This is a genomic window from Bowmanella denitrificans, from assembly GCF_002887595.1.
GTDB classification, from domain to species: Bacteria; Pseudomonadota; Gammaproteobacteria; order Enterobacterales; family Alteromonadaceae; genus Bowmanella; species Bowmanella denitrificans.
This window is the reverse complement of the sequence record NZ_PEBU01000002.1, coordinates 403,700-461,370: the sequence shown is the minus strand read 5'-3', so window position 1 is coordinate 461,370 and position 57,671 is coordinate 403,700. Positions and strand designations below refer to the sequence as shown.

54 protein-coding genes (2 of these 54 running past the window's edge) are annotated in these 57,671 nt (G+C 51.1%); 17 read left to right on the top strand and 37 right to left on the bottom strand.

What is annotated here, in order from left to right; translation table 11 throughout:
• Window positions 1–892, top strand: partial view of a sensor histidine kinase gene (locus CSR04_RS05605; protein WP_102795267.1) — the 3' portion only. 854 nt of this gene lie to the left of the window's left edge; the window shows 892 of its 1,746 coding nt (coding positions 855–1,746); the start codon falls outside the window, past its left edge; it ends in the stop codon at window positions 890–892.
• Between the two features lie 41 nt (window positions 893–933).
• On the opposite strand, the gene CSR04_RS05600 is transcribed toward CSR04_RS05605, so the two are convergent.
• From CSR04_RS05600 to CSR04_RS05535, 13 genes are all read right to left on the bottom strand, one after another.
• Entirely contained in the window at window positions 934–1,599 is a 666-nt protein-coding gene (locus CSR04_RS05600; RefSeq protein ID WP_245921389.1) for a phytanoyl-CoA dioxygenase family protein, read from the bottom strand.
• Between the two features lie 61 nt (window positions 1,600–1,660).
• Window positions 1,661–2,527 carry a PhzF family phenazine biosynthesis protein gene (locus tag CSR04_RS05595; protein WP_102795265.1) on the bottom strand — a complete coding sequence of 289 codons (867 nt, stop codon included), beginning with the start codon at window positions 2,525–2,527 and terminating at the stop codon, window positions 1,661–1,663.
• Window positions 2,528–2,592: 65 nt separating this feature from the next.
• Window positions 2,593–2,862 carry a type II toxin-antitoxin system RelE family toxin gene (locus CSR04_RS05590; protein ID WP_102795264.1) on the bottom strand — a complete coding sequence of 90 codons (270 nt, stop codon included), beginning with the start codon at window positions 2,860–2,862 and terminating at the stop codon, window positions 2,593–2,595.
• Entirely contained in the window at window positions 2,849–3,082 is a 234-nt protein-coding gene (locus tag CSR04_RS05585) for a ribbon-helix-helix domain-containing protein (RefSeq protein WP_102795263.1), read from the bottom strand. The genes CSR04_RS05590 and CSR04_RS05585 overlap by 14 nt, the downstream gene beginning before the upstream one ends.
• 108 nt (window positions 3,083–3,190) lie before the next feature.
• Complete coding sequence (locus tag CSR04_RS05580) at window positions 3,191–3,556, bottom strand: GFA family protein (protein WP_102795262.1); 366 nt, start codon at window positions 3,554–3,556, stop codon at window positions 3,191–3,193.
• 65 nt (window positions 3,557–3,621) lie between these two features.
• Complete coding sequence (locus tag CSR04_RS05575) at window positions 3,622–4,470, bottom strand: hypothetical protein (protein ID WP_102795261.1); 849 nt, start codon at window positions 4,468–4,470, stop codon at window positions 3,622–3,624.
• 550 nt (window positions 4,471–5,020) lie between these two features.
• Complete coding sequence (locus tag CSR04_RS05565; protein ID WP_216362511.1) at window positions 5,021–5,563, bottom strand: PDDEXK-like family protein; 543 nt, start codon at window positions 5,561–5,563, stop codon at window positions 5,021–5,023.
• Between the two features lie 222 nt (window positions 5,564–5,785).
• The gene (locus tag CSR04_RS25485) at window positions 5,786–5,986 is read right to left on the bottom strand and encodes a DinB family protein (RefSeq protein WP_425427682.1); all 201 of its coding nucleotides are present in this window, start codon (window positions 5,984–5,986) and stop codon (window positions 5,786–5,788) included.
• Between the two features lie 64 nt (window positions 5,987–6,050).
• On the bottom strand, window positions 6,051–6,458 hold the full coding sequence (locus tag CSR04_RS05555) for a GNAT family N-acetyltransferase (protein WP_425427677.1): 408 nt from the start codon (window positions 6,456–6,458) through the stop codon (window positions 6,051–6,053).
• A 162-nt stretch (window positions 6,459–6,620) separates the two neighbouring features.
• Window positions 6,621–7,058 (bottom strand): RDD family protein, encoded by a 438-nt coding sequence (locus tag CSR04_RS05550; protein ID WP_102795259.1) that lies wholly within the window; start codon window positions 7,056–7,058, stop codon window positions 6,621–6,623.
• Window positions 7,059–7,122: 64 nt separating this feature from the next.
• Window positions 7,123–7,371 carry a hypothetical protein gene (locus tag CSR04_RS05545; RefSeq protein ID WP_102795258.1) on the bottom strand — a complete coding sequence of 83 codons (249 nt, stop codon included), beginning with the start codon at window positions 7,369–7,371 and terminating at the stop codon, window positions 7,123–7,125.
• Between the two features lie 108 nt (window positions 7,372–7,479).
• Window positions 7,480–7,950: a GNAT family N-acetyltransferase gene (locus CSR04_RS05540; protein ID WP_102795257.1), complete on the bottom strand. Its 471-nt coding sequence runs from the start codon at window positions 7,948–7,950 to the stop codon at window positions 7,480–7,482.
• Window positions 7,951–8,079: 129 nt separating this feature from the next.
• On the bottom strand, window positions 8,080–8,664 hold the full coding sequence (locus tag CSR04_RS05535) for a YqaA family protein (protein WP_245921386.1): 585 nt from the start codon (window positions 8,662–8,664) through the stop codon (window positions 8,080–8,082).
• Window positions 8,665–8,798: 134 nt separating this feature from the next.
• Between CSR04_RS05535 and CSR04_RS05530 the strand changes: the two genes are divergently transcribed.
• The 5 genes from CSR04_RS05530 to CSR04_RS05510 all read left to right on the top strand — a co-directional run bounded on the left by CSR04_RS05530 (window position 8,799) and on the right by CSR04_RS05510 (window position 12,695).
• The gene (locus CSR04_RS05530) at window positions 8,799–9,668 is read left to right on the top strand and encodes a mechanosensitive ion channel family protein (RefSeq protein WP_102795256.1); all 870 of its coding nucleotides are present in this window, start codon (window positions 8,799–8,801) and stop codon (window positions 9,666–9,668) included.
• Complete coding sequence (locus CSR04_RS05525) at window positions 9,661–10,491, top strand: magnesium transporter MgtE N-terminal domain-containing protein (protein ID WP_102795255.1); 831 nt, start codon at window positions 9,661–9,663, stop codon at window positions 10,489–10,491. Before CSR04_RS05530 ends, CSR04_RS05525 begins: the two co-directional genes overlap by 8 nt.
• Window positions 10,488–11,822 carry a magnesium transporter gene (locus CSR04_RS05520; RefSeq protein ID WP_102795254.1) on the top strand — a complete coding sequence of 445 codons (1,335 nt, stop codon included), beginning with the start codon at window positions 10,488–10,490 and terminating at the stop codon, window positions 11,820–11,822. The genes CSR04_RS05525 and CSR04_RS05520 overlap by 4 nt, the downstream gene beginning before the upstream one ends.
• 257 nt (window positions 11,823–12,079) lie before the next feature.
• Window positions 12,080–12,487 carry a hypothetical protein gene (locus tag CSR04_RS05515; protein WP_146027106.1) on the top strand — a complete coding sequence of 136 codons (408 nt, stop codon included), beginning with the start codon at window positions 12,080–12,082 and terminating at the stop codon, window positions 12,485–12,487.
• Entirely contained in the window at window positions 12,471–12,695 is a 225-nt protein-coding gene (locus CSR04_RS05510) for a helix-turn-helix transcriptional regulator (RefSeq protein WP_102795252.1), read from the top strand. Before CSR04_RS05515 ends, CSR04_RS05510 begins: the two co-directional genes overlap by 17 nt.
• A gap of 178 nt (window positions 12,696–12,873) precedes the next feature.
• Here CSR04_RS05510 and CSR04_RS05505 read toward each other — a convergent pair whose 3' ends face one another.
• The 4 genes from CSR04_RS05505 to CSR04_RS05490 form a co-directional block, all read right to left on the bottom strand.
• Window positions 12,874–13,245, bottom strand: a complete 372-nt coding sequence (locus tag CSR04_RS05505; RefSeq protein WP_102795251.1) for a hypothetical protein — start codon at window positions 13,243–13,245, stop codon at window positions 12,874–12,876.
• A gap of 213 nt (window positions 13,246–13,458) precedes the next feature.
• Window positions 13,459–16,050: a M14 family zinc carboxypeptidase gene (locus tag CSR04_RS05500; RefSeq protein WP_102795250.1), complete on the bottom strand. Its 2,592-nt coding sequence runs from the start codon at window positions 16,048–16,050 to the stop codon at window positions 13,459–13,461.
• A 13-nt stretch (window positions 16,051–16,063) separates the two neighbouring features.
• Window positions 16,064–17,641: an N-acyl-D-amino-acid deacylase family protein gene (locus CSR04_RS05495; RefSeq protein ID WP_102795249.1), complete on the bottom strand. Its 1,578-nt coding sequence runs from the start codon at window positions 17,639–17,641 to the stop codon at window positions 16,064–16,066.
• Window positions 17,642–17,699: 58 nt separating this feature from the next.
• Complete coding sequence (locus tag CSR04_RS05490; RefSeq protein ID WP_172449241.1) at window positions 17,700–20,720, bottom strand: TonB-dependent receptor domain-containing protein; 3,021 nt, start codon at window positions 20,718–20,720, stop codon at window positions 17,700–17,702.
• A 376-nt stretch (window positions 20,721–21,096) separates the two neighbouring features.
• On the opposite strand from CSR04_RS05490, the gene CSR04_RS05485 reads away from it, so the two are divergent.
• The 3 genes from CSR04_RS05485 (at window position 21,097) to CSR04_RS05470 (ending at window position 24,126) form a co-directional block, all read left to right on the top strand.
• On the top strand, window positions 21,097–21,975 hold the full coding sequence (locus tag CSR04_RS05485; protein ID WP_102795247.1) for a LysR family transcriptional regulator: 879 nt from the start codon (window positions 21,097–21,099) through the stop codon (window positions 21,973–21,975).
• 368 nt (window positions 21,976–22,343) lie between these two features.
• Window positions 22,344–23,735: a DEAD/DEAH box helicase gene (locus CSR04_RS05475; RefSeq protein WP_102795245.1), complete on the top strand. Its 1,392-nt coding sequence runs from the start codon at window positions 22,344–22,346 to the stop codon at window positions 23,733–23,735.
• A 76-nt stretch (window positions 23,736–23,811) separates the two neighbouring features.
• Window positions 23,812–24,126 carry a hypothetical protein gene (locus CSR04_RS05470; RefSeq protein WP_102795244.1) on the top strand — a complete coding sequence of 105 codons (315 nt, stop codon included), beginning with the start codon at window positions 23,812–23,814 and terminating at the stop codon, window positions 24,124–24,126.
• 268 nt (window positions 24,127–24,394) lie between these two features.
• Here CSR04_RS05470 and CSR04_RS05465 read toward each other — a convergent pair whose 3' ends face one another.
• The gene (locus CSR04_RS05465) at window positions 24,395–25,825 is read right to left on the bottom strand and encodes a YfcC family protein (protein ID WP_102795243.1); all 1,431 of its coding nucleotides are present in this window, start codon (window positions 25,823–25,825) and stop codon (window positions 24,395–24,397) included.
• A gap of 140 nt (window positions 25,826–25,965) precedes the next feature.
• On the opposite strand from CSR04_RS05465, the gene CSR04_RS05460 reads away from it, so the two are divergent.
• The gene (locus CSR04_RS05460; protein ID WP_172449240.1) at window positions 25,966–26,817 is read left to right on the top strand and encodes a substrate-binding periplasmic protein; all 852 of its coding nucleotides are present in this window, start codon (window positions 25,966–25,968) and stop codon (window positions 26,815–26,817) included.
• Window positions 26,818–26,863: 46 nt separating this feature from the next.
• On the opposite strand, the gene CSR04_RS05455 is transcribed toward CSR04_RS05460, so the two are convergent.
• Window positions 26,864–27,877, bottom strand: a complete 1,014-nt coding sequence (locus CSR04_RS05455; protein ID WP_102795241.1) for a 2-dehydropantoate 2-reductase — start codon at window positions 27,875–27,877, stop codon at window positions 26,864–26,866.
• Between the two features lie 153 nt (window positions 27,878–28,030).
• On the opposite strand from CSR04_RS05455, the gene CSR04_RS05450 reads away from it, so the two are divergent.
• The gene (locus CSR04_RS05450; RefSeq protein ID WP_102795240.1) at window positions 28,031–28,456 is read left to right on the top strand and encodes a DUF3224 domain-containing protein; all 426 of its coding nucleotides are present in this window, start codon (window positions 28,031–28,033) and stop codon (window positions 28,454–28,456) included.
• Window positions 28,457–28,533: 77 nt separating this feature from the next.
• A complete protein-coding gene (locus CSR04_RS05445) occupies window positions 28,534–29,568 on the top strand; it encodes a patatin-like phospholipase family protein (protein WP_102795497.1) in 1,035 nt (344 codons plus the stop codon).
• Here the strand turns inward: CSR04_RS05445 and CSR04_RS05440 are convergent, their stop codons facing one another.
• Window positions 29,569–30,129, bottom strand: a complete 561-nt coding sequence (locus tag CSR04_RS05440) for a PhnA domain-containing protein (protein ID WP_102795239.1) — start codon at window positions 30,127–30,129, stop codon at window positions 29,569–29,571.
• Between the two features lie 153 nt (window positions 30,130–30,282).
• Between CSR04_RS05440 and CSR04_RS05435 the strand changes: the two genes are divergently transcribed.
• The gene (locus CSR04_RS05435; protein WP_102795238.1) at window positions 30,283–30,876 is read left to right on the top strand and encodes a nucleoside deaminase; all 594 of its coding nucleotides are present in this window, start codon (window positions 30,283–30,285) and stop codon (window positions 30,874–30,876) included.
• Here CSR04_RS05435 and CSR04_RS05430 read toward each other — a convergent pair.
• From CSR04_RS05430 to agaR, 11 genes are all read right to left on the bottom strand, one after another.
• Entirely contained in the window at window positions 30,860–31,540 is a 681-nt protein-coding gene (locus tag CSR04_RS05430; protein WP_102795237.1) for a DUF642 domain-containing protein, read from the bottom strand. The genes CSR04_RS05435 and CSR04_RS05430 overlap by 17 nt on opposite strands.
• A gap of 287 nt (window positions 31,541–31,827) precedes the next feature.
• A complete protein-coding gene (locus CSR04_RS05425; RefSeq protein ID WP_102795236.1) occupies window positions 31,828–32,463 on the bottom strand; it encodes a DUF642 domain-containing protein in 636 nt (211 codons plus the stop codon).
• Window positions 32,464–32,557: 94 nt separating this feature from the next.
• A complete protein-coding gene (ahpF, locus tag CSR04_RS05420; RefSeq protein WP_102795496.1) occupies window positions 32,558–34,132 on the bottom strand; it encodes an alkyl hydroperoxide reductase subunit F in 1,575 nt (524 codons plus the stop codon).
• Between the two features lie 110 nt (window positions 34,133–34,242).
• Window positions 34,243–34,812 (bottom strand): alkyl hydroperoxide reductase subunit C, encoded by a 570-nt coding sequence (gene ahpC, locus CSR04_RS05415; RefSeq protein WP_102795235.1) that lies wholly within the window; start codon window positions 34,810–34,812, stop codon window positions 34,243–34,245.
• 145 nt (window positions 34,813–34,957) lie between these two features.
• Window positions 34,958–36,283 (bottom strand): sugar MFS transporter, encoded by a 1,326-nt coding sequence (locus tag CSR04_RS05410; RefSeq protein WP_245921385.1) that lies wholly within the window; start codon window positions 36,281–36,283, stop codon window positions 34,958–34,960.
• Window positions 36,270–37,439 carry an N-acetylglucosamine-6-phosphate deacetylase gene (gene nagA, locus CSR04_RS05405; RefSeq protein ID WP_102795234.1) on the bottom strand — a complete coding sequence of 390 codons (1,170 nt, stop codon included), beginning with the start codon at window positions 37,437–37,439 and terminating at the stop codon, window positions 36,270–36,272. The genes CSR04_RS05410 and nagA overlap by 14 nt, the downstream gene beginning before the upstream one ends.
• Entirely contained in the window at window positions 37,436–38,350 is a 915-nt protein-coding gene (locus CSR04_RS05400) for an ROK family protein (protein ID WP_102795233.1), read from the bottom strand. Before CSR04_RS05400 ends, nagA begins: the two co-directional genes overlap by 4 nt.
• Before the next feature lie 2 nt (window positions 38,351–38,352).
• Window positions 38,353–39,489 (bottom strand): SIS domain-containing protein, encoded by a 1,137-nt coding sequence (locus CSR04_RS05395; RefSeq protein WP_102795232.1) that lies wholly within the window; start codon window positions 39,487–39,489, stop codon window positions 38,353–38,355.
• An 11-nt stretch (window positions 39,490–39,500) separates the two neighbouring features.
• Window positions 39,501–40,781 (bottom strand): D-tagatose-bisphosphate aldolase, class II, non-catalytic subunit, encoded by a 1,281-nt coding sequence (locus tag CSR04_RS05390; RefSeq protein WP_102795231.1) that lies wholly within the window; start codon window positions 40,779–40,781, stop codon window positions 39,501–39,503.
• 106 nt (window positions 40,782–40,887) lie between these two features.
• Window positions 40,888–42,255: a Gfo/Idh/MocA family protein gene (locus tag CSR04_RS05385; protein WP_102795230.1), complete on the bottom strand. Its 1,368-nt coding sequence runs from the start codon at window positions 42,253–42,255 to the stop codon at window positions 40,888–40,890.
• Between the two features lie 12 nt (window positions 42,256–42,267).
• The gene (agaR, locus tag CSR04_RS05380; RefSeq protein ID WP_102795229.1) at window positions 42,268–43,053 is read right to left on the bottom strand and encodes a transcriptional repressor AgaR; all 786 of its coding nucleotides are present in this window, start codon (window positions 43,051–43,053) and stop codon (window positions 42,268–42,270) included.
• A 327-nt stretch (window positions 43,054–43,380) separates the two neighbouring features.
• Between agaR and CSR04_RS05375 the strand changes: the two genes are divergently transcribed.
• The 4 genes from CSR04_RS05375 to CSR04_RS05360 all read left to right on the top strand — a co-directional run bounded on the left by CSR04_RS05375 (window position 43,381) and on the right by CSR04_RS05360 (window position 49,185).
• Window positions 43,381–46,197 carry a TonB-dependent receptor gene (locus tag CSR04_RS05375; protein ID WP_102795228.1) on the top strand — a complete coding sequence of 939 codons (2,817 nt, stop codon included), beginning with the start codon at window positions 43,381–43,383 and terminating at the stop codon, window positions 46,195–46,197.
• Window positions 46,198–46,262: 65 nt separating this feature from the next.
• Window positions 46,263–47,609 (top strand): DUF3472 domain-containing protein, encoded by a 1,347-nt coding sequence (locus CSR04_RS05370; protein WP_102795227.1) that lies wholly within the window; start codon window positions 46,263–46,265, stop codon window positions 47,607–47,609.
• Window positions 47,610–47,842: 233 nt separating this feature from the next.
• Entirely contained in the window at window positions 47,843–48,772 is a 930-nt protein-coding gene (locus tag CSR04_RS05365; RefSeq protein ID WP_102795226.1) for a LysR family transcriptional regulator, read from the top strand.
• Window positions 48,772–49,185 carry a hypothetical protein gene (locus CSR04_RS05360; RefSeq protein WP_102795225.1) on the top strand — a complete coding sequence of 138 codons (414 nt, stop codon included), beginning with the start codon at window positions 48,772–48,774 and terminating at the stop codon, window positions 49,183–49,185. Before CSR04_RS05365 ends, CSR04_RS05360 begins: the two co-directional genes overlap by 1 nt.
• A gap of 108 nt (window positions 49,186–49,293) precedes the next feature.
• Here CSR04_RS05360 and CSR04_RS05355 read toward each other — a convergent pair whose 3' ends face one another.
• The 6 genes from CSR04_RS05355 to ligA all read right to left on the bottom strand — a co-directional run.
• Entirely contained in the window at window positions 49,294–51,891 is a 2,598-nt protein-coding gene (locus tag CSR04_RS05355) for a TonB-dependent receptor plug domain-containing protein (protein ID WP_102795224.1), read from the bottom strand.
• A gap of 101 nt (window positions 51,892–51,992) precedes the next feature.
• Window positions 51,993–53,147 (bottom strand): lysine-epsilon-oxidase maturase LodB, encoded by a 1,155-nt coding sequence (gene lodB, locus CSR04_RS05350; RefSeq protein WP_102795223.1) that lies wholly within the window; start codon window positions 53,145–53,147, stop codon window positions 51,993–51,995.
• 3 nt (window positions 53,148–53,150) lie between these two features.
• Entirely contained in the window at window positions 53,151–55,190 is a 2,040-nt protein-coding gene (gene lodA / locus CSR04_RS05345; protein ID WP_102795222.1) for a CTQ-dependent lysine 6-oxidase LodA, read from the bottom strand.
• A gap of 175 nt (window positions 55,191–55,365) precedes the next feature.
• Entirely contained in the window at window positions 55,366–55,839 is a 474-nt protein-coding gene (locus tag CSR04_RS05340) for a DUF2919 family protein (RefSeq protein ID WP_102795221.1), read from the bottom strand.
• Window positions 55,839–56,162: a DUF3392 domain-containing protein gene (locus CSR04_RS05335; protein ID WP_102795220.1), complete on the bottom strand. Its 324-nt coding sequence runs from the start codon at window positions 56,160–56,162 to the stop codon at window positions 55,839–55,841. Before CSR04_RS05335 ends, CSR04_RS05340 begins: the two co-directional genes overlap by 1 nt.
• 38 nt (window positions 56,163–56,200) lie before the next feature.
• Window positions 56,201–57,671 carry the 3' portion of an NAD-dependent DNA ligase LigA gene (gene ligA, locus CSR04_RS05330; RefSeq protein ID WP_102795219.1) on the bottom strand. The gene runs 554 nt beyond the window's last position, so 1,471 of the gene's 2,025 nt are visible here — the last part of the coding sequence; its start codon lies off the right edge, out of view — the gene reads right to left on this strand; the stop codon is at window positions 56,201–56,203.

Sequence of the window (57,671 nt, the reverse complement as noted above, 5' to 3'; positions counted from 1 at the left end):
CAGATTGCATTATCCCTATCAGGATTATTCGGTGTCGCTGAGTACCGCCAATCTGCCCCTTACCACTAATATGCTGTATAGCGGCATCTTAATGCTTGGCCTGGTGGCGGCTATTTTTATGGCCTGTTACGGCTTTTATCGTTTAGGTATTAAGCAATTGGCGCTTGCCGGCCAGCAACTGAATTTTGTCTCATCGGTCAGCCATGAGCTTAAAACCCCACTCACTTCCATTCGTATGTATTCGGAGATGCTTAAAGACGGCATGATCACAGAAAAAGCCCACAGGCAGGATTACTACGGTTTTATTTTTGCAGAAAGTGAGCGCCTTACCCGCCTAATCAACAATATCTTGCAGTTAAGCCAAATCAGCCATCAGCAGCAATTTGTGCGCCCGGCGTATACCAAGCTGGCCCGACTGGAAGAAATGATTGATAACAAAGTGGCGGCCATGCTGGAAAAAAGTCAGTTCAGGCTAAACAGCAAGATTGAGCTTGCAGATAGCGCCGGTACTTGCGTGTTTATCGACCCCGACGCCTTTGTGCAAATTCTGTTTAACCTTACCGACAATGCGATTAAGTTCTTTGATAAAGCCTGCATCGCCAATCCACAAAGACAGCAGCTTGATTTTATCTTCAAGCCCCATGCCAAACACAGCCAGATGATTGAGCTGGAGATCCGCGACTATGGCCAGGGCATTAGCAACGAGCAGCAAAAGCACATATTTGAACTGTTTTATCGTGGTGGCGATGAGCTGACCCGCACCACCAACGGCACCGGTATTGGCTTAGCTCTGGTAAAAGAGCTGGTACTGGCACAGGGCGGCGATATTCGGGTGGTTAGAAAAGATCCTGGCTTAGCGGTATTGATTGGCTTTCAGGCCAGGTTTAGCTGACAGTAATGGGCGTTATTTGCCAGCACCTGCAACCTGCAACGTTACGCCCAAACCAAACCTTGGGGCAGTTGAAAGCAGCTGTACTCAATATGAACAACGCGACGGTGCTTTGGCTCTGTGCCTTTATTTGAAGAATGCAGTAAATATGGTCGCATCACCAGTAAATCCCCGGATTTAGCTAAGCAGATATGTTCTTGCGATTCCCTTACAATGCGTTCTTGTTGTTCTTTGCTCAGAATCCCCAACTGGTGGCTTTTAGGTATCACTTTTAAGCAGCCATTAGTCTCATCTGCATCATCTAGGTGAATGCGGAAAGTCACCATCTCCTCCAAGACTTTTAATTCAGGTTGAACATGATGAATACCTTCCTTCAACGTCCAGGGACCCCAGCCTTCCACCTCTTTTCTATCGCTAACTGAAACGGTCTTATCTTGATGCCAGCTAACAAGCCAGTTTTTATCCGGGGTTTTATCAAAAACGATAACCCGAACAACTTCTGGTTTACCAGGCAAGTAGCGACTGGCCTTTTCCAAAAGCAAATTTGATTTAACAAGATTGTTTACCGAGACAAGCTTTTTCTCTGCATTACGAATTCCGTGTTTTGCAAGCGCGGAACCTAACGCTTCAATTTCAGCTAGAATCTCATTGATATAGTCTCTGCGTAGAAAGTCAGTATGAATCTCAAATCCATCTTCCTTTAAGCTCAAACTTCTCTCCATCTTCATTGCATGTCAGGTGTTAAATAGGTGGCAATAATAGCTACTACAATTATAAAGATACTGATTGCTGCCCTATCTCGCGGGCAAAGCCGCCAACGCTGACTTTTGCTATACCCTGCTCGTTTGACTCTACTGAGGCAGTAATGCTAGATACACAGCCCATGGCCCTGCCCTGTTCAAAGGTAAAAGCCTTGCCAAGCTTATCGCCCAAATGCTTGGTTAAATAACAGGCCAAAGCACCATTGGCGCTGCCGGTAGCCGACTCTTCGGGAATACCAAATAACGGTGCAAAATTCCGGCAACTGGCGGTCAGCCCGCTGCCCTTATCGCAAAGCTCAAAGGCATGAATACCAACAAGGTTATGCTGTTTACAATAGTCACTGAGTAGCGCGTTGTTTACCTGGATCTTATCCAAATACCCATAAGGCACAGGCACAATAATATCCGGTAAGCCGGTTGAAATAATCTCAACAGGTAGTCCGGTCAAGGCCAGCACTGCGGCATCCAGGCCAATCATTGCGGCGATGGGCTGGAAGTCGATCAGGCCAAGGTAATCAGGTAACTTTTGCTCCATCACAACCTGGCCATCAGCTGTCACCGTTACGCCCAATAAACCGGCTTTGGTTCGCTGTATATAGCGCCCTTCACTAATCAGGCCTTGTTGATAGAGCGTTGAAAAAGTCGCTAACGTGGCATGGCCACAAAAATCCACTTCATCGGTAACGGTAAAAAAGGACAGGGCAAAATCCACTTCCTCATCCTGGCAGACAAAGGCGGTTTCGGAAAACCCCACAGCCTGGGCGATTTTCAGTTTATCCTGGTCAGATAAATTATCGGCGTTAAGTACCACCCCGGCCGGGTTACCGCCGCGGTCATTAGCGGTAAAGGCATTGACTAAAAAGGCGTTAACTTCCATTTAGATCTCTTACTTCCTACTACAAATGGGTAAACAAACAGGTGACTGGATTATGCTGTTGAATTCTACCTTGTGCTACCCCGATAAACGTCTGACCGATGCCCAACTTTTATCACCTGAACAATCAGTTCATTGTCTCTAATTGCATAGATGATTCTGTACAGCCCCTGCCGTACCCGATACAAATCGTGACCACTTAACTTGATAGCACCGTCCTGACGAGGGTCGTCAGCAAGGCTATCAATCCTGGCAAGTATTTTTTTGACATCAGATTTTGAAATTGTCTTAAAGTCCTTAATAACGGACTTCTTAAAGCTGATTCTATATTTTTCCATCAGCTTCTAAGCTGCTTAGTAATGCTTCGTACGATATTTCTGGCTCATTCACCCTTTGTCTGACCGCCGCCAGATCTGCCTGATCTTCACGCATCAGCAATCTGACGGCCTCATCAACCAATTCCGATATCGAGGTTTCGGATGATGCTGCCCGAAGTTTAAGCGCCTTATGAATAGAAGGTTCAAAATAAATCGTTGAACGCTTGGATAACGTGCTCATAAACCACCTCTAAATTAACGCTATAGCATTGTAGCACCATAAGGTTGTAACAACGAGGTTCCGGGCAACTGGCTATAACAGGTCCTCCGCGCCATTCCCTCGTAACCTTTATGCTTCCACCAGTGATTGCGCTGCACCATTACTGGCGCCGACTTCAAAAGATGCCAGGTCTATCCCTTCAATACAGGCCAGGTTATAGCCGTATTCGGTGGGCACGCTGCGGCGCTGATGATGGGTATAGATGCCGCACAGACTGCAAAAATAGTGTTTGGCGATTTTGGTATTCCATTGATACAGGCTTAACTTATCCTCGCCGCGGGTAACACGCAGACGATCCAAGGTCACCCCCGCCATAATCGCGCCTTTTTTACTGCAAATAGAGCAGTTACAACGACGGATATTCTGATGCCCGTCAATCAAATCCACCTCAAACTCCACGGCCTGGCAGTGGCAGGTACCTTTTACTGTTTGCATATACTTCTCTTTGTCCTTTATTACGGCTAAGGATTTAGTGCTGAGTCCCGGTTTGGGCTAAACCGTTAGTCTTTGGGCCTAAGCGTTTCAATAATTTTTGCATCTACCCAATAGGGGCTGCCCACCACATAGCGGCTACCATCGTCGCGGGTCTTCACATCGCCCTTCCAGAAAAACAGATATTTGCCATCAGGCGTGACTTTGGGGCGCTGTTCATACAATGAGGTGTTGATGGTATCCCCCATATTAATCGCCTCGCCCCAGGAGCCATCTTGCTGGCGAAAGCTGATATAGATATCCGGGGTGCTTTCGCCCTCCATCTCGGCATCCCACATTAAATAGGATTCATCCGGGGCAACAAAGGGATGGGCAATATATTTTCCCTGGTTTACCGCCGCGCTCATTTTAACCGGCGTTTCATATTTGCCATCAATCAGCCTCGAATAGCTTAAATGCCCGCTACCATCCTTAAAGTCCAATACATAAAAATACTGGGTTGCGTTAGCTGCGGTGGTGTAACCAATAACCGGAATGTCCTGAAAAGGTTCAAGACTTTTAAGCGCTGCTACACTGGGGCTAAAGCGCTGCTTATACTGTCGAATATCTTCAGAGGCAATCTGCTTCTCGCGCCATTGATTATCCTGGTATTGCATTACAATCCATTTGGACTCTTTATAGTCCCCACCGGAGCGGGTAAACGACAGCTCGCTCATATCGGGTAGAAACAGCACTTCGGTTTCCAGATAGTCTTCGGTAGCGACTATACCGGGGGCAAATAGTTGTGGGGTTAGGCCTGGGGGTGTTTGGCCTAAATAGAGGGCTTTAGAGACTGGGCTTATATCTTTGGCTTGACTAATGGCGGATATAAGAACTGTGGATAAGAGTAGTGTTGTTTGAATACTGACCTTTTTCACAAATTATCCTTTTTTTGAAAAAAATGATTTAGCTTTTCCTAAATGACAAGTCACCAAGTATCTTGCAAATTTTGTATAAAATACATAACTTCCCTGTTTTTATTACACGCCGTCCATTGCGCGCCAGTCCCATTTCCAACAAGCATCCTGTCTGTTGCCCTGCGGGCCAGCTAAAGCTGTTCATCCAGGCTAATTAGATCGAACGATAGTATTACCACGAAGGACACGAAGGGCGATAAAAACCGTCCACTCTTAGTGTGCTTCGTGTCCTTCGTGGTAGAAATAAAATTGCTTGAGAAAAAACGGATTAGTTTTTGAAATCAGATACGCAACAATAGACATCTGATTCCTAACGAGGCCATCCCAGACGCGTCTTCCAGTCAATTTTCTACCAGCAAATTGCCCACCTTTTAGCAGCGCCCTGAACCGACCGGGAATTTTAAGCGGGGTCAAAGCGGCTGGGCCGCTTAGGGGTGGGATTTTGCGGTTGTATGGTTGATACTGTGTGCTGTCTAACAACTTACGTTTAATTTGGTCCTGATCTGCGTATCTAATCATCATTTTTCCCTGTAGACACTGATGCATGAATCGAGAACTTAGGGCCCGGTATACTAAAATTCACTTCAGAAACGATCATCTGTTTAAACTCACCTGTTACGTTAGCAGCTTCAATAACTTTCTTGAGTGCAGTCATTTTAAGACTTGTGACCTTAAACTGACTTAGCTTTTCTTCGTAATGATTCTTTGAAAGATTAAGTTGATAGCTACCTTTCTTTATATTCCATTTTTTTATTTCGTTGGGAAAGAACAAATATAAAAGCGGTTCATTTTTGGGCTCACCAATATATAAGAACACTATGAAAGCATCCGATATGTATGAAGTTGGTATTGAGATATTTGTACTATCACTAGCTTTAAAAGAACGCCCCTTACACTGAATTCTGCAGAATTTTAGGCCGTCGTTCATTTCCGAAAATACTAACAAGTCAGTTCCCAAATGATCAAATTTTGGCTTCGCCACTAATAATCCTGCATTTGCCAACCTGCTACTAATATAACTTTCTGCTTCATTTTCCAATTGAGAAGTATCCATGTTCATCCTGATGCTTAACAATATTATTAGATGACGAAGAGTCGTGTTTGAACAAGGCGGCTGCCCTTACTCCTGCACAACCATTTTGTAGCACGCTTCTAACCCCTTGCCTAGCAAGAGTTTTCTCTATTGCACTAACTTTTTGTTGGTGAAAGGTGGATTGGTTGTGCACTATTGATGTTAAGCGGAGGCACTGGCTAATTCAGCATCTGTTTACTGCCATCAGCCAACTGATACCTCCCGTCTATCCGGCTCAACTTGGTGCAAATAACGGGTAAAAGTATCACCGGGGCGATCCAGGCCGTTACTGGCTAGCACCCTGGATGCCATACCGCGATGATTGCTGCCGTGAGTTAATAAATGTAGCAGGATTTCTTCCACCGATAAGCGGCCGCGGCTGCCGTCAACAAAGTCAAAGGCAATAGCGAATCTCCATTTTTGGCTTTCAAGCCCGCTTAGACTATAGCCAGTTGCGGGCGCTTGGCACCTAAGCCCTGGGTATAAACTTTTTAGTCATGCCCTGACTGTTGGGGGCCACCAGCCGGTAGCCGAGTTTTTGATAAAACTCCGGTTTATCGGCAATCATCGAGACATAAGAGCCGGCCAGCGCTGCCTTTGCCAGATAGCGGTCTATATAGGTCATTACCTGTTTGCCCAGCCCCTGCCCCTGGTAATGCGGATCCACCGCAATATCCACCACTTCAAAATTGCAGGCGCCATCCCCTACCACCCGGCCCATGGCGATCAACTGCTGGTGGTCATAAATACACACCGCATATAAGGAATTGGGCAGCCCAATCAGGGCGGCTTGCAGGGACTTGGCGGATAAACCGGCGACAATGCGCAAATCACAATATTGCTGCGCGTTGGGCGGCTGTTCTTTAATCGTTAGCATAATGTTGTGTGACTCCTGTTCAGATTGGCAGAACATACACAAAAACACTGTACAAATAAACAGTTAAAGAACGGAGCCTGTCAGAATTATCTTCTATATCGCTTTACCGCTTTTGCCCGTTGCCCATATTAACTGTATGGCTGCTAACATAAAGCGGCAGTATCATTCGGGCTTGTTGGTATAAATCACCAGCGTACCGGCCAGTTTGTCATGCCAGCCTTGTTTTTTGGCATCTATGCCCACCCAAATCAGGCCCAGCCCCAGTGGGATAGTGGAAACGTAATAGCCCAGGTAGCGAATAATACACTGCGACTTAGACGGCTTTTGCAGGGTGTTGGCGTCGACAATCCGGGCATTTAGCAGCATTTTACCGGGGGTGGCCTGGCGATAAACCCAGAACAGGAGAATGGCCAGAATAGGCAGCACCCAGGACAACAGGAAGTTGACCGATTGTGCCAGCATAGTCTGGCCACCTTGTAGCAAGGCCTGCCAGCCGAATAAATACACCAGAATCGGCCAGGTAATGGCCATAATAATCACGCTATCTACCAGGGCGGCCAGTAAGCGCGCCCAAAAACCCACATAATGCAGTTCTGACATAAACTACCTTAACTATTTGTGAAAAATGACACGCCTGAGTTGTCCAGGTTTGGCGCCTTGCTATTCATGTACAGGCCCGTTTCGGCTTTTCTGATGACAGCAGCCCAATTAAACCGCGTAAGGTGGCAGTAAACAGCCCGTTGGCAAGATCATTATCGTTGATGCCCTCGTCCGATTCATGACGCTTATCTTTGGCACTTTCTACTGTGCCTTCTGCCACATCACAGGCAAATTGCCTGGCATTATTAGTGGTGCAACCGCCTAATACCAATACCAGTAATAATGCAGCTGTTGTGATGAATTTCCTTTGCATAGCTGTCTCCATTTTTAATTTTATGGGGTGACGGTTATCTATATTGCGCCAAGACCTGTTGAATAAAATCCCCTTTTGCCTGGGTATAGGCTTCTCTGCCATCCAGAGTTATTCCAGCGATTTATACATGGAAAAGTTCACCAGTATCTGACCATGGCGCTCAACCTGATTTTCACTGGATTGTACAAAGCCCTGTTTGGCAAAAAAGGGCCTGGCCAGATAAGACGCTTCCACATATAACTGTGCAATACCCTGCGCCCTTGCCTGCTTTTCAAGATGTGTATACAGCGCCCCGGCAATCCCGCGGCGTTGATAATCTTTGTGGGTGTAAGTCCAGTCAATATGGCCGTCAGCTTCCAGGGTAATAAAGCCAACCGGGGTTTGCTTAAACAGCGCCACAAAAGGCGGTTTGGCAGTTAAACGGGCTTGCCAGGCTGGGTAGTCCCTGGGTAGCGGCGCCCAGGCATTGACCTGCTCCTGGCTGTAATACTGTAGCGCCGGACCATGCACTGCATCATAAAAAATATCTGTTAATGCCTTGGCATCCTCTGCTGTAAAGCCGCGAATCTTCAGCTCCATTTCACTTCCTTTAATCTTACTTCACCACAGAGACACAGAGCGCACGGAGCGTTTATAACTAGGGCAAGTGGCTCTACGCTTTTAACTTCTCTGTGTACTTCGTGCCTCTGTGGTTTTTCTGCTATTTCTTCACGAGCCGAAGTACTGCCAGCCCACAACTAATAGTGCCAGCGCCAGCAATGACGCGCCCACCGTACGGGCATGGCGCTGCCATAAGCGGCTGGCCCGTTCGCCAAACAGCAATACCAGTACCGCCAGCCCATAATACCGAATGCCACGCGACAGCATGGACGCCAGTATAAACATACTCAGCGAATAGCCGGTGACTCCGGCGGCCAACATTGCCACCTGAAAAGGCACCGGCGTGACCCCCACCATAAACACCGCTAAAAAGCCGTCGTCCTGCAAGGTTTGTTTAAAGGCTTCAAATTCCTCTGCCGCGCCAAGCTGGGCAATAAACCAGTGGCCCACCGAGTCAAACAGCAATTGCCCTACCCCATAGCCAATCAGTGCTCCGGCCATGCAACCCGCCAGGGCCACCGTGGCCAGCAACCAGATCCGCTCGCGCTCCAGCAGCATATAAGGGATCAGAATCAGCTCCAGGGGGATGGGAATAATAATGGCTTCCAGCATGGACAGAAAAAACAGTAGCACCAATGCGTGGTTAGACTGGCGCAACCTGTCCAGCCACAAATCAACCTTAGACGATGTCACCTGTCACTCCTGAACATGAAAACCTTTCCTGCGGCTGCATATTTGACACATACTTTACTTAGAATACAAACACATGGAAATCGAAATGGTATCGGCAGTATAAACTGATACCAGACAACGACAGAGAAGCCGCTATGACCCAAAACGTCTCAACTGATTTGCAATCTGCCGTTACCGGCCTGTATGCCCAGCTACTGGATTACCTGGTGGCTTATATGCCGCAATTACTAGGCGCTGTACTTCTGGTGCTGGCGGGCTGGCTGGTAGCCTGGTTGCTATCACGCTTTACCTTGTCGCTGATCCGCTTGCTTAACAGAGTGCTGACGGTATTAACCCCGGCCTCTTTGCGCGAAAAGGGCCTGGAGATTAAGGGGCACCACTCACAGTTGGCCAGTAAGATTATTTTCTGGCTGGTGATGCTGTTCTTTGTCGCCGCCTCCACCTCGATTCTGGGGCTGGATCTGTTTGCTTCCTGGCTGGGTGGCCTGCTGGCCTATCTGCCAAAGCTACTGGCCGGGCTGCTGATTATTCTCGGTGGCTATTTGCTGGGCAATTTGCTCAGCACCATGGCCCGCGCCACCGCCGAATCTGCCGGGCTGCCCCGGGCCTTGTGGATAGCGGCATCAACCAAATTTGCCGTGATTTTCACTGCGCTGGTTATCGGTATTGAACAGCTTGGCATTAATATTCACTTTATCACCACCTTAGTGATCGTACTGGCCGGGGTGCTGGGCTTTGGCCTGGCACTGGCATTTGGCCTGGGCAGTCGCGATCTTATCGCCAATGTGGTGGGTGCACGCCAGGCACGTAAACATTGCCATATCCACGACCAGGTACAGATTGGTGAAACCCGCGGCACTTTGGTGGAAGTGACCGACACCATGCTGGTGCTGGAAACCGAGCAAGGCCGCCATTTGATCCCGGCCCGGCACTGGCTGGAGCAAGCCAGTTGTGTGCTGAAAAATCGTACCACCCAGCCAGCGGGGGAAAAACCGGATGCATAATGCCAAATTAGCGCTGGCCCTGCATTTTCTGGAAGAAGAGCCGCAGGCCGCCGCGCGTAAGCTGGAACTGCAGGATGCCGACTATATTGCCGCCCTGCTGGAAAAGGCCCCGGCCCAGGTGGCGGCCAGGGTGCTCGCTGCCATGTTACCGGTCTTTGCTGCGCCGGTTTTGCTGGCACTGGACACGGAAGAAGCCGCGCGTTTGTTAAAGGTACTGAACAACGCCGATATTGCTGCGCTGCTGCGCCAGCTTGCAGAGAAGGACCGGCATAAACAACTGGCGCTGCTGCCACTAAAAAAACAAAGCGCCTGTTTATTGCTGTTAAGTTACCCCGACTACACGCTGGGGGCCTGGACCGAGACCGATCTGTTGGTACTGGATGAACAGATGGATGTGGCCGATGCCATGCTCAGGCTGAAAAAACGTGCTTTTTCGGAAACCGGCGATATTTATGTGGTTAATGACAAACGCCAGATTCGCGGCAGGCTGTCGATTTATGCGCTGCTACGCGCCGCCAATAACCAGCCAGTGCACCGACTGATGCAACCGTTAGAACAAAGCGTCAGTGGTTTTACCGAGCTTTCTGCCGCCCTTAAACTGGACATCTGGCAACGCCAGGACACCGTAGCGGTGATTAACCAGCAACAGGAGCTGCTGGGGATTATTCACCACCACCAGTTGCGCCATGCCTTAACCCGCTCTGCGGTCAGCGCCCCGCTTGAACCTTTACCTGGCGATATTCTGGGGGCTTATGGTGCCTCAATTAATGCCCTGCTCGATTTAATTGCGCCGATTGAAGCGACCAAACAGGAGGCAAAATGAACGCACTGGAAAAACGCCTGGACAGCGCCGCTGAGCAGCTTAGCCAAACCTTTATGGCCAACTACCCGCAAAAAAGCGCCCGTCATTTAGAGCCGCTGGACGCCGAAGAAGCCGCAGAGCTGTTACAAAGCCAGCCTCTGCATGTGATTGCCGGGCTATGGAAATACCTGCCGGCCGGCACCTCGGATGCGATTTTCAGCGCCCTGCCCCAGCCGCTGGCCGCCAGGCTGATCGCCTATCTGGACAGCCATCTGGCCATCAGCCTGTTAAGCCGCCTGGAGACAGAACGCCGCCAGGCTCTGATGGAAGACCTTAAAGCCGAGCACGCCACCCTGGTCAGTGAATACCAAAGCCTGCTCGAATACCCGGAAGACACCGCCGCGCGCATGATGACCACCAAAGTGCAGGCGTTTTCCGGCGATATTAGTGCATCCGATGCCCTGGCGATTTTACGGCGTAATCAGATTAAAGCCCTGGATACCCTGTATATACTGGATGGCAATCAGCAGCCCAGTGGCGAACTGTCGATACAGGAGCTGATCCTGGCACCGCCCAACAGCCAGATGATGGACCTGGCCAAACCGCTGCGTACCACCTTAAGCGCCCTGGATGACAAAGACATGGTCATAGAGCGCTTTGAGGGCTTTCGCTGTCGCAATATTCCGGTGCTGGACCCACAGGGCCAGTTAATCGGCAGTATTGGCTACTTTGATGTGTATCAGTCCACCAAAGAAGACTTAGCCGCCGACCTGCAAACCATGGTGGGTGTGAGTAAGGAAGAAAAAGCCCTGTCCAGCAGTTGGTTTGCCTTTAGCAAACGCCAGCCCTGGCTGCAGATTAACCTGCTCACCGCCTTTGCCGCGGCCGCGGTAGTAGGCGCGTTTGAAGGCCTGATTGCCCAGGTCACCGCCCTGGCCATTTTGCTGCCGGTGGCTGCCGGGCAGTCCGGTAATGCCGGAGCGCAGGCCCTGGCGGTTACCATGCGCGGCTTGACGTTAAGGGAAATCACCACCAAACACTGGCGTAAAGTGCTGTTTAAGGAAATGGCCGCCGGTGCCATGAACGGGGTGGTGATCGCCATAACCTGCGCCATTGGCGTATATGTATGGAGTCAGTCCATTGGCCTGGCGCTGGTCATTGCCCTGGCCATGGTCAGTTCACTGGTGATCGCCTGCAGCGCCGGGGCACTGGTGCCTATTGTGCTGAAAAAGGCCGGGCTGGATCCGGCTCAGTCCTCATCCATCGTGCTGACTACCATCACGGATATCGCCGGTTTTATGTCGTTTCTGGGCATTGCCCTGTTACTGGCGGATATGCTGCCTAAGGGCTGAGGACAAAATAACCATTGGAGGACATGCAAAATCCATGTCCCATGGCTGCCCGTTATTAGCCCTTCGTTTTTCTCAGCAGAGCGCTGGTCGACATGCTTTCCCATAGTACGGCGTTAATTTACTGGCGACTTTTTCATTTATTGTCAGGTTGACTTGACATAATCAAGTTATCACGACAATATGTAAAACACACCTTACATATTGTCAGGTTATTGAGTCACTTTATATGCCAATTTAGCAAGTTCACCAAGGAACATATGATGAAAGAAAAGTCTCGAGATACATCGTTCAGTAAGCGCTTTATGGCTGCTATGGCGCTATTTCTGGTTCTGATAGCGATACAGACGTTTTCGTTGGAACTGGCAGACATGCCGACCTGGCTGCAGGTGGTTGTCACCTTACTACCTGTTACGCCACTTATTTGGGCATTTGTTTTATTCCGGGAACGCTACCGTGCGCTCGATGAATATATGAAAGCCCTGACCGGCGAGGCGTTTTTATGGATGATTGGCATACTCTGCTTTTCATCATTTATTTACGGTATGCTGGCCATGAAGTTTACCCTGCCCCCAGTGAATTTGGCATTGGTGCTACCGGTGGTTTTTGGTGGTCATGGTCTGATCCTGCAGCTTCTTATTTGGAAAGATAATGGACAATCGAATTAAAGTACTCCGGGCTGAGCGGGATTGGTCGCAGCAGACACTGGCAGACAAGCTCGGTGTATCAAGACAAGCGGTAAACGCGGTGGAAAGAGGCAAACACGATCCCTCATTACAACTGGCATTCGATATTGCCAGTCAGTTTAACCTGCGTATAGAAGAGGTTTTTTTCCCAATAACAAAATCGGCAACCGAAGACAAAGCGTCAGCGTAGAATCAATACAAAAAGGATTCCGCCAACAAACCGTAACGGTGAGTATTTCCCGCAATGCTCACCGTATTTCTGTATAAAATTGTTCGGCAAAAAACGGGGTAACCTGTTCTGTTTCGTCCTGCCAAGATATATTCCTTAATATATTTTTTTCGCTAATAAAGACAGGCACGCATAAATTTTATTTTGCTGCATTTTTACTTTGCATATTAGACAGGTAAAAAACACCATCAAGCTTTTTCAATCTGTATGTCAGGTTAACATGCTCGCCGTCTTTGGCTACCAGGGTAGTAATAACACATTCATTTGGCTCACAGCTTTGCTCAAACACAGCGTCAGTCAATTCCACTCCGGAAAACCAATCTTCAATAACAGAAAACCCCATGCCGCTTAGCTGATGACGTTTGGAAGGCAGCCAATACTGCAATGCCGCGGCATTGTGACCCTTATTCAATAAATCTTGATGGGCCTTGACTGTCGATATAGGGTCAGGCTGATTTTCAGATGCACTTAACGAGAAGGAAAACACACAAAATAACAAATACTTAAACATCGAACGCTCCTTGTACGGTGAATATATGAACTGAATTCTTTTTTCAGCATGGTTGCCAAATCAGACCAGTCAGTCTTGCTTAACTACGCCGAGTTTAGTATCCATGCTGAAGACCACGGTGGCAAGGTGGGAATGTCTTAATGTCTATGTTGTGAATAACAGGTGTGATTTAAACGTAAAAGGCCCCTGATTTACAGAGGCCGATGGATGTCGTCAGGACCTTGGCTTCTCAAACGCCCCGGAGAAAAACAAACTGTTCATAAACAATTTTTCGGTGCCATAAAAATAGGCGCGGAAATTAGGGTTATCGGCAAACAGAATCACCGCCCCTTTACCCTTAGGCTCCGCCACCAACATGGCTTTACCGGCCAATTGTTGCTGATTCTCCTCGGAGGCAAAGCCGCTTAGCAAAGGCTTGTCGGCGATTTTGACTACCGTGGCAAAGGGATTTTTCGGCGGCTCAAAGGCCAGCAGGGTATTGCGCTGACTGGCAATCAGGCGCTGCGCATAGCCGTAGCCTAAGGGATGACTGATATCCAGATCGCCCGCCATAATGGCGCCGCCAATAATATCCTGAGCTTCGGCATGTTCTTTGTCCGCATAGTCAATACGCGGAGCACTGGCCAGCTTGCCTTTACTGATTCTGACCGGGCTGAGATCCAGTAGTTTCTGTCCGGCCCATTTTGCGCCGTCACGAATGCCAACCACGGTACCACCGTCTTTTACCCAGCCATCAATTTTCTGCACGGTTTTGTCAGCCACATCACTGTAACTGCCGCCCACCAGAATCAAATGGCTGTAGTCCTTTAAATTGACCCAGGCCAGCTTGTCTTTATGCAGTAATACCACCGGCATGTGCATACGCTTGTCCAGCAAGTGCCAGACTTCGCCGGCGTCATACTGAGAAACCCCCTCGCCTATCACCAGCAAAACCTTAGGCTGGTTTACTTCCAGCATCATATTGCTGCCCAGATCCATGCCCACGCTATCGGTATAAGAGGTGCCCACCGCATACACATCGATGCCGTCTTCACGGGCAATGGTTGTCATCAGCTGATGCAAGGCGCTTGCCTCTGCCCCGCCTTGCCAGCCCACCGGCATGACCACACTGCCACGTCCCAGTGTTACTTTGCCTTTGTCACTGTTGGTGCCCAAAGGTTCAGTGGTGATTCTGGGGCGATAGCCAGCCTCCAGCAGACGATACAAGGCGCGCGGTGCATAATAGTTACGCCAGTCAAACACATAGGCGACCTGCGCGTTAGCCGGGGCCGGTTTGGCCGGGAAACTGGCCTCAACCTTTTCGGCGGTCTTGTAGGAACGGCTGGTTAACGGCGCGTAATCCACACCAAACGCCAGTGGCATGGTCCAGCCGGACACATCGTAAAAGGTATTGTTTTCAAAGCGGGTAATACGCTCGAACATGCCCTTGATCATACGATAGGTTGGTTGGTTGGTTTCCACCACATAGGCGTTGTCTGCCAGGAAGGTTTTGCCATCAACGTTTATGTCGCGGGCCAGACGTTTAACCTCAATCTGATTACGCCTTAGCAGCTCAAGAAAGTGAAAGGCGCGTGCCTCATCGCCTGGCACGGCAAACACATAGGCCTTGGTTTTATCATCCCTGGCAAGCTGTTCGGTGGCATCAGCAAACTTGCGCTGAAAACTAAGCAATGCCTGACGCTTTGACACAGCGCTGTCCAGCAGCGCAATACCCACCCGGTACTGGGTACGAATATTGTCCCTGAACGACAACAAACCACGGGGGGTATCCAGTAAGCCGGCCGAGCTGGCCTGTTCAAACAAAATACCCAGACTGCCATACAGATGCGGATAGGTTGCGCCCTTGCCAATATAGAAGTTGTCGTAAGATTCTTCGTTAAAATACAGACGCGCTTCGCTGTCCATAAAATCACGCGGCCCCTGTACCACATCAGACAATAGCGCCATAGCGTCTTTACCGATTAGCGGAAAGACCCGATCAGGGGCACCAGGATGGAAATAATAGGACTTGTGCGACTGCATTTCATGAAAGTCGGCCACCATGTTCGGCCGCCACTGATGAAACTTAGCCACCCAGCCAACCGGCTCGGGGTGCTGTTGCATCATCCACTGACGGTTTAAGTCAAACCAGTAGTGGTTGGTACGCCCCGACGGCCAGGGTGAGCCATGCAATGCACTGACCCGGTCGGTAACCGGCGTGTTGGCAGCAAAGGTCCAGTTCCAGGCCGATTCGCGGCTGTTGCCGTCCGGGTTAAAGCTGGCGGTGAGCAGAATCACACTATGCTGCAAAATACGCTCGATTTGCCCGCCCTGGGCGGCCGCCAGATGGTAAGCCACCGGCATTGCGGCATCGTTAGAACTGACTTCACCGCCGTGAACACCATAATTCACCCAGCTTATCACCGGCATATCGTCATTAATTGGTTGTTTGCTGCCAGGCTGTTGCAGGGCCAGATGCTGCTGGCGGATCTGTTCAAGACGGGCCAGATTTTCCGGACTACTGATAGTCAGGGTTACGATGGGACGATTTTCGTGACTACGGGCAATCACTTCGTATTGCACCCGGTCGGATTTTTCCGCCAGCAGTTTCAGGTAAGCCACCATCAGATCATTGCGGGCCATATGCTGGCCAAGGGGGTGCTGCAGAAATGCCTCAGGGGTGGGAATAGCGCTATTAAAACTGACATCCTCAGGATAAAAGGCCTGCTGGTCCCGTTCATCTGCTGCCACATGCCAGCACAACGCCGCGCCTGCCATCAGCAGGCCCAGCTTCAGGGTACGGGTAAATCGGATTTTCAACATCATTGCTCTGCTTCTGTTATATTTTTTTACGTAACGCCTGACCGGCCAATTTTCCGGTCAGTTCACCTTCTTGAATTGCGACCTGACCATTCACCAACAGCCACTGCACACCCTGACTTAATACTTCAGGGTGCATATAATCGGCTTTAGGCGCATAAGATTTAGCATCAAACAGCACCAAATCTGCAGCATAGCCGGGGGCAATCTGGCCGCGTCCTGTCAGGCCAAAGATCTGCGCAGTTTTGCTGCTGGAGCGCTGAATAAATTCCCCCAGGCTCAGCAGCTTTTTGCCCTGTACATAGTCCTGGTACTTTTTCGGGAAAGACGCGTATTTGCGCGGGTGTCCCGGGCTGCCATCGGATGAAGTCACCACCCAGTCCTGGCGCATAAAGGCTTCAATATCCTGATCCGCCATATTGAAGCTGGCCACCCTGGCATTACCGCCCAGAATAATCTGCAATGCCGCATCTATGGGCGATACACCACGCTCAGTGGCAATCTGAGCCAGGGTTTTGCCACGTAACTCACCGGCAGTCGGGTCGCTAATCAGCAAAGAGTCAGCGCCACCGCGGCGACGCAGATTATCCAGCATTTCTACCCTGATACCCGGTAGCTGGGCAGGGTCTTTAAGCCTGGCGTGGTATTCTTCCTTGCTGCCAGCCAGTGCCCAGCGCGGCATCAGCGCCCCGGCCACACTGGTGCCGGAGGCTTTCCAGGGGTATTGATCAGCCGTGACAATAAGCCCATTGGCATGGGCTTGCTGCACCATCTGAATAATGGTTTTACTTTCCCCCCAAACATCCACTCCCAGGGCTTTCAAATGCGCCAGATGCACCGGAATATGTGCATCGCGGGCGATATCCAGCACTTCCTGTACTGCCGCCACCAAGCCAACATGGTAGCTGCTTTCATCACGAATGTGGCTGTCATACACCCCGCCAAATCGTGCGGCCACCTTGGCCAGTGCCACCACTTCGGCGGTATCGGCATAATTACCCGGAACATAGTAAAGCCCGGTAGACAGCCCCAGCGCCCCCTGCTGCATGGCATTTGCCACCAGGGTTTGCATCTGCTTAAGTTCTTCGGTGCTGGCATGGCGGTTTTCACGCCCCATCACAGCGGTGCGAACCGCACCATGACCAACGTACAACGCCACATTGCTGCCAATGCCCTGCTGCTCGTAGCGGTCAAGTACCTCACCGACATTAATCTTGCCACCACCGTCGTTGCCGCAAAATACCGTGGTAACCCCCTGGGTCAGGTAATTGGCGTTCAGATTGGGCTGGCCCTTGTCAAAGTCGTTGCAGGCATGGGTATGCGGGTCGATAAAACCCGGTGCAACCACTAAGTCGCTGGCGTCAATACGCTGGCGTGCCTGCGTGTTTTGTGGTTCCCGTTTAGCCACCTGAACAATTTTGCCTTTATCCACCAGCACCACACCGGCCAGGGGGCCGCTGCCATCACCAGGATAAATAGCATTGCTGTGGATCACATAATCCACGCTAGCGGCACTGGCCACACCGCCAGCGGCCAGCCATGCCACGCACAGCGCTGTTTTAATAGCAACACCAAGTGGCGAAATTTTGTTGAGCATAGGAGTACTCCTCAAACAAACAAAGGGCGAATACTCGCCCTTGTCGGATAACATCAGATTAGAAAAAGTTTGCCTGTAACGAGACGTAGAAATAACGCCCTTCGGAACTGTGCAGGCTGGCGTCATAACCGTAGGTTTCATCAGCCAGTGGCGGCTCGCGGTCAAACAGATTCCTGACTCCGACCCGCACCCGCATACCGTCCATCGCACCCTCATCAAAGCTGTACTGGCCGTACAGACTCAGGGTGTTCCAGGAAGATACATGCCAGTATTCGCCGGTTTCGTCATGCACGGCACTGGTGTCATAAAAATCCCCCACATACTTGGCATGCATGCCAGCACCCCAGTTGTCATAACGCCAGGTCACAGTGCCGGATGCCTGCCACTCGGGGCGACCATCCATTTCAATCATGTCGCCCACGTCATCCAGGGCCAGTCCCAGACTGGCCAGCTTGGCAGATTCTTCGTCCACGCTTTGATAGGCTTTCAACAGCTTGGCACCGTTGAGTTTAAAATCAAAGTCACCCCAGGCGGTGCGATTAAGCTTGTAGTAAATGCCCAGATCCAGCCCTTCGGTGGTGCGTGAATCGAGGTTTTCAAACAGGCCGTAGATATCCATCATATCGCCCACAGCTTCCAGGCCAGAGCCGGCAAAAAAGGCTATGTCGTCGGCGGTGGCGGCGGACCGAATCACATTGGGGTTGCTCGAACCATTCATACGATAGTAGTAATCCAGATCGGCAATATTCTGATAAGAGCGGATCCCCACCAGATCTTCCTGCTCTATGCGCCAGAAATCTGCGGTCAGGGTCAGGTTATCGACAAAAGCCGGGGTATACACCATACCAACGCCATAGTTGTAGTCTTTCTCTGGCTTCAGGTCCGGGTTACCGAGACGGATATTCTCGATACTGTCGGTGCCGCTACAGGCGCTCAGGCTGTCGATTTCGCCTTTGTTCACCCTGGCCTGACAGCGATAGTAGTCCACCGGATAGTTCACTCTGTTGGTGCGCGCAGTGTGCAACTGCTCCAGGTTCGGGGCGCGGAAGCCTTCTGCATACGACGCCCGCACCTGCAGACTCTTCACCGGGTACCAGGACAGCACTGCTTTGGGCTTAAACACGCTACCCACATCGTTGTATTTTTCGTAACGACCAGCCAGTTGGAAGTCCAGTTTATCTACCAGTGGGATCGCCATATCAGGGCTAATCAAAGGGCCCGCCAATTCCACAAAGGCTGAAAACACATTGCGCGAACCGTCGGCATCAGGCTGGCCACTGGAGCCCATCACATCGGTTTCGTACAAGGTCCCGGTGACGGCATCCTGATAGGCGATGGTGCCGTCCAGACGATCATCATAGTCATTTTCAAAGCTTTCATAGCGCCATTCGGTGCCGATGGCGACACCGACATTGCCGGCAGGTAAGCTAAACAAATTGGCGTTTGACAACTTGTAGTCCACCAACGCCAGGGCGGTTTCCCCGACCCGGCTGACATCAATCAGAAACGCATCGATGCTGGCCTGGCTGTTACAACTGGCCCCACAAAACGGGTTATAGGCACTGTCGTCCTGGCGGTTTACAGCCTGCTGGAACTTAGTCAGACTGGTACGGTTGTAGGTGGTGTCATCGGTTTTCGCCGCAGAATACAGCGCCGCACTGTCCCAGTCCCAGTTTCCAAAGCTGCCCCTGGCGCCTCCCAGCAAACGATAGGTTTGGTTCACTACATTGATCTTACGTACACCGGCATCCACCACACGATAGGCATCCACGGTCACATCCAGGCCTTCGGTGGGGATGTCATAACCCGCCAGACGGTTCACCCCTGAACCCAGCGGGTTCCAGTAAGCATCTTTGCTAATGGTCACAGGCGCTGACGTCAGGGTAGCGGTTTCGGCCCGCTGTGAATTAGACTCCGCCCAGTAGTAACTCAGTTCACCATAAAGCTCGGTGCCGCTGTCCATTTCATGGTTGATAAACATAAAGGCATTGGCCCGCTCGGTTTCAGGTAGCAAGGTGCGGCTGCCGTTGGTATCAAAATACTGATCGGCACTCACCGAACCGCTGTCTACACACAAACCGTTGGCCAGCACACATTGCTGGTTAGCGTCACTGCCGTCCAGCGGCTCGATATGAAACTGGCCGGCCGCCGTGGTTAAGCCGGCTACCCTTTGACTGGCAACAAAACGTCCCCAGGGTGTGGTACTGGACGTGTTGCGGAAATTGGTATCACCTTCCCAACTGGAGCCTTGCAGATAAGGGCGTAAGTCAGATGACGCAGAGTACGGCAGTTCAGAGGCCATCACTTCACTGGCATGATAGTAATTCATCGACAACGTGATATTGGTGGCCTGATCATTCAAATACCAGCCCCCCAGCATATTGGCATTGAGCTTATTACGGCTGATGTTTTCCGCATCACCGTACTGCACATCAAATCGGTAGCCGTCAAAGTCGCTGCGCATTTCACTGTTCACCACCCCGGCCACCGCATCTGAGCCATAAATGGCGGCGGCACCGTCATGTAACACTTCCACCCGGCGAATCCCCATCACCGGAATGGCGTTCATGTTCACTGTGGTAACAGGCACAGAGTTTTCGGTTTGTGAGCCAGGATGCTGCACCAGCCTGCGGCCATTTAACAGCACCAGGGTATTGCCGGTACCAATGCTGCGCAGATTAATAGACGCCACATCACCGCGTGAGGCATATACGCCGCTGACCACGTCGTTACCATTAAAGTTCACGTTGCCGTTAGACGGGATGGCGGCAAATAAATCGGCCCCGGATGTGGCCGCAATGGCATCAATATCTTTTTGATCCATCAGGGAAACAGGCAAGGCACCCGTGACATTCAGGCCTTTAATACTGGAGCCCACCACAATGACCTTCTCCAGATCCTGTTCCTGCTCTTTTTGCAGTTTCTCGGTGGTGGATTCGGCGCTTTGTACCTGGGCACCGGCCACTTGACGGCGCTCTACATCGTTTTGCTGTGCCAGCGCCAGATTACTGCCAAGAGCGCTGACAATACACAGAGCCACAGGGCTCAATTTACACTTGTTGCTGTTGGATGTTTTCATGACTATCCCCATTTGAGTTTGGCCACCGGTTCCAGGGCCTTATTGTTGTGTTGAGTCGCTATATCCACTCCATTAAACATTCATGAATAAACCGCTAGGGTGCAATTGATAGAAAATACCCATCTTATAACCTGTGGTTATGCCGTTATCCGGCGGCAGCGAACTATGCCACAGAGCACACCAGGCAACCACTTGACGCGCCAAACTGTCGAGATAACAGGTTAAATGTCAGGCTTTCCATAGGAAATAAGGGGTAATATCAGGTAAGCCCATAACCCTGGTTTATAGGGCTGAATACATTCGTTACACCGACACAAACAATAATGGTGCTAGCCTGCCCCGCCCAGTGACTGGCATTAAGCAATGAGGAATCAGCATGCGGCTCAGACATATCGAAGTTTTTCACTCGGTTTACACCACGGGTTCCATCACTGGCGCAGCGAAACTTCTTTTTGTGTCACAGCCTTCGGTCAGCAAAGTGTTGGCCCATGCTGAAATGCAGTTGGGGTTCCAGCTGTTTCACCGCAATAAGGGCCAGTTAATTCCTACCCAGGAAGCCGATATGCTGTTCACCGAGGTGGATAAAACTTATCGGCAACTGCGTTCTATCCGCAAAATGTCGGAAAATATCAAACGTAATGACTTTGGCCAGATTAACTTGGCCTTTACCCCGGCATTAGGATTTGAGGTGGTGCCTAAGGCACTGGCGAAGTTCCGTCAGGACCATCCCAATATCCGCTTTGATCTGGAAACCACCCATAACGATCAGGCCTTGCAGGCATTGACCGAGCATCGCTGCGATCTGGCATTGCTGTATTCCTCTCCGCCGATGCCGGGGGTAACCAAAATTGAATGCGGTGAGGGCGAGATTGTCATTTTGTACCCCAAGGCGCTGTTTCCCGAAGAGCCAACCGTACTAACCGCCGAGCAATTGGCCCAGACCGAACTGATTGGGATTTGGGACAGTGGCCCATTAGGGGAACTGGCCTATGACAGGCTCAGTAATGATGGCGTGGAAGTGCAGAGCAATTTGCAGGTTACTTCTTATTATGTGGCCGCCCGCCTGGTGGCACAGGGGCTTGGCTGCTGCACTATTGATAAGTTTACTGCATTGGGCAATTTGTCTGACAAAGTGGGTATGGCTTCGTTTGCTCCGCCTCTGACCTTTAAAATCAACGGCTTGTATCTGGAAAACCGCCCCCTGTCGAAAGTCAGCGAAGCCTTTCTGGCCTTTCTGAAAGCCGAAATGGTGTAAGCAAAGCCAAATACATATTAACCACAAAGGCACAGAGAACACGGAGAATGACTAAGCATAAATACGCATTGCTCTGTGCCATTGGTTTATTGCTAAAACACAAACTGGCCTGCGGCTGATACCGAATCCCTCTCGCAAAGACACAGGGGGCGCTAAGAAAACACCCAGAGTGATTCTTCCCTTAAACAACTCTGTGTGCTCTGTGACTCTGTGGTTGTCTTGTTACCAACTCTGCGGCTCTGCGAGAATTGACCTGGTCATTTTCGTGTTTTTCGTGACTTTCGTGGCAAACAAACAGGTAGGCCTTTTCTGGCTCAAAGCGGCCCAACAGCGTATACTTGCGGCAAATTTGCCAGCGGATCATTTCATTGCTTTTTTCCGACCTGCCCCTTGACCATAAACTGCTCCATAAACTGACCCTGAAAGGCTTTAATCAGGCCACTGACATTCAGGCCCAGGCTGTACCTCATGCCTTGCTGGGTAAGGATCTGATAGTGTCGTCCAAGACAGGTTCGGGTAAAACCCTGGCATATCTGGTGCCGGCTATTCAGCGCGTACTCAGAACCCGGCCGTTGTCGAAAAAAGATCCCCGGGTGCTGATATTGGCCCCTACCAGGGAGTTGGCCAAGCAGGTATTTTTGCAGTTACGCAACTTGCTGGATGGTCCCAGTGCTAATGTGGCATTGATTCTGGGCGGCGAGAATTTTAATGATCAGGTTAAAGCGCTGAAACGCAATCCGCAGTTTGTGGTGGGCACGGCGGGCCGTATTGCCGACCACCTGACGGACAAGTCATTGTTCCTAAATGGGCTGGAATTGCTGATCCTGGACGAAGCAGACCGCATGCTGGATTTAGGCTTTGCCCCGCAACTTAAACATATTCATGCCCGTGCCGATCACCGTAAACGTCAGACCATGATGTTCTCTGCCACCCTGGATAACGCCGAGCTGCATTACCTGACCCAAACCCTGCTCAAAGCACCGCAGCGCATCAGTCTTGGCAGTGCCGGGGAACAGCACCAGGATATAGAACAGCAATTTATTCTGGCCGACCATATCGAGCACAAAGAAGCCCTGCTTAAAGCCCTGCTGGACAAACAGGATTTTCGCCAGGCCATTTTGTTTACTGCCACCCGCGCCGATACCGAGCGGCTGGCCAAGCTGATGCAGGATTGGGGACTGACCAGTATTGCCTTGTCTGGCGAGCTGAATCAGTCGCAGCGCAGCAATATAATGAATGAATTTGCACGCGGCCATCATCAGATTCTGGTGACTACAGATGTGGCTTCTCGCGGTCTGGATTTGTTGAAAGTGTCTTTGGTGGTGAACTTTGATTTACCTAAGCTGGCCGAAGAATATGTGCATCGTATTGGCCGCACCGGGCGCGCCGGCAATAAAGGCAATGCCATTTCTCTGGTCGGTCCGAAAGACTGGGAAAGCTTTGTGGCAATTCGCGCGTTGCTGGAACAACAAATCGGCTTTACCAGTATTGAAGGCTTGCAAGGTAAGTTCAAAGGTCTTAAACCGGCCCGCAAGCCCGGCAAACAGCCAAAAGATCAGCAATCCGGACGTGGCGACAGCGTCTGGCAGCAGGCTCAGCCCAAGAAAAAGCGGATTAACACTATGACCGGGGTAGACGTAGGCGATCAGATGTTAATTAAGCGCAAGCCCAGAAAACCCCTCGACGAAGTACTGGATGACGACCAGGACGAAGTGATGCATGAGCCGCAACAACCCGAGGCCGATGATAAGCCTGAATAAAAATTTGTTATAAAGGCGCAGGGACTGAGACTAATGTTGAACTGTGTTAGCAATAATTAAGCGACAAGGATAAAGGATGACAGACGCCAATTTAACATCATTATCAACAGAAGAACTGCTGGATATGTTTGAACATGTGGATGACCAACGTCATCCACAGCAGGCCCAGGCTATCTTTATGGCGTTGCAGCAACGCGGTGCGCTGAATGACGCGTCATTGCAAGCACGTTATAGCCGAGACTCCGGCTGGCTAACTCAGCTTTGGCAATTGCCATTAAAACTTATCTTCTTTCCGCTGAGCATGCAGGAAAAACTGAGCCTGGCCGACGCCAGAGCCAAAGTCGCCAGACTGGCTGCTTACGCCCCACAGGCTGCGCCGCAACAACATTAATGACGCCCAAGTGTTCATCTGTGTTGCGATCTTTTTCGGCTGTATTGTCAGACTCAGATTCAACCCATGTTAGAGTTGTGGTTCAAACGTCGGACTTAAGTCCGACCTACACCAGGGGCTGTTTAATGACATCGCCGGGTTCAAGTCAGATTGCTGTGGGTTGGGCTTTAGCCCAACAATTAAACTTGAACTAAATGCGCTGACTTAACAGCATGAAATACCAGATAAAAACAAAAACGGGTGTCACCACCCGTTTTTTATTGCCGTTTTACTCCGCGCCCTGGCTGACTTCTGTTGCTACTTTGGGCTGCACATCATCGCCGTAGCCAAAACTGACGGCCAATACCAGTACCACGGCCGCGGCGGCCATCAGTTTGATCATCAATGGCAGGCAGAATCTGAACCACAGATGATAAGGCACTCCGGCCATACCAATAATCCCCATCAAGACCGCGTTGGTTGGCACAATCATATTGGAGAAACCATCGCCAAACTGATAAGCCAATACCGCCACCTGACGACTGACGCCAATCAAATCACCAACCGGCGCCATCAGTGGCATCGTTACATAGGCCTGGCCACTGCCAGAGGGAATAAACAGATTAAGTATGGTCTGGATCACCAGCATGCCTACCGCCGCCAGTTCAGCACCAAGGTGTGATAACGGCAGCGACATACCGTATACCAGGGAATGCAGGATTTGCCCGTCTTCCAGAATCAGGGCAATGCCGCGCGCCACCCCAATTAGCATGGCAGTAGTGGCGAGATCTTTCACCCCTTCAATAAATTGTCCGGCGGCTTTGTCTGCGCCCAGTTTACCCACCAGGGTGGTAAATATACCCCAGGCGATAAACACCCCACCCAGCTCATACAGATACCAATGTCGGGTAGCAATGCCCCATACAGCAATAACCAGTGCCGCCACAAATCCAAGCAGGATAACCTGATGGCGCCCGTTCAATTTTGGGTATTCACCCTGGTTGGTGCCGCTTAACGGACAAGGCAGGTCGCGGGTCAAAGAGGCATTCGGGTCCGCCAGCACATTCTTGCCGTAAGACCAGACATGATGAAAACCAATCAGCACAAAAGGCACAAAAATCGCCAGTCGCCATTCTAACCCAGAGTACACCGGCACACCGGCAATTTGCTGTGCGATCAGCACGGTAAAGGGATTGAAGGCCGACACCCCATAGCCGATGCCATAACCGGCAATGATCATACCCACTGCGGTCATGGCGTCCAGTCGCATTGCCTTACACAAGGCCACCAGAATCAGCACAAAAGGTATATACTCGCCGGCCGTGCCAATTGCTCCCGATGCCAGTGCAAAGCAAAACACCACCATAAAAATCAGCACATTGGGTTTATGACCAAAACGTTCCAGCAAACGGCCAATCAGGGCATCAATAGTGCCTGTGGCACGGGCAACAGATAGTACACCACCGACAATAAAGACAAAGAAAATCACATCCTGAGCCGCAGCCAAGGCGCGCGGAATGGCGGTCAAAAAATCCCAGGGCGTAAGAAAGTGACGGCTTTCACTCAACGTATAGGTGCCGGGCACCACCGTCTGCCGACCATTGTCAGCGGTTACCGTATCAAAGAAACCTTGCGGTACAACCCAGGTGGCCAGTAACGCTACCAGCATCATGCCAAGCAGCAATACCAATGTATGAGGAACCTTGAATCCTTGTTTCATCCGTTTAATTATGCTTTTGTTAAAGGTGTGCGGAGTCTACGCAAACTCGTTACGCTCGGCAATTGCAGCACTTTGGAAACTGTCAGGAAATGCCATCAAGGGGCACTTTATATAGCGTGCCCAAATGCGAGGGACAGGACATGCGCTACCTTTGGTTACTGAAGATACTGATGGGATTGATGGTGGGTGTTAAGACAGCCGTTGCTGTCTCATCAACCTTGATATATCCCCGCCAGGCCATGGAAAACACAGTTGATACAGATTATGCCGTGGTGCTGCTCAGCAGGGCTTTACAGGAAGCCGGGCTGAAACATTCATTGCAACCGTCCCGGGAAACCCTGGTGCAAAGTCGTGCGTTAAAGCAACTGCAGTTGGGAGACGGTATCGATGTGGCCTGGTCAATGACCAGTACCGAGCGGGAAAGTGCTCTGCAACCCGTACGTATTCCCATTTATAAAGGCCTGTATGGCTGGCGTTTGCTGATGATTAAGCCCGAGTCCCAGGTACAACTTACCCAGGTTAACAATCTGTCTGATCTTACCGCTCTGACGCTGATCCAGGGGCGTGGCTGGCCGGATACACATGTGCTGCAAGCCAATGGTGTGCGGGTTGCCGGTACACCACATACGGAAGACCTATTCGACATGTTGCAACGGCAACGGGGTATCGCATTTCCCCGTTCGGTATTGGAAATCTGGCGTGAACATGACTACCACCAGGGCCGCTTCGCGGTGGAGACGCATTTGGTATTGTATTACCCCACAGCCCTCTATTACTTCTTTCGCCCCTCTGACACATCGCTGGCTAACGAGGTAGAAAAAGGTCTGCGCAGATTGCTGGAAACCGGTGAATTTGACCGGCTATTTATGCAATACCATGGCGAAGATCTGGAAAAAGCCAAACTGCACCAGCGCACCATTATTCCGTTGTGGAACCCCTTGCTGCCTGCCCAAACGCCGTTAGAACAGGACAACTTATGGTACCGGCCATAACGGTATGTGTGACATCTGATCAGCCACAAGCAAAGTTCAACGCACGCTAATGTATTATACCCGCCCGTTCCATTAGCTTGGTGGCAGATAATCCCGGTTTAAGCCTGCCCTGCTCGGCTTGATGAACCAGTGCCACTATGGCCTGATTGACCCGGCAATCCAGCCCCAAACTAAGAGCTTGTTCGATCACAGCACCGTTAAGGTAAGCAATTTCGGTATCCTTACCCTGGCTCAGATCCCACCACATAGAAGTACGCACTTGTGGATCGATTGCCAGCATCTGCCTGGCCAGGCGCGAAAATAGCCCATCCGGCAAACGCAGCACCAGGGGTAGCCAGCTAGCTGGTACCCGGGTGAGCCTGGGAAGCTTAATGCCTTTTACCTTGCACAGTGTTAGCAGCTCATCCATCAATGCCGCCAAAACCAGCCGGTACCCCCGTTGTTCCAGCATGGATTTAACCGGGATATCGGCCAGTGCATTAACGGCATTACCCAGATTCAGTTGCAGTTTTGCCCATTGCAGCGGCGTCATGGCACTAGTGCAGTCAATTGGCATCAAATCACAATCCAGCAGACTGACCAATGCCCGCACCAGGCCTGATGCATCAGATTCCAGCGTCAGCTTTCCTTCAGAGCCCCGGTGTAAACAACCAGGCACGGTTTCCACCACATTAAAGGGCACCATCACCCTCAGCACCTGATTGCGCGGGAAGATAGCCTTTATCAGGGCATCGCTACCAATACCGTTCTGGCAACACAGAATCACGGTTTTTTCACCGACCAGCGGTGCAATGTCGACTGCCGTTTGTGCCAAATGGGTGCACTTAACCGTCAGCCACAACACATCGCAAGGCACAGCCGTTTCCCGCCAGTCGCTGCCTTGTATCTGCAATTTCAGCGGACCGGCCTGATGGCCCTGGTAGTCACTGAGCCGAAGCCCTGGCTGCCAACGTGACATAGTACTGTCGCGCCCGATTAAACGGGTATCCTGCTCCAAATGCGTTAATACGCCCCCCAGATAACCACCGATAAGTCCGGCACCAAACACCACATGCTGCATTCTTGCTTCTCGTTCTTCTGGTCTGCATGAATCATAGGAAGAATCCAAGGGCCGGGGCAAGTAGCAACTGAAATACTGTGAAATTCTTATCTGGCATTGATAACATGGTTATTCAACCACCACAGATAACAACAAAAAATCCAGGAAGCCAGCATGCAAGCCAGAGGGGAATTTGAAGTCAGGGTCCAGCAAATGCCGAGCTACGCCCAAGGCAAAGACGGCGTCAGCCTGGGCAGATTGTCCATTGACAAAACCTTTAGCGGAGATATTGACGGCATCAGTAAAGGTGAAATGCTCAGTGCCAAGTCAGCGAATAAGAGTTCGGCCGGTTATGTGGCCATAGAGCAAGTCAGCGCAACGCTGGCTGGTCGCCGCGGCAGTTTTGTGTTGCAGCACTTTGGTACCATGCGAGGTCCCAGCCAACATTTGTTACTGGAAGTGGTACCGGACTCCGCCACAGGCGAACTGGCTGGCTTAAGCGGCAGTATGACCATTCGTATCGACAGTGGCAGACATTTTTATTTGTTTGACTATCACTTGCCAAAAACAGAAGTTCAATCTGAAGAAGGAACGATTTAGACCACCTTGCGCTTCAGCTTGCATCAGCTAGTGTTATAGCAACTTCTTCCCCTCGGTTGCTGCTGGAGCAAAATGCCATGACCTGCCAGTTTCGAAATCTGATCTTTGAAGGCGGAGGTGTTAAGGGCATTGCCTATGTTGGCGCCATGCAGGTTATGGCCCAGCGCGATTATCTGCATGCTATCCGCCGGGTGGGTGGCACCAGCGCCGGTGCCATCAACGCACTGTTATTTGCTCTGGGTTTTGATATTCCCCGCCAATTACAAATTCTGCAGTCAACCGATTTTAAAGCCTTTATGGATGACTCCTTCGGCCTGATCCGCGACATTCGCCGCCTGGCAAAAGATTTCGGCTGGCACAAGGGAGACTATTTTTCCACTTGGCTGATGAGCCTGATTGAAGAAAAACTTGGTCATGGTATGGCCACCTTTGCTGACTTACAAAAGCAGGCTTGCCCGGCGTTGTATGTTACCGGCACCAATCTGTCTAACGGTTACTCGGAAGTGTTTTCGGTTGAACGTCACGCCCAGATGCCGCTGGTCCAGGCAATACGTATCAGTATGTCGATACCGCTGTTTTTTGCGGCCGTCCGCCATGGCCCCAAACAGGATCTGTATGTAGATGGTGGGGTTATGCGTAACTACCCAATCAAGTTGTTTGACAGGCAAAAGTATATTGATGAAGACGAATCAGACGCGTCACGCAATACAGCCTATTACAACAAGGAAAACGCCTTGTTTCTGCTGCAACGTCCCGGCCGTAGCCCTTATATTTATAACCGCCAAACCCTCGGGCTGCGCCTCGACAAAGAAGATGAACTGGCCATGTTCCGTTACGACGAGCCCCCTAAAGGCAAAGCCATTAACAATTTTAGCCAGTATGCCAAGGCGCTGATTACCGCACTGATGCAAGTCCAGGAAAACCAACATTTGCACAGCGATGACTGGCAGCGCACTTTGTATATCAATACCAAAGAGGTGGGCAGCACCGATTTTGACCTTACTGAGCAGCAAAAACAGATGCTGCTTCAGCAAGGTATATTAGGTGCAGAACAATACTTCCAGTGGTTTGAAGACAGTAGCAATCAGCCGGTTAACCGGCTGCAAAACTAGTCAGGATTTTTTCAGGTACTCGGCCACCAACACTATTCGCACGCCATTGACCCGCCCTTCCACATGCTTAGGATTATCGGTCAGGCTGATACCGCGCACCGCGGTGCCACGCTTGGCGGTAAATCCTGCGCCTTTTACATCCAGGTCTTTAATCAACACCACCGTATCACCGCTGTTCAATACAGCACCATTGCTGTCCAGGGTTGGCTCACGATCTGAGTCATCCCCTTTTTGTGCCCAGGTGGCTGTTTCTTCATCCAGATACAGCATGTCCAGTAAGTCTTGTGCCCATACCTCAGAAGACAAACGCTTAAGCATGCGCCAGGCCATGACCTGCACAGCAGGCACCTGACTCCACATACTGTCGTTAAGGCAACGCCAGTGATTGGTATCAAGTTCAGCCCCTTCAATCTGAGATTGACAGGTCTGACATACCAGAATGTGATTATCTACCCTAACCTGATCAATAGGTGGCACAGCCAAGCCCTGCAGATTGTCCTGTGCTGCACAAAGTTCACATTGGCCGCCGGCGCGGTCATTCAAGGCTTGTTCTATAGACATGGTAAATACTCTTAGCAAATTTGGCCGCGCATTATGCCACTTTTGCACGATTTACGCAGTAATGCTTCGGGGTTGAAAACACTTCAATCATTCGCTACATCAGCGCAGACATAATACAGTTACAGCAAGTTTACGCCGCATAGAGGATTAACAATGTGCGATAGATCAACAATCAAACCATCAGCGCTGCAACAACTTGAAATCAGCCTGCCCGATTGGGTGATGCGAATTCCAGATTGGGCGGCCACCTATTCAGGCGATAACGCCAAGATGGCTCTCGCCATTGAACTTGCGGCTCAGAATGTACAACGTCATAGTGGCGGCCCGTTTGGTAGCGCCATATTTGACGCCAACAGTCATCAACTGATAGCCGTAGGGGTCAATCAGGTCATGGCAGCCAAAAACTCCTGTCTGCACGGGGAAATGATGGCCATCATGCTGGCACAACGACGGCTGGACACTTTTTGCTTGTCTGCCGAGGATGGTCAATATGAACTGTTCACCTCCTGTGAGCCCTGTGCCATGTGCTTGGGGGCTGTTTTATGGAGCGGTGTAAAGCGTCTGGTCTGTGCAGCCACTGGCGAAGATGCCAGAGCTATTGGCTTTGATGAGGGGCCGGTATTTGAAGCCAGCTATGCCTACTTAAAGAACACGGGTGTCGACATAGTGCGCGAGTTGCAGCGAGATAAGGCCAGGCAGGTATTAGATGACTACCTGGCCAAAGGGGGAACTATTTACAACGGCTGACAAACATTCTGCCTGATGCCACAAACAACAACCCCAGTGCGGTCAACAAAATTCCGGCAGGTTCAGGTACCTGAGCTGGCTGAGCGCTTTGCGGTTGTTGAGGACCGGTTAAAGGCAATAACGGCTGTTTCAGCACAACCACATTGTCGAGGAAATTACCCACAGTACCAGCATAGGGTGCAACAGAGGTAAATCTGAGGGTGGTACTTTGCGCTATGGCTGTGAACGTCATACTGAACTGGCGCCATTGTCTGACCAGATGATCGTCAAACAGTTGATTGAAGATATCCTGAGCACCAGACGTCAGGTTCAGTCGGAAGGCTTCATCATTGCTGCTACGGGCCGCATAAAAGAAGCTCAGATCATAAACAGCGCCGATTTCGGTTTCAAAGGTTTGGAAGATGGAAAATGCGCCTCCCGAGCCTGCATGGGCATTCAGCTCAGCATGTTGCTGACCTTCAGCCGCGGTGAAGCCATTGTAGTGATCCCAAATTTCAAGGTTGCTGCCCTGCCAGCCATCAACCTGGCTTGAGCTAAACCATTTCCAGCTGTTGTGAGCAACATCAGGTTGTTCAAAACCGCCGTTGACAATCAGATTAGCCTCTGCCACCTGAGCAACCACTAAAGCAGAAAACATCACTAACACGCGCAATGCAGACTTCATTTAATACCACCTTAAAAACTCACATTGGTAATAAGGAGATAGCAGTTTGCAGGCCAGTTTTTTTAACTCAATGAATTTGTTTATTTTTTACGCTTAAGAAAGGTGAAACCAGAAAACTTTGCCGGGTAAAACCGGCAAAACTGATAAATTTTCTGACAGCACTGTAAAAAATCGTGAGAATCTAAATGCAGGGGGATTATTGCAAATAGCCTGATGCGTAAGTTCAGCGCTGATGCCTGTCCGGCTTAACAGCAAACCGACTATCGTGATGATAGCTGGCAACAGGATCAGGCATAACGACGCCTAATCACCACAGTTAACAGCACCAGACCCAACGCCAGCATCAACAGCATTTGTGGTTCGGCCACAGCCATGCTGCTGCGTTTTTCCACCACAATATTATCGATCAGGTTACCCACCGTGCTTCTTATCGGTATCAAGGGGTTAAAATGCAAGGTGGTGGTGGTGTCAGTAGCGATAAACTGGCCATGATAGGTTGCCCACTTACCGGTAACGTGGTCATCGAAATCTTTGGAGAACAACTCACCCAGACCGGAGTCCAGACGCATGTTAAAACTTTCACTATTGCTGTGTCTGGCACGATAAGCAAAGCTGATATCGTAGGTTTGGCCAATTTCCGTGGCAAAGCTCTGGCTGATCCCAGTGAACTGCCCCTTGTACAGCTGTGAGTTAAGCTCTAACAACTGATTGCCATCAAACATATTGATGGCACCGAAGTTGTTCCAGATTTCCATGTTATTCCCACGCCATCCAGAAAGCTGTTGGTCGGAAAATAGCTTCCAGGTGCCGTTTTGAATTTGGTTGTCTTCAAAACTGCCATTGATAATTAAGTTGGCCTTGGCATTTGCAACAAACAACAGGGACAGGAAGGCGTACAGAATAGGGGCAATTAATCGCTGCATTTAACTTCTCCAATAAACTCAGCACTAACATTAATTGCCGCGCATACTAGCACAACGTTCAAATTTTCACCACACATCCCTGTGTAGCCAAAGGTTATGCAGCCTGGTGGCTTTCAACGGGGGCCGATGAACGCATCAGGTAGTCAAAGGCTCCGAGGCTGGCGGTGGCGCCGCTGCCCATGGCAATAATAATCTGCTTAAAGGGTGCGGTGGTCGCATCACCGGCAGCAAACACCCCTTTTACTGAGGTTTCACCATTGGCTGCGCTCACAATCTCGCCGCGTGGGGTCAGCTCAATGCCGCTGTCTTTCAACCATTCTGTGTTAGGTACCAAACCAATCTGCACAAAGATGCCGGCCAGCGCTATATGATGCTGCTCAGCCGATACCCTGTCTTTATAGGTCAGCCCATTAACCTTAGAACCATCACCATTAACCTCCAGAGTCTGGGCATTAAGGATAATCTCAATATTGGCCATTGAGCGGGCTTTACGCACCAGCACATCGTCAGCACGCAGTTTGCTGTCAAATTCCAGTACGGTAACGTGCTCGACAATATTGGCCAGGTCAATAGCCGCTTCGATACCCGAATTGCCGCCACCTATTACCGCGACCTTTTTACCTTTAAACAAAGGCCCATCGCAATGGGGGCAATAGGCCACCCCTTTACCGCGGTATTCACGCTCACCTGGCACATTCATCTCGCGCCAGCGCGCACCAGTGGCCAGCACCAGGCTTTTGCTTTTCAGTACCGCGCCGTTTTCCAGGGTAATTTCCAGGGTATCGCCTTCACGCACCTGAACTGCGCGTTGATTCGCCATAATGTCCACCTCGTAGTCACGTACGTGCTCTTCAAGGCTGGCCACCAGTTTCGGCCCTTCGGTATGCTTGACTGAAATAAAATTCTCTATGCCCACCGTGTCGGCCACCTGGCCACCAAAGCGGTCAGCCAGCAGCCCGGTGCGGATCCCCTTACGCGCCGCATAGATGGCTGCCGATGCCCCGGCAGGGCCAGCACCCACCACCAGTAAATCAAAGGTGGGTTTGTCTTTAAGGGCCTCGGCCTGATGTTTAGCCCCAGTGGCATCCACTTTAGTGAGAATTTTCTCCAGGGTAATGGCACCCTGCGAAAAGCTTTCACCATTCAGATACACACTAGGCACTGCCATCACATTGCGTTGGCTGACTTCGTCCTGGAACAATGCACCATCTATCATCACGTTAGTGATATTTGGGTTTACCGCCGCCATCAGGTTAAGCGCCTGCACCACACCAGGACAGGTCTGGCAGCTTAAAGACACGTAGGTTTCAAAATGCAACGGACCGGGCAGCGATTTGATTTGCTCTAAAATGGCCTGTTCCTGCTTAATGGGATGACCACCGCTGTGCAGCAATGCCAGTACCAATGAGGTAAACTCGTGGCCCATAGGTAAACCAGCGAATTCAATACTGGTGCCGGTGTCCTGGCTACGCACCTGCATAGAAGGTACACGCTGCTTGTCCTCACTTTGGCTGTAGCTGACCAGATCTGATAACGCTTCAATATCCCGCGCCAGCGCCAACAGTTGTTGGGATTTGTCGCTGTCGTCAGTGGCCAGAACCAGTTCAACGGGACGCTTCAGATTGGCTAAATAGGTTTTCAGTTGGCTTTTCAAATTGTTGTCTAACATTTTAACCTCGACAAACGCTGGGCAAAGCTCACCCGTTACCGGCATCAACATGCCAGCACGGAGTATTAATTGAACAAGAAGTAAAGGGCCTGGACTCAGGCCCCTCAATGTTAGATTTTGCCGACCAGATCCAGAGAAGGAGACAGGGTTTCTTCACCTGGCTGCCATTTAGCCGGACATACTTCGCCGTCATGGCTAGCAACGTATTGGGCGGCCTGTACTTTACGGAACAGCTCAGATGCGCTGCGGCCAATACCCAAATCGTGAATTTCAGCGACCTTGATTTCGCCCTCAGGATTGATAACGAAGGTGCCACGCAGAGCCAAACCTTCTTCTTCGATCATCACACCAAAGTTACGGCTGATACGGCCTGTGGGGTCGCCAATCATAGGGAACTTGATTTTCTTGATGGTTTCAGACGCATCATGCCAGGCTTTGTGGGTAAAGTGAGTATCAGTAGACACCGAGTACACTTCTACGCCCATGGCTTGCAGTCTGTCGTAGTAGTCAGCCAGGTCACCCAACTCGGTGGGGCAAACAAAGGTAAAGTCAGCAGGGTAGAACATCACTACCGCCCACTTGCCCTGCAGATCCTTGTCAGATACCTGCACAAACTCGCCATTGTGATAAGCGGTGGCATTGAACGGCAGGATTTTAGTATTGATAAGTGATTGACTCATTGACATTTTCTCCATTGATTTAAAAGGTTGCCTTGGAAGACGAGGAGAAGTGTAGTCAATGACAGTTAATCTTTATAATTAATTGATTCAATCAAACAGATTATAAATTTAGATTAGGGGCAGTCTCGCCCTGCCCCGATTGCCATTACCAATGACGTAGCTTATGTCCCTTAAAGGCATAAAACAGGATAAAGCCATAGCAAGGGATCAACAGCAGATAAGCCGACTGACTGTCCAACCAGCTATGGGCAAGGTAGCCATATAACAGTGGTAATAATGCGCCACCGGCAATTCCCATAATCAGCAGTGCTGAGCCGGTTGCAGTATGTTTACCCAGCCCTTGCAGGGCCAGAGGCCAGACCGTTGGCCAGACCAGCGCATTAGCCAAGCCCAGCAGTGCCACATACAGCACAGGATCAGGCACTAAGGGCACGCCAGCCCACCCCAGCAACATGGATGTAGCCTGTTCACTGGTGGGGTCGCCCATAACGATGGCCAGACTCAGACCTACCCCGGCGATGGCCGACAGTTGTAACCCCTGAGCCTGACTGATAAAGCGGGGAATACACAGTACACCCAGCAGATAGCCCAGCATCATAAAGGCCATAGTGTAGGATGTCAGGGCACCAAAGTGCTTAACCCCCAATTGCTGACCAAACAAGCCGATGGTATCACCGGCAATTACTTCCACGCCGACATAGAAAAACAGGGCCAAGACCCCCAGTACCAGCTGTGGATGCGCCAGCACCTCGCGGCGGCGAACCTCATGGGCACCACCTCTTAGCGCTTCACCTGGCTCCGGCAGAGGGGCAAAATGCACCATCAGGGTCAGCAGCACCAACATCGCCGCCATCCATAAATAAGGCGTCACCAGTCTGTGTGCCAGCGCATCAAGCTGACTCAGGCGTTCTGCCTCAGGCAGCGCTGCCAGAGCATCGGCAGAATAACTGTCCATCCCGGTCAGAATAATCGCCGTAAAAACCAAAGGAACAATAAAACCAGCGCCTTTATTTAACAGCCCCATAATACAGATGCGCATGGCCGCACTTTGAGGTGGTCCCAACAATACCAGATAAGGATTAGAGGCGGTTTGCAAGATAGTCAGACCACTGCCCAGCACAAACAAGGCCAGCAGAAACAAGCCATAATGGGCAATCAGCGCGGCCGGAATAAAGGCCAGTGCTCCGATGATCATGATCCCCAGACCGGCCACCATACCTTTCTTATAGCCAATTCTGTCCAACACTGCAGACATCGGCAGCGCCATCACCACATAGGCGATATAAAAGGCAAAGGTTACCAGCAAAGCCTGAAACTCATTCAATTCACAGACAATACGTAAAAACGGGATCAGTGAGCCGTTCAGCCAGGTGACAAAACCGAACAGAAAAAACAAGATGGCAATCACCAGCATGGGTAGCCACACCCCGCTGGCACTATCCCCTTTATGTTGAGGTTCAGCAATGTTCATTATCATTGTTCTCCAATTGCCAGGGTTGACCAGCCAGCCAGGCGTGTTGTACTTGTAATTGTTTATCCAGCAGCAGCATATCGGCCCGTCGTCCCACCTGCAGGCTGCCATGGTGGTCCTGTATGCCTAAAAATGTCGCCGGACTGTGACTGGCCATCAGCAAGGCATCGTCCAGGCCGACCTCTAATGACTCAACGGCATAGCGTACTGCACCGGCCATATCCAGCACGGAGCCAGCTAACGAGCCGCTGGGTGCCAGCAGTTTACTGCCCTCGCGTCTGACTTTTTCACCATAAAAAGCAAACTCCGTATCTTGCGTTCCCACCGGCGGCATGGCGTCGGTAACCAACATAATCTTGTCCACGCCCTTGGCACGAATTGCCAGCCTGGCTGACAACGGATGCAGGTGGTGGCCATCCAGTATCAAACCACACCAGCTATGCTCGTCAGCAAGAGCAGTACCCACCATCCCCGGCTCACGGGAAGTTAAGGCTGACATGCCATTATACAAATGGGTGAAGCCGCTGGCACCAGCCTGAAGCGCGGCCTGGACCTGCTCAGCATTGGCATTGGAATGGCCAAGACAAACCTTGACCTGCATGGCCACCAATTCCCGGATCTGGGCGGGGCTGACGACCTCTGGCGCCACAGTAATCACTTTGACACCCAAATCCTGCCGGGCAAATACGGCCATTTCCGCCGCGCTGATACTGCGCAGATACTGTGGTGAATGCACGCCACGCTTGGCCAGCGACATATGCGGCCCTTCAAAATGCACACCGACAATGCCAGGCTCACCGCTTGTAAGCGCCTGCGCGATGGCATCAGCGGTACGCTGCATACAATCCAGACTGTCGGTAATCAAGGTGGGCAACATGGCGGTGGTACCAAAACGGCGGTGGGCGGCAAAGATGTTTCTCAGGCCTGCCAGCGTCGGGCAATCATTCAATAGCACGCCATTGCCACCGTTGACCTGCACATCAATAAAACCGGGCACCACCATGCCTGGGCCCGCATTCACCAGAGGCTGTCCGACTGGCGGCGTTTCACAGACCTGTGCAATAACACCATGCTGAATGTGCAAATAAGCTGGTTGCAGCCATTGCTTACCGATAAAAGCAGTGTCACAGGCCAGCCAATAACTCTGGGCTTTCATATTGTTGCCTCTTTTTTCGCACCCAGCAGCGCGGCTCCGCGCACACCACTGGCGGGGCCACCTTCAGCTACCACAATCTTTGGTATGGCGACGTTTTTAAATAAATGCGCCGCCACTGCCCTGGCCAGATGCTGATGTATTTCTGTAATGGCAGACAGACCACCACCTAACACCACTATGTCTGGATCGAGTACCAAAACCTGCCCCGCCACTACTGAGCCCAGCGCATCCATAAAACAGTCAAAGGTCTTGATGGCCTCTGGACGTCCCTGGCGAAAGTGTTCCAGCCACACATAGGTATCGGCTTGCTGATGACTGAAATGCTGATATAACCTGGCAAGGCCCGCACCAGACACATAGGTTTCGGCGCAGCCGCTCAGGCCGCAGCCACAATTGAGCAAGGGCAGCGCCCAGTGCTGCACCACCTTGGGATGCAAACCCAGGTGACCAAACTCCCCGGCCAGTTGACTGTCTGGCGCATAAAGCTCGCCACCTATGCAAAGTCCGCCTCCCAGCCCGGTACCAAGGATGATACCCAGCACCCGCTGTGCGTTCTTACCGGCACCTAAGCTGGCCTCAGACAGGGCAAAGCAGCGACAGTCATTGCCCAGGGCAACGGGACGACTCAGTGCCAGGGTCAGATCCGCTCCCACCCTTTGCCCCGTCAGGCAAGGTACATTACTGGATAACGCCCTGCCATCACCGGTCACGACACCGGGTAAGCCCAATCCCACGCTACCACGCATGGCATATCGGCTATCGGCTTCCTCGACGAGTTCAACAACACTGCGTATAAAGGCCGGATAGTCGGCAGTCGGCGTCGCGCAGCGCGTTTTTTCAAGACAGGTAAAGTCATTGTCAAAAATGGCCAGTTCCATCTTGGTGCCACCAATATCCAGCCCGTAGTGCATACTCAGTCCTGTCTGTAAGGGTATATATTCACCCCCTGCACCACACGGTTCACTTCACCGGTGGGGCAAGGGTTATCCGGACTGATACCAAACTGCAGTGCCTTAAAAAAGCCCAGCATCTGGCAATACAGAATATAAGGAAAGCCTAACCAGACATCCTCCAGGCCAGCAATCTGCGACAGGGCCACTGGCGCGCTGATATGTAACGCCTGAGCATCTTTTTGCAGCTCCAGGCGCAAATCGGCGTCATATCGCCCGGTGTAGCTATTAGCAGAGGGTAGCAACAGTACCTGTGTACTGTTATCGATCAGTGACTTGGGGCCGTGGCGAAAGCCCAGCGGGCTTTCATAAAAGCTGGGCAGACCACCAGCGGTGAGTTCCAGTACTTTCAGGGCCGCTTCTCTGGCAATCGCCAGTAAGGGTCCAGAACCCAAAAATACCAGACGACGACAAGGCAGCGCCGCCAGGGTTTCTATACTGTCGAGGTCGCGCAGCAGAATTTGCTCGGCCAGCAGGCGCATCTTGTCATACTGTGCTTGGTCCGGAGTAAACAGCGTTAACGTAGCCAGCATCATACTGGTAAAACTGCTGGTCATAGCGAAACTCTGGTCATGGGCCGCAGACGGCATCAACAAGACTTTGTAGCGTGGATTGTCCTTAGCACTTGTGACTAACGCACCTTCAGGATTGCAGCTCACCACCAGATGCCAGCAGTCCTCCACCAGTTGATCCGCCAGCTCAACGGCGGCACGGCTCTCCGGGCTGTTTCCGGAACGACCATAAGATACCAGCAGCGTTGGCACGTCTTTACGCAATTGCAGTCCGGGGTTACTGAGAATATTTGTGGTACTGATTGCCTCCACCCGCTGTCCGGCCGACAGTGTCATCCTGGCATTCAGGTGCGCTTGCAAGGCTTCACCGATATACGCAGATGTGCCTGCGCCGGTCAGAATGATGCGCAGATTGGGTAACGCCAAAACCGGCTTAAGCCAGTCCTGCAACTCCCCCTGCTCCTGCACCATCTGCGCCAGCAGTTGCTGCCAGACACTGGGCTGTTGACTGATTTCCCTGGCGGTCCAGAATGCGTTTTTCTGCTCGAGCGTACCTTGCTCAAGTCCAAGATAAACCTGGTGGGTCATATTGCGTTTCCTTAGTGTTCAGTGAGACCACATGCCTGAGCATAGTCTGCCAGTACATCGGTAATTTTATTCAGTAACAGCGCTTCGGCGTCAGAGCTGATGGTCTTGCGACGCACGGCCTGGTATTGCATTGGCATATACTGGCTAACGAGTGGCAAGGGAATCACAAGCTCTGACAAATTAGCTAACAACTTGTCTACCGCAGCCTGCAGCGCCGGTTGATTCCAGTAATAACGGATCCGGTCGCTGTAACTGAAAAAGGCTAACCAGGGCTGTGATTCTGCGTCGGGATAAAACTTCTGCCAATACTTGGGCTGCTGCTGCATCGCCTCTGCACAAAGCTCGCGTAGCCCAGAACGTTTGGACTGTTCAATCAGCACATCTTCAATATGCGACAGGGCAAACACCCCTTCGCGCAGCGCAAAGGTCAGCGCCGGGCCGACTTTCAATATGGCAAAGTGGCCTTTCACCAAAGCCGCCAGCGCCTGCGGGGATTGGTAATCGGTGGAATGGGCTTCATAAACCAGATTCGGCACCTGATGGATGGCACCAGACAGTTCAGCCGCCAGTGCCGGCGCAAATTCATGTACTTTACTGTTATCAAACTCGACGCCCGGCTGCACCACCACCGCCACCACCTTGTTCCAGGTGTTATCATCCAGACCAACCGCAGCAAAGGCCTGCTGATGCGCCTGCAGGGTATAAAGTACATTGGTCACCGGCGTGGGCGCCAGGTGATCTTCCAGTTCATTGACACCACCAGGTGCCGGGACTTCGGTGCCAATCACATAACACAACTGCCGGTTTAACCTGGCTGATTCCTGCTCTGCAATCGCACAGAGTCTGGCCGCCCGGCCTGCAATAATATCGTCTGTTAATGGCTCCGCATCGTCAGCACAAGGCATACTGGTGTCCAGATGAATCTTGCAAAATCCTGCCTGTACGTAGCTGCGGATCAGACTTTCACATCTGAGCATAGCCTGCTCCGCAGGCAGATCGGTCCAGCAGACCGGCCCCAGATGATCTCCACCAAAAATCAAACGCTGCTTGTCCAGGCCAACTTGTTGTGCCAGGGTGCAGACAAAATCGATGAAATCTGCCGGTTGCATACCGGTGTAGCCGCCAAACTGATTGACCTGATTGGCGGTGGACTCCACCAACAACAGGCTGTTGTCTGCTTTAGCCTGCTGCATGGCAGCCTTAAGCACCAACGAATGGGCACTACATACCGAATAAATGCCACGGGGCTCGCCACGGCGGTTGGCGGCAAAAATATCTTGAAGATGCTGCATACTGGCTCCTCATCCACAATATCAGTCACACTGGCGGACAACCTGTGCCGCCATTTCTCAATTATCATTTGAAAGGCGCATAGGCGGAGCCTCAGCCCCGTATATGCTAGCTGGCGATGCCCAGTGGTTTGCCGTGCTGCCACTGTCCCCGGGTGAAGTCAGGGAAGTCTTTGGAGTTACCGCGATCGGCTACTGATGCTTTAGACAGTGGGAATACTGCCGACCAGGCCGCCCCATCGTAGACATCCTGATCCAGCGGTACACCATTACGCAGACAATAAATCATGCGCCAGACCATCAGAAAATCCATCCCGCCATGACCACCATTGCGTTCTGCTTCCTGCCCCATACGCGTCCACAGCGGGTGGTCATATTTCTGATACCACTTCTGCATATCGTAGTCCCATTCATGGAAACTGCCGCTGCCACCTTCTTCCAATGCAATACGGTTAGGGAAACCGGCAAACACACCGTTGGTACCCTGAATAAGATTCAGTCTGGTGTAAGGGCGCGGCGTGGTGGTGTCGTGCTGTACCATAATGGTACGCCCCAGGTGCGTCTTGATAATACTGGTGTTGATATCACCCGTAATATAGTGCAGTTGGTTACGCTCGTGATCGGCCGGGAATTCACGTTTAGCGTAGGCTGCACGCCCCAGCGCCGGTGAACTCATTGAACTCATATAGTCAAATTTATCACCGCGGTTGATATTCATATACTGGGCAACGGGGCCAAGACCATGGGTGGGATACAAGTTGCCGTTGGTGCGGGTATGGTGATAGGTGCGCCAGGAGCCGGTCTTGCGATCAATTTCTTTCATCTGCCAGCGCAGCTCATGAATATAGGCGGCTTCGCCATGCAGCAACTCACCAAACACACCCTGGCGCACCATATTCAGCACCATCAGCTCGTCACGCCCGTAGCAGACGTTTTCCATCATCATGCAGTTTTTCTGCGTCGCTTCAGAGGTGTCCACCAGATCCCACAGATCTTCAATAGTGGTGGCCATGGGAACTTCCACAAAGGCATGTTTACCCGCCAGCATCGTGGCTTTTGCCATGGGATGGTGCCAGCGCCAGGGAGTGGCGATAATGACAATATCTAAATCATCGCGGGCCAGCATATCAAGATAGTGTTTGTCGGTTTTGCCGTACACATCTGGCTTGGGCCGGCCATGTTTTTCGGCCACCTTGACAGCTCGGGCCGTGACTTGCGGGTCAATATCGCAAATGGCTTTTAGCTCAACGCCGTCAAGGTTACACAGGTGGCTGACAAAACCAACGCCACGCTCACCTACCCCAATAATCGCCGCTCTGACAACCTGCATGGGCGCAACAGTCAGTCCCATCACTGATTTACCCAATGCCCTGGGTGCGCCCGCGCCCTGCCCCGTGCTGCTGCATGCCACCACGGCACCTGCTGCAGCAGTCGCTGCTGCTGCTTTAAGAAATGATCGACGATTAAATTCAGACATGTATTGCTCCTATTACTCGGTATGTCGGTCCACCAAGTGCAGTTTGATACCTAATTTATCCAGTTCATCTACGTAGTTCTGCGGAATCCCAGAGTCGGTCACCAGCGTATGGATCTGCGCAATGGCACAGATTGCATGAAAAGCCCGGCGTTCAAACTTAGACGAGTCCGTCACTACCACTATCTCTTCTGCCATCTCACACATCAGCCGGTTGAGAATGGCTTCTTTCTCGAAATGCGTACCAATGCCAGTGCGCAAATCAAATCCGTCCACGCCGAGTATCAGCTTGCTGAAGTTGTAGTTCTGTAAGCTTCGCTCGGCGATAGCACCATAAAACGACATAGACTTTTTACGCAGCGTACCGCCGGTCAACATCACTTCCACCGAGTCGGAACGCGCCAGCTCGGTGGCAATGTTCAAGCCATTGGTCATCACCACCAGATCTTCCTTATCCACTAAGCAGGCCGCCACTTCCTGCGTGGTGGTGCCGGAGTCCAGCAAAATTCGTTCGCCCTCGCCAACCAGCTGGGCAGCCAGTGCACCAAGTTCCTGTTTCAGTGCCGAGTTCTGCCCGCTCTTTTCCTTGAGTGACAACTCACGACCCAGTTGGCTGTTGACCATGGCGCCGCCCCGCGAGCGCACCAGTAATTTCTTGCGGTCCAGCACGCTAAGATCGTTGCGTATGGTGACTTCCGACACCTTAAATTGTTCAGCCAGTGCCTTAACCGACACCTTGCCCTGGGCCTGGGTCTGGCGCAGGATTTCCTGCTGTCTCTCAATACTGTTAAATGCATCCACGTTTGTTTCCCCTTTGTAAGTGAGGAACAAAATCTAGCATGGCATCGAATACATTCAAAAGACTTTGAAAGCTCAGACAAACCCCCTGCCACATATCAAAAACCTTATATATCCCAAACAGTTAACCAACTTTCCCAAGGGATATTGGTGTCTTTCATTGGCTAGCATCATGCACAACTTCGAAAGATATTAAAAGTTTTTTTTCATTTTTTCTTGATCATTTAACAGGATTGGCGTTTTATTTAACACGAAGCAAACATATGCAAGTTTCATTTGCTTTCGTTTAAAGACCATTTGCACAAGTGAAATCGAGGGGACAACAAAACAATGAAAACCAAGTACAGTAAATTATCGCTGTGTCTGGCCATGGCACTGCTGGGTACCAGCCTGCCAACGCTGGCGCAACAACAAGAAAACCAAGAAGACAGCCAGGACGTTAAAGGCCAGGACGTTGAAAAGATTCAGGTTCGCGGCCTGCGCAGCAGTATCACTGAATCACTGTTTCAAAAACAAAACGCAGACAGTGTGGTTGACCTGATTATCGCCGACGATATCGGCAAGTTCCCCGACGAAAACCTGGCTGAAGCACTGCAACGTATTCCCGGCATTACCATTACCCGCAATGGCGGTGAGGGGCAGAATATTCTGGTACGGGGGCTGGGTGACGGCTACAACATCACCACCTTGAATGGCCGCAAATTGGCTTCGGACAATGCCGGGCGTGATTTTAACTATGACACTATCGCTTCGGAACTGGTAAACGTACTGGAAGTGTATAAGTCGCCAGAAGCCAGGCTTACCGAAGGTGGCATTGGCGCAATAGTCAATATCCAGACCCGTAAACCCCTTGATCTTGAAGGCTTTACCTTAAGCCTGTCGGGAAAAGGCATCTACGAATCCCGCTCTGAAGATATTAACCCACACGGCTCTTTTATCATTGGTGATGTGAACAGCGACAACACCTTTGGCGTGCTGATATCCGGTGCTTATTCAAAGAAGACCCTGCGTGAAGACGAGTATTCCGCCGGCGGTTTCTTTGACCCGGATGAAGGCTGGGATGAAGACAGCGCGGGCGTGCCTGTGGACACCAATGGCAATGGTGTGATTGATGAAAACGAAACCTACGCATCAAAAATTCCCAGCTATATGTATTTCAATAATGCTCAGGATACCCGCACCCGTATCGGCGGAACGGTGGCTGTGCAATGGCGGCCGACTGAAGCACTGGATGTAAATTTCGACGGCTTGTATTCGCGCTACAATACCGACGGCCATCGCTATCAGATTGGTTTTGTTAACTATGATGAATCTTGGACACCTGGTACGCCGGTATTTACCGATGCCACCTTTGACGATCAGGGCCGTGTGGTGGCCATGACGCAAACAGGCAATACCATGGTAGAACTGCTTAACCTGACCGAACCCAGAAAAACCGATACTTACCAGTTTGCCTTTAATACTAAATGGTATGCCAGTGACGCACTGACGGTCACCGCCGACTTGGCTACGTCCAAGGCCAAAAATGAAAACGCCGGTGACAACCGCTTTGTGGTCGCACGGGGCTTTATCGACAGCATTCGCATCGACCATAACACCGGCAATATGCTGCCTGATGTGGTGATGTCACCAGGACTGAATGCCGAACAAACCTACGGCGCGCACTACAGCCGCAACACCGGTGTCGGGGTGGAAGACAAGGTGGATGATGCCAAGCTTATCGGTGAATACCGCTTTGAAGACGGCATACTGAGTAAAGTGGAATTTGGCCTGACCTATTTGAAACAGTCAAAAGCCCGCAGTGAATATGCGTCCTTAGCCCCCGGTATGTTTAGTCGTGGTGGCCACTACCTGGAAGGACAAAAGCTTCCTTACGACAACAGTTCCGTATTTACCAATGGCGACTTCACCTTATTTCGCATTCCATCGGATGTGTTCCAGGCCGCCAACTTTGACAACTTTATGGACGGTGAAGCCGGTCAGATGCCACAGCCCTGGCCCAGCTTTGACTACGATAAGCTGCTGGACTTTTATCGCACTATTAATGCCGAGGCGGCTGACAAATACATTGTTGCCTCACAGAGCCGTGCTGGTAGCTACACCATCGAAGAAGAGGTAAAAACCGCTTATGTGCAGGCCTACTTTGAAGATGAATTGTTTTCTCTGCCGTATAAGCTGAATCTGGGCCTCAGAGCATCGCAAACCAGCACCAGCTCTATTGGTGCTGTTTACCAGCTGGATAAAATTGTCCTTGATGATACGAAAAATCCGATTAAGAACGGCTGGAATGAAGCGGTGGATGTCAGTTTTGCCAGCGATTACTCCAATGTACTCCCCAGCTTAAACTTTAAACTGAGCCTGACCGATGAGTTGCTGTTCCGTTTCTCGGCCGCCAAAGTCATCAGCCGTCCTAGTCTCAATCACCTGCGCCCTTGGAAAGCAGTGAGTTTTGAAAGCAAGGAGAATGGTCTGCCGACCCTGAATATGGGCGATCCCAGTTCTACGCCGGAAGAAGCCAATCAGGCCGATATGACCCTGGAGTGGTATTTTGGTGACAGCAGCGCCTTAAGCGGCGGTCTGTTTGTTAAGGATATCAAGTCCTTTATCGAAGAAGTGGAAGGACCTTATACCCTAAACGGCATCACCTATCATGGTAACCGTACAGTTAAAAGTCCTTATGGTGCTAATATCAAAGGCCTTGAATTTGCTTACCAGCAATCTTTTGATGAATGGTTGCCCGAGCCCTTTAACGGCCTGGGCTTTCAGTTTAACTATACCTATGTGGACAGCAGCTACGACGATCCTGAGCGCAAAGCCAAAAATTTGCCATTTAAAGGTATGTCGAAAAACTCCTACAACGCGGTGGTCTATTATGAGCAATATGGCATTCAGGCCCGTGTTGCCTATAACTGGCGTGGTAAATATATGTATGACCCTGAAGCCTGGGGCGGACCGGCTTATATTTCTGACTACGGTCAGTGGGATGCCAGCCTGAGCTATGATGTCACAGACAAAATCAGCATTTTTGCCGAAGGCAGCAACCTGACCAACGAACGTTATTGGGCCTACACCAAGGTGGAAGATCAGGTGAGTCTACTTAACCGCTTTGGACGCCAGATTTCCCTGGGCGTCAGAGCTAAATTCTAAACCTGACCATTGCCGCCTTGTCCTTAGGCGGCAATTCTTTCAACCTGTTAGCAACGGATAGTGCCATGCTTAATCAACATAAATTCACAGTACCGCTATTATTGCTGTTATGCAGTTGCGGCGGCAGCAGCGACAATGCACCACAGCTAACCCAGCAGCCTGATGCCAACATTCTCACCTTGCCCAGCAGTCAGGCGGTGGACATTCCATTGAGCTTTAATACCTGGGTGCAAGATAACCCGGCTGCCAGTCTGGCATTGGTGGCCAATGAAGACGCCACTACGCTTAACTGGCAAAACAATCAACATAGCCTGCTAAGTTATTTTGCTCTGGATAGAGCTGATACCCTGACGCTTGGCCTGACGGCAAGCACTGACACCTCTCAGCGTTTGGCCGTTAGCCTGGGCGATCAGGAAGTTGAACTGACCCTGGACAAAGGCCAGCAACATACTTACCCGTTGTTTGAGGTCACACTGGGCAGCGCAGGCTATCAGCAGCTTAAAATTCGCAGTTTGAATGGCCAGAGTGGTGACCTGCCCAGGTTACATAGCCTGGCCGTCTGGCCCAAAGACAGCACCACGACGCTGTATTATCTGGATGAAGGCAATCCTTATTGGGGACGGCGTGGTCCCTCTGTGCATTTCAGCTACGATATGCCAGTTAATCGTGACATCGAGTGGTTTTACAGCGAGATCACTGTTCCCGGTGGTCAGGATGTACCCGGCTCTTACTATATGGCCAATGGTTTTGGGGAAGGCTATTTTGGTATTCAGGTCAATTCGGAGATAGAAAGGCGGGTGCTGTTTTCTATCTGGAGCCCGTTTCAAACTGACGACCCGAGTCAAATTCCCCCCGAGCAGCGCATTCAGTTACTTGGCAAAGGCGATGGCGTGTATACCGGGGAATTTGGTAACGAGGGTTCGGGAGGTCAAAGCTACCTGAAATACACATGGCAGGCCGATACCACCTACAGCTTTTTATTAAAGGTCACCCCAGCCGGGGATAACAGTACAGACTATACAGCCTGGTTTAAGCCTAAAGCACAAGATAGTTGGCAACTTATCGCCAGCTTTAAACGCCCACAGACCGATACCTATGCCACCCGTCTGCACAGCTTTTTAGAGAATTTTCTGACCCAATATGGCGATCAGGGCCGCTGGGCCTGGTATCAGAATCAATGGGCCATGGACACCGAAGGGCAATGGCATGAATTAACCCAGGCCCGCTTCACGGTGGACGGCACCGGACGGGACGAAGATCGTCTGGATTTCCAGGGTGACAGTGATGACAACGGTTTTATTCTGAAAAACGGTGGCTTTGTTTATCCGCCAACTCAAGCTGATAGCCGGTTTGAGCGCAATCCTAACGGTCAGCAGCCACTAGTAGACTTTTCTGCTTTGCCGCAGCCCTGATTGCCACTAACGAGCAGAAAATACTCTCTCGCAAAGCCGCAGAGAACACGCAGAGAAACGCAGCGCTTTCAGTATATATTGTTGAAAACGCTGCATTCTGTGCGTCCAGGCAGTGAATCTGGAGATGTGGGGATTACTTGCAGTTAATATGAGCTGATTACCTAACAGCGTTGCAATTCCCCTGCCCCGGCACTAGCATAGGAACCTATCGAAAAAATAGAAATATCAGCACAATGTACAGGCCTAAAACCACCCTGGAACAATGGCGAATTTTACAGGCTGTGGTCGACCATGGCGGCTATGCCCATGCCGCCGCTAAGCTGAATAAAAGCCAATCTTCGTTAAATCACGCGGTAGCGAAATTGCAAAGTCAGCTCAATGTGCAATTGCTGGAAGTGAAGGGACGCAAAGCTTTTCTGACCGAAGCCGGTGAGGTCATGCTACGCCGTTCCCGGCACCTGACCCAGAATGTGCAGGAGCTTGAGTTCCTGGCAGAGAATATCAATCAGGACTGGGAGCCTGAAATCACCGTCGCCTTAGACTTAGCTTACCCCAGAGAACTGTTTTATCCGGCCTTAAAGGCGTTTTACCCACAAAGCCGCGGCAGTCGCCTGAAAATCATCGACACTGTGCTAACCGGCACCGAAGAGGCCATTACCGATGGTTGGGCTGACATAGTGATTACCGGCACCGTGCCCAAAGGTTATCTGGGCGAACCCATTGCCGAGCTTTACTTTATAGCGGTGTGCCACGCTGAACATCCACTGGCGGCGCTGCCTTCCCCTATTGATGCCAATGAATTACTGCACCATCTGCAACTGGTAATTAAAGACACCTCCCAGTCCCCCAATGAAAAGCAGGGTTGGTTGCGTTCAGAGCAGCGCTGGACAGTCAGCCACTTTAATACCGCCATTGAACTGATGCTGCAGGGCCAGGGATTTTGCTGGCTGCCAACCCACACGGTAGAACAACATATTGTTAGTGGCGATCTGGTCAAGCTTGAAATTCAGGGTAGCACCTTTCGTAAGCTGGTAGCATGGTTAGTTCATCCCAACCCTGATACCCTCGGACCAGGAAGTAAATTATTATCAGAATTGATTCTCGCACACCGGCAGATACATAACGAGTGTGCCGAGCGAGACCAAAGACCAGAGGAAAACTGATGCAAATGACCCGTGAAGAGTTGCATAGTCTGATGTCAGATACTGCTCACAATGCGGTGCTGACAACCCGTGAAGAGTTTGGCATTGAACTGGACCACAGCCCACAGAGTGTGGCGCTGGTGGATGTGGCCATTCTTAAATGGTTGGAAAAATACAGTGACTCAGCCCTGGAAAATGCTGCGGTATTTACCATTTGCAATCTGTATGGCGCATACATTGGTGAGATTTTCCGTAAACTGGTGGGCGGCCATTGGCATTACGATAACAGTAACCCAGATGCCCCTTACGTGGTGTTGGAATACGCTGGCCACACCTATGCCTTTGCCGGTATTTGTTATCAGCGACTGGCTAACGACAGTCAGATCAGCGTCAAAAATTACTTTGATCAGGCAATTAGCAACAATGCCCAATAAGTTAGGCAGTACATCCAACAAACTATAAACAGCTTTTTATATTCACAAGCTAAATGGCCCTTCTCTATACAAAATGCGCCGCCTAGCATGGCGGCGCTGCTCGCAATATTAGAAGCGATATGCCGCTTTGGCATACAAATGTCGGCCTCTGGGGTTATGCACCGTTGAAACATAACCAAACAGATCGTCATCGCCATTGCCAATGGCAAAGGGCGGCTCCTTATCAAACAGATTGTTTACCCCCAATGTCAGGCGTAGCGGCTGGCTGGCCTGCCAGGTAAGTTGCAGGTCGGTTAACAAATGGCTGTCCACCATACGACTTTGATTCTGGTCAAAATCAAGATTGCCGTCAAAGTCTATATCCGGGGTATCTTCGAACTCGCCAATGTAACTGAAGATCAAACTGACCCCAACATCACCCAGCCGCCAGTCCGTTGTACCCACCCAGCGGTGTTTAGGGTATTCATATTCCCCCAGGTAGTCTCTGCCACCACGCTCAAATTTATGCATGGCGGTCCACTGGATACCAAATTTCACTTCCCCCCATTCCTGCATATCCAACCTGTAGTTGGCTGACAGGTCTACTCCGGCCACATCCTGACTGCTGACATTGCGCAGGTTGCCGTGTACTTTGGACAACACCCCCAGTGACTCACCGGCTTGGGGTGGATTACGCTCACACAAGGGACTGTTCTGCTGGTTACACTGGGCCTGATAAACATCTTCATGGAAAACCTCAATCTTGTTTTCCTGCGTGATACTCCAAAGATCAAAGCCAGCATCAAACCCTGTGTCATTGGCGTAGAAAATACCGATATTCCAGGACTCAGATTCTTCCGCTTTTAAATCTGGGTTACCGCGAAACTCGACATTGTAATCCAGCACATCACATTCTGTATCCGGATCCAGCCCCATGGCCAGACAGCGATAGGTGTCTTTAAAGAATACGGATATTTCAGAGGGGCCCAAACCAACTTGCGCCAATGACGGCGCTCTGAAGCCCTGTGCCCAGGACGCGCGCAGGGTAATATCGTCACTAATTAAGTAGCGCATGGCGAATTTGGGGTTAAAGGTGCTACCAAAATCACTGTAGTCATCGTAACGGCCCGCCGCCTGCAGTTCCAGCGCATCGCCAAAGGGCACAGAAAACTCCAGGTAGGCAGCCCATTGGCTACGTTTGGCTGCTGCAGATACCGCTTCGGTGCCGAAGATCAGCCCCTGCTGGAACTGTTCATCAGGGATGTCCGACACCTGCTCCTTACGATATTCAAGCCCTGCCGCCATCATCACCCTGTTCTGTTCAAACTCAAACAAGTCGCCACTGATACTAATATCCGCTGCAGTGATCCTTGATTCCCCCAGACGCACCAGACTGGTGGTAATGTCGGCAACCACATCGGCATCATTGTATGTGCCGCCAAACGGATTATAGCGCCCGGCATTAATTTCCCGTTGCAGGTAATCTACCCTTACCCAACCCTGATGTTGATTACCGGTTTGCTGTGATTCGCTGCGACCTTTTTGCACCGACACTTCCCACAGCCACTGATTAAATTCGCCTTTTAGCCCTGCCAGCATTCTCAAGGTGTCGGATTCAATATCCCAGCGGCGGTTGCCACCATCAACCGGGCGAAAGCGCCCAATATCAATATCCTGACCAAAGGGGTTATTGGGATGGGAAGCAGGTACCGTCAGCCCGGCCGACTCGTCCAGCGGTGTGGCAGCGCCACCGGCATTGGAAGTATTGTGCTGTACAGCCACCTCCACAAAAGCTTCAATATCATTGCCAAATTCATGATTGAGCATAAAGATGGCCCCCAGCCGCTCAGCTTTGGGAATAGTGATACTGGCCGGCCCGTAGTCATAGTAGCAGTTTTGGTTTTCGACATTTAATTGCTCAGGCGGGCAAGCTGGATCAACGGTTTTTACTCCGTTCACATAGAAATAGCCGGGAAATCCGCGGGATGAACGAAAATCCATGCCGCCATAAGGGGTTTGATCTGCCGTGCCAAACCGCCCCATATCTGCATTACTTAATTCTGAGTTATTAAAGTAATCAAAGATCACTGATGCCCGACTTTTTCCCTCGCCAGTGCCCCAGACCATACTGACATGTTTCTCATCATAATCGCCGCCCTTGGTCTGTCCATAAGAGGCTTCGATTTCCAACCCATCAATATCCTGTTTAAGGATGATATTGACCACGCCAGCCACCGCATCAGAGCCGTAAATCGCTGAGGCACCATCTTTTAAGATATCAATGCGCTGAATAGCCGACACAGGAATGCTGTTAATATCCACAAAAGAGTTGGTCACGCCTTCGGCAAAGGCACTGATCCCTACCCGCCGGCCATTAATCAAGACCAGGGTAGCATCCGGCCCAAGCCCACGCAGGCTTACGGCAGCTGCACCATTGGCGGTGGAATCCTGGCTGTTATTGCGGGTTGAAAATGTGCCAGCGCCGTTAACCGGCAGCCGCTCCAATAATTGTTGTAAGTTTTGAAAACCGGTTCGTTCAATATCCGCCCGGTCAATGCTTTGAACCGGGCTGGGTCCTTCCATATCAGTGCGCTTTATCCTTGAGCCAGTCACCTGAATTTTTTCCAGTGATTCCATACCGGTATCCTGCTGAGCAAGCAATGCTGAACTTGGTAAGCTGGTGAAGAGTGAGGTCAATACTGCGGTATATAGTTTTTGCTTCTGCATAAAATGTCCTTTTTTGTGAATTCCACGTATCTGCCTGAATGGCAATTAACTATTAGCAGCAAATCAAGGATTTACCTTTTAAGATGCAGAGTTTTTGTAAATCAGGTGTAAAGATGGGGTTGGGCTGTGTCTGATGCTGGTTCTTTGCTTTCCCCATGCCTTCTGTGCCAGAAAGGCGCCGAAGACCAACGCTGTTCGAGGGTGTAAAACTGTTGGCGATTTTTCAGATAACTTTGGAAATGCTGGTTGAGTTGCTGCCAGTAGTCAGGTGAAACGTCGACACCCAGTCCGCCCAGTAGCGATGCTACGATCCGAGCAGCTTCTGCGCCAGATGTCATGGCAAATCCCAACCCCATGGAAGTAATAGGGTCGAAGGCCAGGGCGGCATCCCCTACGGGCAGGTAGCCGCTCAACCAAGCAGGTAAGCAGCATTTGGAAGCGGCACTTTTTAACCATAGCTTGGAGGAACACGTTCTGGCACCGGCTAACTTATTTTTCATTTTATGCGTAGATGCCAGCAAGCTTAGCCAGCAATCCAATCTGTTAAGGCGGTGCTGATGCAGCAAATCGGCGTCAGAAAAAAACGTCACCACCCACTGATTACCAGGGGTAGCCGCACAATACCACCAGCCCAGCTCCGTACTCTCTATCCATTGTTCCTGAACCAGGCTTTGTCCCGCTGGCGGTTGCATAAACAGACCAACGCCGGTCAGACGATCTACTTCGCGGTATCGTATTCCCAGCTTTGGCGCCAAACTTGTCTGACGACCGCTGGCGTCCAATATAAATCGGCACTCCACCGACAAGCTCCCTTGCTCAACGTGGTCAAATCGAAGCTGCCAACCCTGTGTTGTGGGTTGCATCTGTTGAATATGGCAGCGCGGCAGCAAGTGCCCCCCCAGCGCAGTAAATTTTTCCATCAGCGAAAAATCAAAGGCTTGCCTGTCCAGTTGATACCCCTGGCTTTCAACACTGAACAGTGATTCCCTGTTGGTGGGCTTGTCGCTCCCCCAGTATGCTGTGCTGGAATACGTAGGTAAAAAACAGGTCGGCGGAAATTCATCCCGAGATAACTGCAGATAGTCCAGCAGACTGAAAATGCTGGCGGAAACGCTTTCTCCCACCCGTAGAGACTGAAGATTGGACTGCTCAACTATCCATACTGAAAGCTGTGTATGGTTGAGCAGGGTAATACCGGCGCTAAGCCCGGCAGGGCCAGCGCCGAATATCACCACATCACATCCATGTGCTGACATAGTTTAGCGCCTTGCCCGGGTGCCGGAACGCGGCATACCCAATCCTCCTTTGGCCACTTTAATGGCTTTAAAGGCCCGCTTCTCCAGAAAGTCCACCATCTTTTGCGCCCGCAGTCCTTTACTGCGAATTGCTTCAGTGTTTTCCTCAATATAAAACACCGGAATGGTGGTTTCTTCATCCTGCGGGTTACCACTTATTTGGCTGACCGGTACTTCTTTGAAGGCAAATAGCTCATTGTTGCGTTCGGTTTCAGTAAAATACGGAAAACCGCTGTCTCCCGCATTCGCATCGCGGATAAAGGCTAGGGCTGACCAATGCTCCACCATTTGCACAAAGTTATTGATACCACGCGCATAGTTCATTTGCTGGCCGGCAGGTAGATGAGAGACCGCCTGTCCTTCTGCGGTTAACTCTCCGGTCAGCACATCCCATGGGCTTTGTGGCGGCCACCAGTATGCATAATAAGTGGGCGGTTTGGGTATGCCATCCACCTTATTGACGGCCGGGTCGCTGAAGTTAACCGTTTGTATGGTGCACTGAAAGAAATCCGCCTGCCAGGGGCAGGCCATACGTTTGGTCAAATCGCCAGGCTGGCATCCGCCGCCCTCACATTCATCTCTGGAGGGAGACAAACCACTGCTGTTGTAGGCGTTGGGGCCGGCCTGATCGTTTATCACATAAGGGGCGCTGTACAAATTGGCGTTCTGTAAACTCCAGGTGACCTCAATACCCGGACACATAGGCAGGCCAACACAGTTACCAACGCTAGCCTGATCCATGGCATTGACCTGATAAGCCGGAGTGTCATTACCGCTGCTAAATTGGCCTTTAGCCCATTGACTGAGCAGAAAATACTGGGTTTCGTCCAGGGCTAGAAATTTCTCCACCGTCTGATTGCTGACCGAGTTACTACCGGAGTTCAGCGGCATGCCCGGCAAAGTGCCAGATGCCCCTTCAACAAACAGTTGCTGCTGTGGCTGATCTGGTGATGGGTTAGACTTATCGTCCGGCTGCCTGAAGTAGTTAAAATAATTCTCGCGGTTTGCCCTATTCGCTTCACTGTTGTCGCTGAAATCAAAAACATTGGATGAAAACGCGCTCATGGACTGCACATTAGCCACCCATTGATAACGCCCTATGCGCTGGATAATCGGCAAAATGTCACGCTGGAAGTTGGCCTGAAAAGAGGCGTTATAGCCGCCATTGGCGTACATCTCTGCATCCAGTTGAAAATGACGAATCCCCACATCGAACATCGTGTCGCTCAGGGTTGAAATATTTACGATTTCCGGAGCAAAATCCGGTGACCCGACAATGACCCAAGCCTGTAGGTTTACCTCAGGCGAACCGTCATTAAACTGGACTTTGCAATAAACCGGACCGTCAGCGATATCGTCGTGCCAAGTATTGGAACCGCCATAACTGGTCAGCGGTTCATCGCCACCAGCATGACCGTACCCACCCAGCACAATCAGACGGCCTTCATCGTCTGTGTATAAATCGCCCAGGGTAGTAACTGCAGTTCCATATTTTACCTGTTCGGGTGGGAAAGACGCCGGATAACCGTTGGGAATGTTCTGCTTATCAAACGCGATGTGCTGTCCGGCACCACTAACTGTACGCGGCCCCGGGTCAACAATCAGTGGCCTTCGCGCAACGTCACCGGTTAAGTCCGGGTTGCGCCAGGGCGTACCGCGGGCCGCATAGCTGTTTTGTTCGCCATACAGCAGGTTGCCCTGCAATTCACTGTATTGATACCAGGCGGCTTTTTTATTGGCCAGATGCACTGTCCAGGTGATGGCCGCCACATTGGCTGACGACAATGTCAGTTCCGTACCGTCACTGTCGAAGATACTGAAAGGCTGTCCCTGGCGACGAATTTGACCTGCTGGGTCTTTAAACTGCTCGATAGGGCCAAGTCTGTTGCCCTGGCTGTCCGCCTCAAAGGGCAAACCACCAATAGTCACAGGAGATAGACAGAATTGTTGTTGACTGTTGCCTAAACGGGCAACACCGACTGAAGGGTGAATCGCTAAGTTCATAGCGGATATCCTTATCTAACATGGTTATTTTAAGATCCGTCAAGCCACTGCCACAGGATTCAACAGACCCAATCGCACAATGGCTTCAACCAAAGATGGCCGACAAACACAACACACATTGCAGCTAAACACTAGTAGACACCAACAGACAGCGCCACCCTCCTTGGCACAAATTTTAGGGCTTGCGCCAGTCCTGAAGCATTAACTTAAGAGTACGGCTACGCAGCCAGTAAAGCAGCATCAGCATATCCGCCAGTAAGGTCAGGGCAATGATCCAGGAAAACACCCAGTGGCCGTGATTGGCCATATGCAGGTGCAGAGCAATATCAGCCAGCAAAGCCAGCATCACCAAAGGCTTGATCAGATAAAAACATCCTGTCCAGCGCTCCCTTAGCCAGTGCCGCCAGATAACCATTGTCATCACCAGTAAGGCTGGCAGGCCAACCAGCAGACAAAGATAAAAATAGTGCCGATCCGGATAGAACAGCCCTAATAACAGGCTGGTGTCAGGCCGGTAACTAATGGAGGCAATAAACACCAGAAACGCGCGCAACAGTACCAGCAGGCTGGCCAACAGCGGCCAGGTGGGCTTGATTCGCCCCTCATTATCGTAAAATTTAAGGGGTAGAATGGGTCGCGTGCTTGCCATCAGATATAACGGCGCTGTTCGGCCAGATAGCCCAGCAGCAGAAACACTGACACTATGACTATGCCCTGATACATGGCCGGCAGCATCAGGATCAGCTGTTTGGTAAAGGGTGTGACAAAAAGAATAAAGGCACCATAGCCAAAGGCGCAGATCAGCACAAATACCAGGGTTCTGAGCACAAAATGATACGGGCTGAGCATACGTTTGATATGTTTATTTACCACGTCCCCATACACTACCAGCAATGTGGCCACCAAGGTCATGGCCACTTCCATATAGTAAGGCTGCAACAGGTGGGTAAGCTTTAACAGAATATCCTGCATGACACTCTCTGAATAACGATGTTAGGCAAGTAACAGGATTAAATATTGTGCTGGCTAAACAGCGCTAACATTTCCTCTTCACTCATCACCCGTACTCCCAATTCATTGGCTTTGGCCAATTTGGAGCCGGCCTTTTCTCCGGCCACCAGGCAGTGGGTTTTGGCCGAGACACTGCCCGCTACTTTGGCGCCCAATTGCTGCAATTTCGCCTTGGCGTCATTTCTGTCCATGCTGGACAAGGTGCCGGTAATGACATAGGTCTGACCGTCCAATGGCAATTCCTGTGCGTTTTTGACTTCGATTTGCGGCCAGCTCAGGCCTACGTCCAATAGTTCATCCACCACCTGCTGGTTATGGGGCTCGGCAAAGAAGTTAACAATATGGCTGGCCACCACTTCACCCACATCGGGCACAAGTTGCAAGGCTTGCATATCCGCCTGGCGCAGTGCTTCCAGAGTAAGGAAATGCTGGGCCAGATTGGCTGCGGTGGCCTCCCCCACTTCCCGAATCCCCAACGCATACAAAAAGCGCGCTAAGGTGGTGTGCTTGGCTTTATCCAGTGCGTTGACCAGATTGGCGGCGGATTTTTCCCCCATACGTTCCAGACTGGCCAGCTTGGCTAAATCCAGCCGGAACAAATCTGCCGGGGTGTGGATCCAATCCATATCCACCAGTTGTTCAATAAGCTTATCACCCAGACCATCCACATCTAAGGCTTTACGCGAGGCAAAATGCTTCAGGGCTTCTTTGCGCTGCGCAGCGCAAACCAGTCCGCCGGTGCAACGTGCCACCGCTTCTGCAGCCAGTTTTTCCACTTGTGAATCACAAATGGGGCAACGCTCGGGAAAGTGTATTTCCCTGGCATGTTCGGGGCGCTTGGCTTCGACCACAGAAACAATCTGCGGGATCACATCGCCAGCCCGGCGAATAATCACGGTATCGCCGACTTTAATCCCCAGGCGTTGTATCTCATCCTGGTTGTGCAACGTGGCATTAGACATTGTTACCCCGCCGACAAATACCGGTTTTAAACGGGCAACAGGGGTAATAGCGCCGGTACGGCCAACCTGGAATTCCACATCCAGCAGCTCGGTCATTTCTTCCTGGGCAGGAAACTTCCAGGCAATAGCCCAGCGCGGCGCGCGGGCAACAAAACCCAGTTCCTGCTGAAGTGCCAGATCATTGAGTTTGATTACCACACCGTCAATTTCATAGGCGAGATTGTCGCGCTTTTGCAGGATTTGCTGATAAAAAGCGGTACATCCTTTGGCATCCTCAACCAGACGAATTTCCGGGCAAAGGGGCAGTCCCCAGTCTTTCAGTTGTTGCAGACGTCCATAATGGCTATCCGCCAAGGCACCGCCTTCAGCCAATCCCACCGAATAGGCATAAAAGGTTAAGGGTCTGGATGCGGTGATCCGCGAATCTAACTGGCGCAAGCTGCCCGCTGCCGCGTTACGCGGATTGGCAAACACTTTTTTACCCTGCTCGACCTGGCTTTGATTCAGT

Bases quoted from the DNA above. Each gene is read 5' to 3' on its own strand.
- CSR04_RS05595 (WP_102795265.1), bottom strand. From the start codon at position 2,527: ATGGAAGTTAACGCCTTTTTAGTCAATGCCTTTACCGCTAATGACCGC.
- CSR04_RS05590 (WP_102795264.1), bottom strand. From the start codon at position 2,862: ATGGAAAAATATAGAATCAGCTTTAAGAAGTCCGTTATTAAGGACTTT.
- CSR04_RS05585 (WP_102795263.1), bottom strand. From the start codon at position 3,082: ATGAGCACGTTATCCAAGCGTTCAACGATTTATTTTGAACCTTCTATT.
- CSR04_RS05580 (WP_102795262.1), bottom strand. From the start codon at position 3,556: ATGCAAACAGTAAAAGGTACCTGCCACTGCCAGGCCGTGGAGTTTGAG.
- CSR04_RS05565 (WP_216362511.1), bottom strand. From the start codon at position 5,563: ATGGATACTTCTCAATTGGAAAATGAAGCAGAAAGTTATATTAGTAGC.
- CSR04_RS05555 (WP_425427677.1), bottom strand. From the start codon at position 6,458: ATGCTAACGATTAAAGAACAGCCGCCCAACGCGCAGCAATATTGTGAT.
- CSR04_RS05550 (WP_102795259.1), bottom strand. From the start codon at position 7,058: ATGTCAGAACTGCATTATGTGGGTTTTTGGGCGCGCTTACTGGCCGCC.
- CSR04_RS05545 (WP_102795258.1), bottom strand. From the start codon at position 7,371: ATGCAAAGGAAATTCATCACAACAGCTGCATTATTACTGGTATTGGTA.
- CSR04_RS05540 (WP_102795257.1), bottom strand. From the start codon at position 7,950: ATGGAGCTGAAGATTCGCGGCTTTACAGCAGAGGATGCCAAGGCATTA.
- CSR04_RS05530 (WP_102795256.1), top strand. From the start codon at position 8,799: ATGACCCAAAACGTCTCAACTGATTTGCAATCTGCCGTTACCGGCCTG.
- CSR04_RS05525 (WP_102795255.1), top strand. From the start codon at position 9,661: ATGCATAATGCCAAATTAGCGCTGGCCCTGCATTTTCTGGAAGAAGAG.
- CSR04_RS05520 (WP_102795254.1), top strand. From the start codon at position 10,488: ATGAACGCACTGGAAAAACGCCTGGACAGCGCCGCTGAGCAGCTTAGC.
- CSR04_RS05515 (WP_146027106.1), top strand. From the start codon at position 12,080: ATGATGAAAGAAAAGTCTCGAGATACATCGTTCAGTAAGCGCTTTATG.
- CSR04_RS05510 (WP_102795252.1), top strand. From the start codon at position 12,471: ATGGACAATCGAATTAAAGTACTCCGGGCTGAGCGGGATTGGTCGCAG.
- CSR04_RS05505 (WP_102795251.1), bottom strand. From the start codon at position 13,245: ATGTTTAAGTATTTGTTATTTTGTGTGTTTTCCTTCTCGTTAAGTGCA.
- CSR04_RS05500 (WP_102795250.1), bottom strand. From the start codon at position 16,050: ATGATGTTGAAAATCCGATTTACCCGTACCCTGAAGCTGGGCCTGCTG.
- CSR04_RS05495 (WP_102795249.1), bottom strand. From the start codon at position 17,641: ATGCTCAACAAAATTTCGCCACTTGGTGTTGCTATTAAAACAGCGCTG.
- CSR04_RS05490 (WP_172449241.1), bottom strand. From the start codon at position 20,720: ATGAAAACATCCAACAGCAACAAGTGTAAATTGAGCCCTGTGGCTCTG.
- CSR04_RS05485 (WP_102795247.1), top strand. From the start codon at position 21,097: ATGCGGCTCAGACATATCGAAGTTTTTCACTCGGTTTACACCACGGGT.
- CSR04_RS05470 (WP_102795244.1), top strand. From the start codon at position 23,812: ATGACAGACGCCAATTTAACATCATTATCAACAGAAGAACTGCTGGAT.
- CSR04_RS05465 (WP_102795243.1), bottom strand. From the start codon at position 25,825: ATGAAACAAGGATTCAAGGTTCCTCATACATTGGTATTGCTGCTTGGC.
- CSR04_RS05460 (WP_172449240.1), top strand. From the start codon at position 25,966: ATGCGCTACCTTTGGTTACTGAAGATACTGATGGGATTGATGGTGGGT.
- CSR04_RS05455 (WP_102795241.1), bottom strand. From the start codon at position 27,877: ATGCAGCATGTGGTGTTTGGTGCCGGACTTATCGGTGGTTATCTGGGG.
- CSR04_RS05450 (WP_102795240.1), top strand. From the start codon at position 28,031: ATGCAAGCCAGAGGGGAATTTGAAGTCAGGGTCCAGCAAATGCCGAGC.
- CSR04_RS05445 (WP_102795497.1), top strand. From the start codon at position 28,534: ATGACCTGCCAGTTTCGAAATCTGATCTTTGAAGGCGGAGGTGTTAAG.
- CSR04_RS05440 (WP_102795239.1), bottom strand. From the start codon at position 30,129: ATGTCTATAGAACAAGCCTTGAATGACCGCGCCGGCGGCCAATGTGAA.
- CSR04_RS05435 (WP_102795238.1), top strand. From the start codon at position 30,283: ATGTGCGATAGATCAACAATCAAACCATCAGCGCTGCAACAACTTGAA.
- CSR04_RS05430 (WP_102795237.1), bottom strand. From the start codon at position 31,540: ATGAAGTCTGCATTGCGCGTGTTAGTGATGTTTTCTGCTTTAGTGGTT.
- CSR04_RS05425 (WP_102795236.1), bottom strand. From the start codon at position 32,463: ATGCAGCGATTAATTGCCCCTATTCTGTACGCCTTCCTGTCCCTGTTG.
- ahpF (WP_102795496.1), bottom strand. From the start codon at position 34,132: ATGTTAGACAACAATTTGAAAAGCCAACTGAAAACCTATTTAGCCAAT.
- ahpC (WP_102795235.1), bottom strand. From the start codon at position 34,812: ATGAGTCAATCACTTATCAATACTAAAATCCTGCCGTTCAATGCCACC.
- CSR04_RS05410 (WP_245921385.1), bottom strand. From the start codon at position 36,283: ATGAACATTGCTGAACCTCAACATAAAGGGGATAGTGCCAGCGGGGTG.
- nagA (WP_102795234.1), bottom strand. From the start codon at position 37,439: ATGAAAGCCCAGAGTTATTGGCTGGCCTGTGACACTGCTTTTATCGGT.
- CSR04_RS05400 (WP_102795233.1), bottom strand. From the start codon at position 38,350: ATGCACTACGGGCTGGATATTGGTGGCACCAAGATGGAACTGGCCATT.
- CSR04_RS05395 (WP_102795232.1), bottom strand. From the start codon at position 39,489: ATGACCCACCAGGTTTATCTTGGACTTGAGCAAGGTACGCTCGAGCAG.
- CSR04_RS05390 (WP_102795231.1), bottom strand. From the start codon at position 40,781: ATGCAGCATCTTCAAGATATTTTTGCCGCCAACCGCCGTGGCGAGCCC.
- CSR04_RS05385 (WP_102795230.1), bottom strand. From the start codon at position 42,255: ATGTCTGAATTTAATCGTCGATCATTTCTTAAAGCAGCAGCAGCGACT.
- CSR04_RS05375 (WP_102795228.1), top strand. From the start codon at position 43,381: ATGAAAACCAAGTACAGTAAATTATCGCTGTGTCTGGCCATGGCACTG.
- CSR04_RS05370 (WP_102795227.1), top strand. From the start codon at position 46,263: ATGCTTAATCAACATAAATTCACAGTACCGCTATTATTGCTGTTATGC.
- CSR04_RS05365 (WP_102795226.1), top strand. From the start codon at position 47,843: ATGTACAGGCCTAAAACCACCCTGGAACAATGGCGAATTTTACAGGCT.
- CSR04_RS05360 (WP_102795225.1), top strand. From the start codon at position 48,772: ATGCAAATGACCCGTGAAGAGTTGCATAGTCTGATGTCAGATACTGCT.
- CSR04_RS05355 (WP_102795224.1), bottom strand. From the start codon at position 51,891: ATGCAGAAGCAAAAACTATATACCGCAGTATTGACCTCACTCTTCACC.
- lodB (WP_102795223.1), bottom strand. From the start codon at position 53,147: ATGTCAGCACATGGATGTGATGTGGTGATATTCGGCGCTGGCCCTGCC.
- lodA (WP_102795222.1), bottom strand. From the start codon at position 55,190: ATGAACTTAGCGATTCACCCTTCAGTCGGTGTTGCCCGTTTAGGCAAC.
- CSR04_RS05340 (WP_102795221.1), bottom strand. From the start codon at position 55,839: ATGGCAAGCACGCGACCCATTCTACCCCTTAAATTTTACGATAATGAG.
- CSR04_RS05335 (WP_102795220.1), bottom strand. From the start codon at position 56,162: ATGCAGGATATTCTGTTAAAGCTTACCCACCTGTTGCAGCCTTACTAT.